Raw genomic sequence first — 51,866 nt, 5'->3', positions numbered from 1 at the left:
ATTGACTTCGCAATGTTTAATTCTTACAACTAAGTTGTAAGTTCCTTACACATCATCGATTATCAATCTTGTTCAGTTTTCAAAGATCTACCATTTATATGTCTAAATTACGACTTCTTAATTATATCAAAGTTGTGAAACAATGTCAACAACTTTTTTCAAGCAATCAAATTTATTAACGTTATCTCTTAACGACAACAATAAATATTATGCCATGCAATCGTTGTTATGTCAACAACTTTTTATATTTATTTTTTCTAGCTGTTCGTCTTTCAAACAACATTTAATATATTATCAAGTTTGTGGAACATCGTCAACCACTTTCAACAAAAAAAGCGTAAAGAATTGAAATTAATCAATTCTTTACGCTTAGTTGTAGATCTTAGTCTTGTTCTGAGTTGTCTTCTGGTCTCATTGTTGGGAATAGTAGAACATCTCTGATTGATTCAGCGTCAGTTAATAACATAACCAGACGGTCAATACCGATACCTAGTCCCCCTGTTGGTGGCATACCGTATTCTAGAGCTTCAACGTAGTCTAAGTCGACCGGTTGTGCTTCATCGTTACCGTTAGCCTTTTCAGCAGCTTGAGCTTGGAATCTTTCCTTTTGATCGATTGGATCATTTAATTCAGAGAATGCGTTAGCGTATTCCATACCTTCAACATATAGTTCAAAACGGTCAGTAAATCTTGGATCATCAGCGTTCTTCTTAGCTAATGGTGAGATTTCTACTGGATGACCGTAGATGAATGTTGGGTTCTTAATTTCTGGTTGAACCTTTTCTTCGAAGAATTCGTTGATAATGTGGCCAACAGTCCAGAAATCTTGGTATTCAATGTTGTTCTTGTCAGCAAGTTTTCTAGCTTCTTCTAGACTCATTTCTTTCCAGAAATCAATTCCAGTAAATTCTTTGATTGCGTCTACCATGTGTAAACGTTCAAATGGCTTGTTAAAGTCTACTTCTTCACCACGATAGTTAATAATACCGTTGTCAGTAACAACCTTAGCAGCTGCCTTGAAAATACCTTCAGTTTCATCCATAACATCATGGAAGTCGAAGTATGCAATGTATGATTCTAATTCAGTAAATTCTGGATTATGGTTTTGATCCATACCTTCATTTCTGAATACACGACCGATTTCGTATACACGTTCCATACCACCAACGATTAGACGTTTTAAGTGTAGTTCTAGTGCGATACGTAGGTATAAGTCGATGTCTAATGCATTGTGGTGAGTAATAAATGGACGTGCACTAGCACCACCAGCTTGGTTGTGTAGTACAGGTGTTTCTACTTCAGTACAATCCATTTCGTTGTCAAGGTAGTTTCTGATTGCAGAAATAATCTTGCTACGTTTTTGGAAACGGTCAAAACTATCACGGTTTGAAATCAAATCAAGATATCTTTGACGGTATTTTTGTTCCTTGTTTTGTAGACCATGGTACTTGTCTGGCAATGGACGCAAAGCCTTTGATAAGAAAGTTACATGAGTAGCCTTAACAGTTAATTCACCCATGTCTGTCTTAATTAGTTCACCTTCGATACCTAAATGGTCACCTAAGTCGGCACGCTTGAAGAAATGGTAGTTGTCTTCACCTACTTCATCTTTTCTTACGTATAGTTGAATTCTACCGGTACGATCTTGTAAATCACCAAAACCTACCTTACCTTTTCCACGTTTTGCAACCATACGTCCAGCGATAACAACTTTTAGATTTTCTTCCTCTAGTTCTTCTTTAGTACTATCGTTGTACTTATCGTGTAATTGTTTAGCTAAATGAGTACGTTCAAAACGGCTACCGAATGGGTCGACCCCTTCTTCTCGTAATTCATTCATCTTTTGGCGACGAACTCGCAATTGGTCATTCATTTGCTTTTCTTGTGCCACAGTAAAACCTCCATCAGAATAAATTATTTTATATTAACATAATACCATAAAATAATTTAAAAAATTACATTTCACTTAAATCCGCATTTTTTGCTGCTCTTTTATGAGTCTTTTCAAGGAAATTGTCGAAAATATCGTCCATTTCTTCTTCAGTCTCTGCATTGTTTAAAGCTACCTTAGCTCTAGCTGAGTGAGAGATACCCTTTAGGTAGTATGCAGCTTGGCCTCTAAATTCACGAGGACCAGTAAATTCACCCTTCACACCAACTAAACGGTGTAGATGTTCCTTAGCAGTTGCAATCTTTTCATCAACTGTAGGTTCTTTCAATAGTTCGCCAGTTTCTAGGTAGTGTTTGGTTTGTTGTAGCATCCATGGGTTACCTTCAGCGGCACGACCAATCATTACAGCATCTGCTCCAACTTCGTCTAACATCTTCTTAGCTTCTTGAGGAGTTCTAACATCCCCATTACCCATAAATGGAATTGTTAAAGCATCTGCAACTTGTTTTAAAACATCCCAGTCGGCGCTACCAGTGTACATTTGTTTTCTAGTTCTACCGTGCATTGCAATCGCTGAAGCACCGGCCTTTTCAGCCATTAATGCATTTTGAACTGCGTATACGTGGTCTTCATCCCATCCAGTTCTCATCTTAACAGTAACTGGTTTCTTAACAGCGTCAGTAACGTATGAAACCATTTCATATACCTTGTTAGGATCCAATAGCCATTTTGAACCGGCGTCAGTCTTAATAACCTTATTTACAGGGCAGCCCATGTTGATATCAATGATATCGGCATCAGTTTCTTGGTCGATAAACTTAGCCCCTTCAACAAGGGTTTCCTTAGTTCCACCAAAAATTTGAATACTCATTGGATGTTCCTTTGGATCGATATCCAACATACTTAGTGTCTTCTTGTTCTTGTACATTAAACCACGATCAGAAATCATTTCACAGACAACAAGTCCGGCTCCTGATTCTTTACAAATCATTCTAAAAGCAGTGTTAGTAACCCCAGCCATTGGAGCAACAACTACTTGATTGGGGATTGTAACATCTCCGATTTTCCATTCCATTTATATTCACCTCAATATTAAACACGTTTAGCATGATAAATATAATATCACACTAAAATTAAAACTGCATACTTACTATTCTTTTGAATCTGAATTATCGGACAACAATGCTCTCAAGTCGTCTTCACTGTAGTTATATTCGGTTTCACAGAAGTTACAGATAACCTTTGCTCCATGGTCTTCATCAATCATGGCTTGGATTTCCTTATCGTTTAAACCGGCAATCTTTTCACCGAACTTTTCTTTTGAACAATCACACTTAAATTCTACAGGCATGTTTTGTAGGATATCGATGTTGTCTTCACCAAAAATCAGTTTCAAGATGTCTTCTGGCTTTTGTTTTGATAGGAATAGTTCTGAAATCATTGGAATTGACTTCAAACGTTCTTCTAGTTTGCTGATTGCATCATCTGATGCGCCAGGTAGTACTTGAATTAAGTATCCACCGGCAGCACCAATGGTTCCATCTTCATTTACGTATACAGATACACCAACAGCTGATGGAATTTGTTCTGATTGAGCTAGGTAGAAAGTAAAGTCATCACCAATTTCACCTGAAACTAGTTGAACGTTACTTACGTATGGTTCATCGCCACCTAGATTTTTCATTACTTCTAGGCTACCTTGCCCAACGGCGCCACCAACATCTAGCTTGTGGTGCTTGTTTAATGGTAAATCAACGTGTGGATTGTGAATGTATCCCTTAACGTGACCATTTGCGTCGACGTCAACCAATACTGGGCCGGCAGGGCCATCACCCAATACCTTTACAGTCATTGTTTCCTTACCCTTTAATACTGATGTAGCTAATAATAAACTAGCTACCAGTGAACGACCTAATACCGCTGAAGATACAGGCCATGTTTTATGATCTTTTTGTGCTTCGTCAACTACGCCAGTAGCTTCCATTGCGTATGCTCTAAACATACCGTCTTTAGTGACACTCTTTGTTAAATAGTCTGCCATTTTTTTATTCCTCCATAATCACCTAAAAAAGCGTGAGTCAAATAAATTCAACCCACGCTCTATTAGTTAGTCTTCATCATTATCTTGATGTTGATTTTCTTTTTGTTCTAGTTGTTCTTTGCTTTCTTCAAAAGAAGCATCTTCGTTATCACTTGAAGTGTTTTCTTCTGGCATCTTACCAGTACGGTATAGACTCAAGATTTCCTTTTCGTCTAATGTTTCGTACTTAAGCAATGCGTCAGCGATTACCTTATGTTGTTCACGGTGTTGCTCAATAATATCATGAGCTTGACCATGAGCTTCATCAATTAATCTTCTTACTTCTTCATCAATAACTGAAGCAGTCTTTTCAGAATATCTTCTTGCGTATGGGTCATCGTTTGGACTTTCCAATTGAACAGTTCCTAGCTTTTCACTCATACCATATTGAGTAACCATAGCACGAGCTAAGTTAGTAGCTTGTTCGAAATCATTAGAAGCACCTGAAGACAATGAGTCGAAGATAATTTCTTCGGCAGTTCTACCACCCATTAGACCAGCAAGTTGTTCCATTGCGTTCTTCTTAGATAGCAATTGTTGATCTTCTCTTGGAAGCATAATTGCGTATCCCCCAGCACGTCCACGAGGAACGATAGTTACCTTGTGAACGACACGAGCATCGTTTAGAACTAAACCAACAATTGTGTGACCAGCTTCGTGGTTGGCAACAATGTTTTGTTCTTTTTGACTAACAACTTTATCTTTCTTAGCTGGACCAGCAATTACACGGTCTTCAGCTTCATCCAATTCTGATGGACCAATTTCTGACTTGTTTCTTCTAGCAGCTAATAAAGCAGCTTCGTTTAACAAGTTAGCTAAATCGGCACCAACAAAACCAGGAGTTTGTTTAGCAATTTCATGCAAGTCAACGTTATCAGCGATTGGCTTGTTCTTAGCATGTACCTTTAAGATTGCTTCTCTACCCTTAACGTCTGGTCTACCAACTAGTACCTTACGGTCAAAACGACCTGGACGAGTCAAGGCAGGATCCAATACGTCAGCACGGTTAGTTGCAGCAATAACGATAACACCATCATTACCTGAGAAACCATCCATTTCAACCAATAGTTGGTTCAAGGTTTGTTCTCTTTCATCATGGCCACCGCCCATGCCGTTACCACGTTTTCTACCAACAGCATCAATTTCATCAATGAAAATGATTGCTGGAGCTTCTTTTTTAGCCTGTGTGAATAAGTCACGAACACGACTAGCTCCAACCCCAACAAACATTTCAACGAAATCAGAACCTGAAATTGAGTAGAATGGAACACCAGCTTCACCTGATACGGCTTTTGCTAGTAAAGTTTTACCAGTTCCTGGAGGTCCTTCTAATAGGACACCATGAGGAATCTTAGCACCTAACTTGGTGAACTTCTTTGGATCCTTTAAGAATTCAACGATTTCAACAAGTTCTTGCTTTTCTTCTTCTTCACCAGCAACATCTGTAAAACGAACATCACTCTTGGTTGGTTTAGCCTTTGACTTGCCAACACCCATGATGCCGCCCTTGCTACCATTCTTACCACCCATTTGGTTCATCATAACGAAGAAGAAAATAATGATAATTAGCATTGGTAGTAATGAGAAGATTAGGTTTGACCAGAAGCCACCGTCTGTGTCGGCAGCCTTGGCACCCATCTTAACGTTATTCTTCTTAGCGTAGTTTGTAATTTCATTAATAGTACCGTTGTTCTTCAAAACCTTAGTCTTGAATGATGAAACCTTAGTTTCACTCTTGGTATTACTGAATAAAATGCTACCAGAATTGTTTGATTTAACGCTTTGGGCTTTTCTGTATTCACCAGAAACAGTGTAAACACCATTTTCTGGTTGAATTGAAAAGCTCTTAATTTTGTTATCTTTTAGTTCTTGAACAAACTGACTAGATTGCAATTCCTTGTTTTGAGGTTGACCGTTCTTTGATGTGACAAAGAAAGTAACTCCCAAGACAATCAAGAAGCACACTATGTAGAACAGGCTGTTCTTGAATAATCCTTTATTATTGTTATTACGCATCAATTGCCTCCTGTGTTCAATGCTTGTTTATGTATTAAAAATAACATGGTGAGACCCGCCATTTTTTCAATACATAACACGAAGCATATATTATCATTTTTCAGAAGAATTAACCATTTATTTGTCTGAATAAACCTCTGGTTTTAATACTCCAACATATGGAAGGTTACGATACTTGCCTTGGTAATCTAAACCATATCCAACAACGAATTCGTTTGGTACTTCTAAACCAACGTAATCGGCCTTGGCTTCGACTACTCTTCCTTCAGGCTTGTCCATTAAAGTACATACCTTAATTGATCTAGCACCGCGTTCAGCTAATAGGTCTTCTAAATATTTCAATGTTCTACCAGTATCGATAATATCTTCAATGAAAATAACATCCCTACCGTTAACATCCACATCAATATCTTTCATTAATTCAATGGTTCCGCTTGATGCAGTACCTCCATGGTAACTTGAAACGTCAATAAAATCGATGTCCATGTATAGGTCCATTTCTCTGACAATATCTGTCATGAAGAAAATAGCACCTTTCAATACACCAACTACCACTGGTTTTCTGTCTTTGTAATCAGTTGTAATTTGTTGACCTAATCTGCGACAAGCGTCTGTGATGTCTTCCTTACTGTATAAGGTTTTTAGAATGTCGTTGTTCATTAGTTTCTCCTTCCACATACTTTATTTAATGATTAATGTATAAACTCTAGCTTTAGAGTTATCGATAGATACAGATTCACTGTAGCCTAAAACGGCTAATAGCCTTCCCTGATCAGTCATCAAGCTCTTGGCAGATTGCCTCTTATCAACAGGTATCTTCTTGTTAATAAACAGTCGCTTAGCCGTTTGATGGCCACCATTTTTAAGCGTTATTCTATCACGATTTTGCGTCTTTTGTACAATCAATGGGAATTCTGAATCCAATAGATTAAAACGAGAAACTCGTTTCGCTTCGTCATCTGAAACATCAAAATGATCCGTAATCATCCACTGGATATCATCTTCGAAATACCATTTATTCAATGTTACCACAAAATAATCGTTTTTAAATCCAGTTATTTGGTTTTGATTGATATTTTCGAATAAAAATTTATTATATTCCTTTTTTATGCTCAAATCATTCGATAACTCAACAACACCCTGTGGCTTTTCATCATTATTAAGTAGTGAGGTCACCTGATGTACGATATCGACGTTTATACCATCAACCACATATTGATCAATTAAATAATCAATCAATCCGGCTTGAACGTAGTCAGGCAATTCCAAGAATGCACTTAACTCAAAAGTATTGGTATCAACACCAATATCTTTTGTTAACTTCTCAAAGAAGAAATCATTTTGTTTCTTCATTGAGTTCAGTTGGTGTGAAAAGTCATTCACATGTTCAATTCCACGACTGTTTTCTTCTTCAACAAACGGAATCAATCGATGCCTAATTCTGTTTCTAGTGACATCTAGTTTTTGATTAGTGTCATCTTCATACCATTTAATTGATAGGGTTTGCATGTATTGAGTTAGTTCTTTCTTGCTAAACCCTAGTAGTGGACGAATCAATCGACCATCATTAAACTTACGACTTTCCTTAATCCCGACTAGATCCTTTACAAACGCTCCACGAATTAGTCGCATTAAGACCGTCTCAGCTTGGTCATTAGCATGATGTGCTGTTAATAATATACGTGAATTATTGTCTTTGACGACCTTTGAAAAAAAGTCATACCTATATTTTCTGGCTGCCATCTCAATTCCATTACTTGGATGGAACTGTTCTTCCCAATTACCAACTTCAATTTTGATGTTGTGGCTTTGACAGAAATCTCTGATATATTGTTCTTCCTCTGCGCTCTGTGCTCGTAAATGGTGATTAACGTGAGCAACAATCAATTCAGGTCGATTCTTTTTGGGCAAGTTCATCATTAGGTTAAGTAACGCCATTGAATCAACGCCTGCAGATACTGCGATAACCACAGAATCTGACTGGTTAAACCAATCCTTACTCTCAATCAATCGATTAAATTTTTGCTGGGTAATATTTTGTTCCGGCATTAATACCGTCCCCTTTTAGTCACATTTTTGGTAAAAATAAAATGATTAAGGTAATCTACCCCAATCATTTTTTATTTGGTTAACTACGGCGACCGCCACGGCCTCCACGCTTACCTTCAGTATTTTTCTTGATTGTAGCTAGTCTGCTTTCACTTTCCTTTAGGAAACTGTCCATTAAGTCATCGAAACTAGCCTTGTTATTTTTATGGTTATCATTGTGATGACGGTTATCACCAAACTTACCATGATTTGAATGTCCATGGGCCATCTTTGGTTGTTCTCTTCTTTGTGGTTCGGCAGGCTTATCAACTGCTTTTCTGATTGATAAAGCAATCTTACCATCGTCACCAACACTTAGAACCTTAACTTTAACGTCATCGCCAACTTTTAATACATCTTTGATATCTTTGATATAGCCATCAGAAATTTCACTAATGTGAACCAATCCTGTTTTGTGTTCGCCTAGATCAACAAAAGCACCAAAATTAGTGATTCCTGATACTTTGCCGGAAACTTTTGCTCCAACTTCAATTGCCATAAAAAAATTTGTCCTCCTAATAATGATTAGTAACTTTAGTATAGCACCATTTAAATGATAATTGTATAAAAAAAATGGTATTTTTTCATACCATTTTAATTTTGAGTTACATCCTTTGAAACATCCCCTGGAAGACTGTAAACCGTCTCTCCTGGCTTGGTGTAATAGTATTTTTCACGAATTACTTTTTGGATGTAGTCCTTGTCATGTAACTGCTTAATATTTTGCTTTAGCTTTTGATTATCAATTTTACTCTTCTTAAGTTCCTTCTTGGTTTGAAATTGTTGTTCAGAAACGTTGCTAATCTTAGATTTAGTTATAAAGATTTGTGCAACCAACATTAAGATAACGACGAGGAAGAAGCTTACCAGGATAATTCCACGTTTTTTTCGACTGCGTAAAATTTCTTGATGTCGAGATTGCTTGATCTTCGTGTATTGATTATTCAATTGATGAACCTTATCAACATCCATGGTATCCCCTCCTCAATTTGCTACTTAATAGTATAGATGATTCTTAAAAAAAATAAATAGATAATTAATTTTGTAACTAAATTTTAATTATTCGGCGTTGAAATCTCTTTCGTATTGTTCATCCAAAACTGTGTACATTCTATCTGCATCAGCCTTTTTAGTGGTTTCGAACAATTGGTTAACTTGAACAGTTAATGTCTTGTTACCAAACTTAATCACTAGTTTATCGTTTGACTTAACGTCTGATGATGATTTTGCCACACGGTCATTAATGGTAATACGACCTTGATCAGCAATATCCTTTGCTACTGTTCTTCTTTTGATAATTCTTGAAATCTTTAAAAACTTGTCTAATCTCATTTCGACATCCACCTATCTATAAACTTATTTACTACTGGCACTGATTGCCATTCTTGATATGTTAATAGTTTCCACTTAATTGCTAAGACACCGAAGACGGATGCCCCGATTGGAACTAAGAAACATAGTGAGATGATGGCACTTAATCTTTGACTGTGAACCAAGTGAATTGATCCAAATAGGTTCATCAAGACCATTTCGATGACCAATATCACCAAAGCAATCAATGTTAACTTCCATAAGAAGCTCCACTTATGTTCAATTTTAACGATGTCAGTTGGTGCGAACTTAACTTCCACGATTAGCATTAATAACAAACTAATTACGGTGGAGATACTTGCACCAGCTATTCCTATATGGGCAACCATTTCTTTAGTAATCAATATCTTAGAGGCTAACCCTAATATAATCGCGATAATGGTAATTTTAAAGTGATTTGCACTCTGCAAAATACTACTATAAATCGTAATCATCGTTGTTAAAACCACACTAATCATAAAAATACTAATTGTGGTGTTTTGTTGACCACTGTTAAATAGCAAGCGGTTAATTAGTGGCATCAAGCTAATCATCCCTACTGCAACACCTACGGTCATAAACATGCTAACCCTAAGCATTTCAGATGCTAGGTTATGAAACGACTTCATTTGTTTCTTGGAATAGGCCAAACTTAATGATGGCAAGATGGCAGAAGCAAACGATGTCGCAATTACCAAACCTAATTGAACCAGTGGTTGGCCACGATCGTAAATTCCTTTGACAGCCTGTGAATCAATCAAGTTCAATCCGTTTAATAACAATCCTTTTCGGACGGTAAACGAATCGACTAATTGCATTAATACCGTTAAAGATGAAAGCATGCAGATTGTGCCACCTTCAAACAATAATCGCTTCAATAATGATTGATACGACATCACCTTTTGACTAGGTAGTCGTTTAATATCCACCGCATAATATCGAATTAGGATAGCTACAGAGAAAATTTCAGCTACCGGTGTTGCCACCATCGCATAGGTTCCAATTGTGTATGGATCCACGTGGTGTCTAACGCCAACGTATGCGGCTGCAATGATTAACCCAACTCGAATCACCTGTTCTACGACCTGCGAATAAGCGGTTGGTTTCATAATCAAGGTTGCTTGGAAGTACCCTCTTAAACAGGCCAGTATTGGCATCATTAAAAACATCCAGCTGACTGCGCGAATCAAACTATCTAATCTGATGTCACCCATTAGAGCAGCAATCGATGTTGCCTTAATCTGGAAGATGATAAATATCAAACCACCAAAGATTGAAAGCATGATAAACAGCTGTCTTAAAAGGGCTTTTTTCTGCAATGTTGTTTCCTGTTCAGCGATAACACGTGAAATAATAATTGGCATCCCACTTAAAGCTAATACCATCCCAATTCCATAGATTGGATAAACCTGTTGGAAAACGTAGAATCCAATGTTTCCCACCAAGTTTTGAAATGGTACACGATAAACGGCACTTAAAACCTTACTAATCAAAGAGGCGATTGATAAAATCATCGCACCCTTCATTATCACTGATAGTTTATTGTCATTTTTCATTTGTTAAGTTTCCTGTGTGTTCTTTATCCAATGCTTCGACAAACTTACTCAATTCACCTAACCACTTTTGTTCATCCATATTAGGTTGAATGATTAAGGTAATTTGCATCTTGCCGTTAGCAGTACCAACCATTGATCTGAATTCAGTTTGTGCAATTGCCTTTAGCACTTGCTTGCTGTCATAGAATTGAGTTCCAATCGTTGATAGAGTGACTGTGATTTGTTTTGGTGTTTGTCTAATCTTTTCAATTAACGATGAGTCGGCGTACATCTTAATGCGACTGATTGTTAAAAGGTTTTCAACCGCGGTTGGATAATCACCGAAACGGTCAATTAAATCAGACTGTAGTTCACGATATTGATCATCGTTTTGCATTTGTCTAATTCGTTTATACAATTCAATCTTTTGCTTTTCATCTTGAATATATTCGCTAGGCAAGTATGCTTCCACGTCCATTTCGACGGTTGTGTCAACTCTTTGTTCAGCACGACGACCACGTTTAGTTGCCACCGCATCCGCCAACATTTGAGTATACATATCATAACCAACAGAATCGACAAATCCAGATTGTTGCTTACCTAATAGGTTCCCGGCACCACGAAGTGATAAGTCACGCATGGCAATCTTGAAACCAGAACCTAGTTCGGTAAAGTCCCTAATGGCTTCCAAACGGTTTTCGGATACTTCGGTCAACACCTTGTTTGGTTTATACATAAAGTACGCATAAGCGACACGGTTGGAACGACCAATTCTTCCACGAATTTGGTACAACTGGGATAGTCCCATGTGATCGGCATCTTCGACAAATAACGTATTGGCGTTTGGAATGTCGACCCCGGTTTCGATGATTGTTGTGGTTACTAACACATCGTATTCACCGTTAACGAAATCATATAGGATGGTTTCCAATTGATTTTCGGTCATTTGACCGTGAATATAAGCAATTCTAGCATCCGGTACCAATGTTTGTAACTTCATGACGGTGTCTTCAATGTCTGAAACACGGTTGTGCATGAAGAAGACTTGGCCTCCCCGATGCATTTCACGGGTAATCCCCTCACGGATTGCGCCGGCATTTTCTTCCATTACGTATGTTTGAATTGGGTAACGGTTTGCTGGTGGAGTTTCGATAACTGATAGGTCACGAACTCCCATCATCGACATGTTCAAAGTTCGAGGAATTGGGGTTGCAGTTAGTGTCAAAACATCAACATTAGATTTTAGTTGCTTAATCTTTTCCTTGTGCTTAACACCAAATCGTTGTTCCTCATCGACCATCAATAATCCTAAGTCGGCGAACTTGATGTCATCAGATAGCAAACGATGGGTTCCGACAACGATATCGATTGACCCATCTAGTAAACCTTTTTTGGTCTCTTCGACCTGCTTCTTGGTTCTGAAACGAGATAGCACGGCTACTGATACTGGGAAGCCTTCAAAACGGTTCACCATTGTTTCGTAGTGTTGTTGTGCCAATACGGTAGTTGGTACCAAAAAAGCAACCTGTTTACCAGCTTCGACCGCCTTAAAGGCTGCGTGTAATGCTACTTCGGTCTTACCGTAACCAACATCCCCAACCAGCAAACGGTCCATTGGATGTGGTTGTTCCATATCCTTTTTAATTTCTTCGGAACTCTTCACCTGATCAGGGGTTGGTTGGTATGGGAATGCTCCTTCAAACTCTTCTTGGTATTCGTCATCTTCTGGGAAGGCATATCCAACCTGGTTGGAACGCTTAGCGTATAAGTCAATTAGGTCATCGGCGATATCTTCAATCTTTCCTTGGACCTTTGACTTCGTCTTTTGCCATTCACTGCCACCCAATTTGTTAACACGTGGGTGTTTGTCTTCGGATGAAACGTACTTTTGAATTAAGTTTAATTGCGTCACCGGAATGAACAACTTCGCGTTCTTTTGGTAAGCGATGGTCATGTAGTCTTGGTGCTTACCGTCGACTTCCATGGTCTTCATCCCTTCATACTTACCAATCCCGTGGTTAGCATGAACAACATAGTCGCCCGGTTTCAAATCAGCATAACTCTTGATTCGTTCCGCATTGGAGAAGGTTTGACGACGTGGTCTCTTCTTGTGAACGGTCGTAAACATTTCTGATTCGGTAATTACCGCCAATTGTTTAATTGGTAGTTCGAACCCATTCTTCAAACGTTCACTGACGACTTGGACTTGGTGTTCCAAGATGTTATCACTGGTGGTTTGAACCGATTCAATTTCAAAGTCAGCCAATGTTTGCGATACCTTTTGCATTCTGGCCTTGTCCTTCACCAAGATTACAACGGTGTCATCCTGTTTGTGCCATCTATCGATTTCAGTCTTCAATAGCGGCATTTGTCCGAAGAACTTTTGCATTGGACGCACCTTAATATCATTTAATTGGGTCAACTTAAGGTTCCCAATCCCCTTTTGGAACAATGACATTAAAATTTCGGCCTGATTAATTTTGTGGAAGTGTTCTCTAAAGTCCACGCTAAACAAATCAGTTGATGCAATTTCACCATGGTCAAACTTATCATTAGCCCACGATTGTTCTTCTTCGACTAATTGTTGACTGTTTTCTAAAATACGACTGTAGTCATCGAATAAGACGACACCATCATCGTCCAAGTAGTCAAAGATGGTCGTTTCGTTTTCATACATCGCTTTAGCATACATTATCCAATCCGGATCAATGATTCCTTCATTGGCATCATCAATCATGGTTGAAACCGCATCGCTTAAACGTTGCTTTAATTCATCGTTATCTAGTTTTGCTAAACGTTTATCACGTAGTTGCGTTAAATTAGCAACTGCTTGTTGTCTTTGTGATTCGTTTAATACCATATCAGTCGCTGGTAGTACTGAGATGGTTTCAATATTTTCCAAACTTCTTTGATTAGATACGTCAAAATATCTCAACGAATCGACATCGGTATCGAATAAATCAATTCGAACTGGATACTCTGAATTCAATGGATAAATATCGATAATTGATCCACGAAGTGAAAATTCACCTGGTGCTGCCACCATCTTTTCAGGTGTGTATCCCATTTGAAATAGTTTGTTTCTTAGTTCATCTAAATTAACTTCATCGTCGATTGAGATGGTTAATTTAGCATCAGAAAAATCGCCTGGTTCCGGCAAAATACGTTTAGTACCGGAAACAGACGTTACGATAATCTTAGGTTCATCGCTTAATAGTTTTGATAAAGCTTGCACACGAGTGGCCTTGTATTCAGGTGAACTGGTGGCAACTTCTGCGGCTAAAACTTCTTCGACTGGAAATTCTAATACATCATCTTCGGAGACAACATTTTGTAAATCTTCAACAATATCATCACATCTGGATAAAGTATCAGTCACAATCAAGAAGTTTTTCTTTGTTGATTTGAACAATGCTGCAATCATCATTGTCTTCGCAGAACCTGATAAACCAGTCACTAACTGACGATGTTTGGGTGCTAAATCATTAACAATCTCATCGTATTGTGGCAGTTGTGTGAAAAATTGACTTAATTCCAAAATAGTTATCCCCTCTAAATATTAGTTGTACTTGTTTTCTAGCTTGTTGAATTCTTCCCCATCGATAAATTCTTCTAGTGCTGAAACACTGTTGTCAATTGCTTGGTTTAATCCTGGTTTTTGGTCGTCTGTAAAGTGACCTAATACATAGTTAACGACGCTTTCTTTGGTTGGGTGGTCTGTTCCCACCTTGATACGGTTAAACTTGTCGGTGCCTAAATGGGCAATTAAACTCTTAATTCCATTATGACCACCGGCTGATCCATGGTTTCTCAATCTAATTTTTCCAATCGGTAAATCCATATCATCATATATTACTATTAAATCGCTTAAATCTAACTTAAAGAACTTCATTAAAGGTCCAACTGAACGACCTGATTCGTTCATAAATGTTAGTGGCTCGACTAACATAACCTTTTCACCATTAATGTTAGTTGATCCAATCTTTGCTTCCATCTTTTGTGTTGATAATTCAACGCCATGCTTGTCGGCAAACTCGTCTACTACCATAAAACCAGTGTTGTGTCTGGTTTCCTTATATTGTGGTCCCACGTTTCCTAATCCCACAATCATCTTCATAAAAAATCCGCTCCTTTTTTCGCTCAATTAATATGTAAATTATATCATAGTATGCAATCCAATATTTATCCCGTCGCTTATAGAAATATAGAAAACTATTCGTTTTTTTAGCGCTTTGTAATTACTAATTTCCAAATTAATGATATAATTCAGTTGTAGATTTAAATATGTTTTTGAAGGGATGATTATTGTGGCTTTAAAACATCAAAAAGTTGTTTTAGTTGGTGACGGTGCCGTTGGTTCTTCATACGCATTTGCTATGATGCAACAAGGACTAGGCGAAGAATTCGTCATCGTTGATATTATTAGAGATCGTATCGAAGGAGACGCACTTGACTTAGAAGATGCTCAAGTATTTACTGCTCCTAAGAACATTTACGCTGGTGATTACAGTGACTGTGCAGATGCTGACTTAGTTGTTATCACTGCCGGTGCACCTCAAAAACCAGGTGAAACTAGACTAGATCTAGTTGGAAAGAACCTAAAGATTCTTTCATCAATCGTTCCTGAAGTTGTTAAGTCAGGATTTAAGGGTATTTTCTTAGTTGCTGCTAACCCAGTTGACATCTTAACTTACGGTGTTCAAAAACTTTCAGGTTGGCCAAAGGAAAAGGTTGTAGGTTCAGGTACTTCATTGGATACTACTCGTTTCCAAGTTGCTGTTGCTAAGAAGTTAGGTGTTAACCCTGCTGACGTTAACGCATACATCATGGGTGAACATGGTGACTCAGAATTTGCTGCTATTGACGAAGCAACTGTTGGTTCACGTCCTCTATTAGACGTAGCTAAAGATGCTGGCGTAAGCAAAGATGACTTACTACAATTAGAAGATGAAACTAGAAACAAGGCATACACAATCATCAACAAGAAAGGTGCTACTTTCTACGGTGTTGCAACTGCCCTAATGAGAATTTCACGTGCAATCTTACGTGACGAAAACTCAGTACTACCTGTTGGTGCTCCAGTTAACGGCGAATATGGTTTAAACGATATCTACATCGGTACTCCAGCTGTTGTTAACGCATCAGGTATTAAGCAAGTTATCGAAGTTCCTCTAAGCGATGAAGAAAAAGCTAAGATGGAAGCTTCAGGTAAGACCTTAAAGGAAACTGCCGAAAAAGGTATGGAAGCTTTAAAATAATCGATTAACTTGATTAGATATTAAGTCGAGGTGCACTTTGCTCCCCGGCTTTTTATTTTGGGCAATTGTTGATTTATCGCCACAAAGTCATCAATTTATGTTAAAATTAGATTATGAGAAAAATTCTAATAATTCAAAAGGAGGTTATGTTATGCTATTGAAGTCATTGGTTAAACCTAAAGGCAGCTTAGTCACAGTTTCAGAAAACGTTTCATTAGAACAAGCTCTTGAAACCTTGGAAGAATCTGGTTACAGATGTATTCCTATCTTAGACGAAACTGGTACGATCTTTAGAGGTAACATCTACAAGATGCATATCTACCGTCACAAATCTAACGGTGGTGATATGTCACAACCTGTTACTACCCTATTAAAGAATGCCACTAAGTTCATCAATGTTAATTCAGCCTTCTTCCACATTTTCTTTTCGATTAAGGATTTACCTTATATCGCTGTATTGGATGATAATAATCGTTTCTACGGTATCTTGACCCACACTCGTTTATTGGACATGCTTTCACAATCATGGAACGTAAACGTTGGCAGCTATGTTCTAACTGTTCTAGCTCCTGGTAATCGTGGTGATCTAGAATCAATGTCTAGAATCATCACTAAATACACTGCAATTGCCAGTGTTATCAGTCTAGATGGTCAAGAAGGTGAATTGGTACATAGAGTTATGTTCACCCTTCCCGAAGAAGTAGATAAGAAATTGTTAAAACGAATCACTGCTGCATTAGAACGTAAAGGCTTTAAAATTGCAGAAATTGAAGATTTAGCGGACGAGAAATAACATTATCGAAACAAAAAAGGATGCGAATTAAATTCGCATCCTTTTTTTATGTATGTTTTACTGTACACCAATACTTAATTTCAATGACTCGTCCACTCGTTTCATAAACTTATCACTTAAGTGATCTACTCGATCATGTAATCGTTGTTTATCAATTGTTCTAATTTGTTCTAATAGGATAACTGAATCTTTTTCGATTCGGGTCTTATCAGCACTAATAGCTACGTGAGTAGGCATCTTTGGCTTTGAAATTCTAGCAGTAATTGCGGCAACAATCACGGTAGGACTGTAGTGATTCCCGATATTGTTCTGGATGATTAATACCGGTCTCATTCCACCCTGTTCGGAACCAACAACTGGTGATAGGTCAGCATAAAAAACGTCGCCACGTTTGATTTCAACGTTAGCCATTCTAACATCCCCTATCTATAATGAATTCATCTGAATTCTGAAAACGTAATGTGATGCACACTTGAGGCTTCACAAAAAGTGAATTCCTTTGAAATAGCACGATTGATATCGGTCATCTCAGTGTACCCAGCAATTAAATTCTGGACTATCAAATAATCGTTAAAACATGGATTAACCACAATCCTAGTATGTGTATCAATGGAAACATTCATTCTAGGATGTGATATTTCTGCTTTGTTACTTGATGTAGCTGTGCTTAGAAGTGAATAAACATATCGATTCTTAGATTGCATTGATTAATCCTCTTAAAACGGGTTATTCTACCACAATGCGTGGTAGTCTATCAGTGAGTAAGCAAGCCACTTCATAATGAATTGTATCACAATATGACGCAATGTCTTGTAAAGTAATCTTTTCTTTACCGTCTTGACCCACAATTGTAACTTTTGTGCCTGGCTTCACTGGTTCATCTAGTTTAATCATTAGTTGATCCATGCATACTCTACCGACGATTGGGCAGAACTTGCCATTAACTAGTAGTGAGAAACCTTGTAATGCTCGCACAATTCCATCGGCATAACCAACTGGAACTGTGGCAATCCATTCAGGTTGATTGGATGTGTATGTCGCGCCATATCCAACTGAACGACCTGCATCAATTTTCTTACAGTAGACAACTTCTGTTGTTAAACTAAGTGCTGGTTTTAATTCATATGGTAGGTCTAGTTCCCCACCAGATGGATTTAAACCATAACCAGCAACACCAAATCTGATCATGTTGCAGTTAAATTCACTATGCCACAAGCTAGTAGCTGAATTAGACACATGTACATATTTTGGTAATGTATCTATAACTGAAATTAAATCATTAAATCGTTCAACTTGCAAATTAAAATACTTTACGTTATGTGTATCAGCGGTTGAGAAGTGTGTAAAAATCCCCTCAAAGTTCAAGGTATTAGATTGATTCAAGAAATCGACCGCTTCTTTAAGTGAATTTTTGTCTTGAAAACCAATTCTACCCATTCCAGTATCCAAACCGACATGAACATTTAGCTTTGGTAGATTCTTTTGAGCTAGTTGTTCATCGGCTGCTCTCAACCAATCAATGGATGAGATGGTTGCTGAAATGTTTTTTTCTGCCATTAATGATGCATGTTTCACATCGGTAATCCCTAACACTAGGATTGGTTCGTCAAAACCAGCATCCCTTAGTTGTAATGCTTCATCTAAAATGGCCACACAAAAACCATCGGCGCCAGCCTTCTTCGCTTCGTGTGCTACTGCGACTGCCCCGTGGCCGTATCCATTGGCCTTTACGACCATGAATAAGTATTCGTTATTTTTTAAACGTTTCTTTTCGTTACTAATATTATGATATAAAGCACTCTTACTAATTAGTATTTGTGCATTTCTATGAGTTCCTACTACCATATTAATCTTTCCTCCAATTAATAATGGGCATTTCCTTTTATTGTAGTTCTTTATGTAAAAAAAAGCTATTGACAAATTTTCATATCAACAGCTTTTTTGTTATTAATCTTTGTTTTTAATTGTAAATGACTTGTTTGGGCGCTTGTGGTTTGATGAACGGTTACCCTTCTTGTGATCATCACGGTGGTTGCCTCCGCCATTACCATTGTAACGACGACGGTTTCCGCCACCATTTCTGTTACCGCCACGCTTGAAACCACCACGACGGTTACCACCGCCACGGTGATATCCACCACCATGACCGCGCTTGTTCTTGTTAGGAAGTGGCTTTTCAGCAGTGATGTGAACCTTAACTTGGTTTCTAGTCATCTTGCTTAATAGCACTGATACTAATTCCTTAGCATCGTATTTTTCTAACAATTCGTCAGAAGCTTCTGAGAATGGTTCCATCTTAGTCTTTTCGATTAATGAACCAATTTCCTTAGTAGCTACTTCTAGTTGACCCTTCAATGCTTCATCAGCTGAAGGTGGCTTAAGAGGTAACATTCTAACCTTAGTTAGCTTTTCAATGTCTCTTAAGTAACTAGTTTCGTTTGGTTCAACAAAAGTCATTGAAACACCATGACGTCCGGCACGACCGGTACGACCAATTCTGTGAACGTAACTTTCTGAATCTTGAGGGATATCGTAGTTGTATACGTGAGTAACACTTGAGATATCAATACCTCTAGCAGCAACGTCGGTTGCAACTAAAACGTCAACCTTGTCATGCTTGAAGTCCTTCATGATTTGTGAACGACGGTTTTGAGTTAAGTCACCATGAATTCCGGCAGCGCGGTATCCGCGTAGTAGAAGTCCCTTAGAAACTTCATCAACACGACGCTTAGTACGACAGAATACGATAGTTACCTTAGGTGCTTGGATATCAAAGAATCTAGTCATGATATCAAACTTTTCAAATTGTTTTACTCTGATGTAGTATTGATCAACTAAATCAGTAGTTAATTCTTTAGCCTTAATTGTAACTTGTTGAGGGTCCTTCATGAATTGAACACCAACACGTTTGATTTGTGGTGGCATAGTTGCAGAAAATAACAATGTTTGTCTTTCTTCTGGAACTTGTTTTACGATGCTTTCAATATCATCTAGGAATCCCATGTCCAACATGTCATCGGCTTCATCTAGAACCAATGTCTTAACATGGTCTAATTTTAATGTACGTCTGTTGATATGATCCAATAAACGTCCAGGAGTACCCACAACAACTTGTGGTTTACGCTTTAAGCTTTGGATTTGTCTTCTGATGTCAGAACCACCAAAAACTGATACAGCTTTAACACCCTTTTCTTTTCCAAAACGACTAATTTCGCCTTGAGTTTGAATAGCTAGTTCACGAGTTGGTGAAATAACTAATGCTTGCACGTTTGGATTGTCTAAATCAACGTGTTCAATAATAGGAAGAGCAAAAGCAGCTGTCTTACCTGTACCTGTTTGTGCCTGTCCTAAAACATCCTTACCTTGTAGGGATAAAGGAATTGTTTCTGCTTGGATTGGAGTGGCTTCCTTAAAACCCTTGTCTTCAATCGCTTTTAATAGATCTTCTGAAAGACCTAATTCTCTAAACTTCAAATATGTTTCCTCCTAAACGAAACATTCAATATAATACCGTCATTAGCTAAGGAAGAGTCCGTTCCCGTTAATGCGCTAATAACTTGATTATAAAAATTCCGTGTTCTAAAAAATGTAACTAGACTAATATAACCCTTTTGGGTCAAATTAGCAAATGAATTACCTATATTAATTTGTTAGTTTATCTAATAGTTTTTCTAAATGAATTCCGTGACTAGCTTTCAATAGTACTTGGTCACCTTCATAAATTTCAGCATTTAATTGGTCGTACAAATCATCCAATTGATCTGCCTTAAAGTAGAAAAGATTTTCTGATGAATAAACTGAGCTTAACTTGTCGTACAAGTACTTCATATCAGGACCAATTAAGTACACGCTTTGCACTTCTTTTGGATCTAATACCTCGGCTAATGATTCGTGTAGTTGAATTGATTGATCACCTAATTCCAACATGTCACCTAAAACGGCAATTTTACGGCCATCAATCTTTTCTTGAGTAAATGCATTCACTACTTCTTTAACAGCAGTAGGGTTTGAATTATAAACATCTGAAAGGATCATTTCGTGTTTACTTCCTTCAATCCATTCAGTACGGTTATTAGTCAAATTGACATTCAACAACGCCTTTTGAATGTTTTCTTCTCTGATTCTGTATAAGTCACCGATTGTGATGGCAACCAATGCGTTGTTAACATTGTATTCACCAATCATTGGAATCTTGAATTCAACATCTGAGTACTTATTAACCTTGAATGTGGTTTGTACTTCTGTTCCAGCAATGTCGTAAGCATAAAAGTCATCATCTTCAGTCAAACCAAAAGTACGTTTGAATGGTAGTGATTCACTACGACTTTCTAATAGTGGTTCGTCACCGTTATAAACGAAAATACCATCTTCCTTTAGTCCGTTGACAATTTCCATCTTGGCATCAGCAATCTTGTCACGAGTACCAAAGAATTCAATGTGGGCTTCACCAATCATTGTTATGGCTGCAACGTCTGGTTCAACTAAGTGACTCAAAAAGTCTAGTTGCCCTGGACGATCCATGCCCATTTCAACAACCAATACTTCGGTGTTTGGTTCCATATCTAAAATGGTCATTGGCACTCCAATTTCGTTGTTGAAGTTGGCATGAGTCTTAGTGACGTTGAATTGAGTGGATAATACTGAAGCCACCATGTCTTTGGTAGTAGTCTTTCCATTACTTCCAGTAATTGCGACAACCTTAGGATTAATCTTAGCCAAGTAGTATTGGCTTAATCTTTGTAGTGCTTCTAATGTATTATCTACAACGATAATTGGAAAATCTGTTGGAGCATTTTCGTGGTCTTTTTGCCAGAATGTTGCTACGGCACCATTATCAATTGCACTTTGAATGTAGTCGTGACCATCGTTTTGACTAACAAGTGGCACAAATAGTGCCCCGTCTGTTAGTTCCCTGCTATCAAAAGCAACACTAGTAATATCAATATCTTCATATTCGCTAATATCATTTTGCGCAGAAACTGCACGAGCAACTTCTGTAAGTGACATTTTCATATCTAATAAATCTCCATTTCATCAGTTCGATAAGTGTTACACATATTATAACATGAAACGACAAATTATTTTAAAACCGTTTTTGCCAATCCATTATGAGACAATCCTTTGTTTTTAATGAGGTCTTGTAAAAACTATTAACTAATTGTCAAAACACTGTTAATATGTTTAATGGATAATAATTAATGGGGACGTGACTACTTTGAAAAAAGTCTTATTTGTGTGCCATGGAAACGTTTGTCGTTCTGCAATGGCTCAGGCCATTTTTAGAAAGATTGTAAAAGAGCGTGGACTGGAAAATAAAATCGCAGTTGATTCAGCTGCAACAAGTACCGAAGAAATCGGAAATCCGCCACACCCAGAAGTTCGTAAACTGTTAGACCAAAAGCAAATTAGCTATGACGGTCAACATTCAAGACAAATCGAATCATCTGACTTCCAGAAATATGATTTAATCATTGGAATGGATTACGAAAACATGAACAACCTGATTCACTGGGCACCTAAGGATCAAGCCCACAAGATTCATCTTTGCTTAGATGTTATCGATGGACTGCAAGGTAAAGAAATCGCAGATCCTTGGTATACCGGTAATTTTGATTTAACTTTTGAGCAAATTAACGAAGCAATGCCAAAATGGATTGACTATGTGTTAAATATGTAAAAAAAAGGACATATCCGAAACGGATATGTCCTTTTTTATCTTTACTTGAAACCGTATTTCTTGTTGAAACGATCCACAGCACCATCGGCTTGAGTGAACTTTTCACGGCCAGTGTAGAATGGATGAGAATCTGAAGAAATTTCAAGACGTACTAATGGGTATTCATTACCATCATCCATAGTGATAGTTTCAGCTGAGTTCATAGTTGAACCAGCCATGAATTTAAAACCAGTACTTGTATCTTGGAATACCACTTGGCGGTATTCTGGATGAATTCCTTGTTTCATTATAAATCGCTCCTTTGCCCTGTATCATATGTTGATTCAGAGATTATCGTTTAGTCGACTTGATTATAGTAACACTAAATAGAAGTTAATTCAACACGAAAATTAACTTTCGTCGTTAACTAATTCAACGACAGCATTTAGATTAGTTAACTTATCAATGATATTGTCATATCCTCGTAAAATGTTGTCTGCGTTATCAATCACAGTGGTTCCTTGTGCCATTAAACCGGCAATCATTTCAGATGCTCCGGCACGAATTTCCCCTGCTTCAATCTTTGAACCAACAAGTGCGTCAGTATGACTTACGATGATGGTACCGTTACCTTCATCGTATCTAATCTTGGCACCCATCTTCTTTAGTTCGGAGATGTGCTTGATTCTCTTTGGATAAATAGTGTCAATGATTGTACTGTCACCAGCAGCCATTAGTAGTAGTGGCGTAATTGGTTGTTGTAAATCAGTGGCAAATCCAGGATATGGCATTGTCTTAATTTCGATGTTCTTAAGTTCTTCAGTCTTTGGAACATAGATACTATCTTCATTAATTTGTAAATCAATACCCATTTCTTGTAACTTGGCAATGAATGATTCTAAATGTTCTGGAATCACGTTTTGAATCTTCACACCGTCACCATATGCAGCAGCCATGGATAGATATGTACCTGCTTCGATACGGTCAGGGATAATTATGTGAGTATTTTTGGCACGAAGTGATTCAACACCTTCGATTCTGATCACATCTGTACCGGCTCCCCTAACCTTGGCACCCATGTTATTCAAGAATGTAACAACATCAATAATTTCTGGTTCCTTGGCAGCATTTCTGATGACAGTTGAACCCTTTGCTTTAACGGCAGCTAAAATAGCATTGATAGTGGCCCCCACTGACACAACATCTAAAAAGATTTGTGCTCCGTGTAAACCATCTTCGTCGGTTGTGATGATAATTTCATCACCATCATTTTCAACCTTTGCCCCCATTGCTTCAAAAGCCTTGATGTGTTGGTCAATTGGTCTAGGACCGATGTTATCTCCACCAGGGAAAGTAATCTTAGCACGACCAAAGCGTCCTAATAGTGCTCCCATGAAGTAGTATGATGCTCTTAAACTTTTAATTGCCTTACTTGGTAAGGCACTTTCATTTATTGTTGTTGGGTCGACGTTTAATATTCCATCGGCAAAATCTGATGAGACATTCATTGATTCCAAAATCACCATTAGATTGTGTACATCTAAGATGTTTGGCACCATGTCAAATTGCACTGGTGTGTCGGCTAGAATAGCTGCTGGAATTAATGCAACAGTGCTATTTTTAGCTCCACCAATGGTCACGTTACCAGATAAACGATGGCCGCCCTTTATTATCATTTTATTCATTGTTTAAATTCCTCACTTACAGTTTCACTATATAATAGTGAACAATAACAATATTAAATAATAAATATTAAAAATACAATAGTTTAAGCTAAAATTAAACATACATTTAATAAAAACAACAAAAAAGGCCGGAAAATTTCCTGGCCTTTTTTGTAAAACATATTATTTGTTGTTTTCTTCATGTTGTTCGTGTGCAGCTGCAACGAATGCCTTGAATAATCCTTCAGGTCTAGTTGGACGTGATAGGAATTCTGGGTGGTATTGAGCAGCAACAAAGAACTTGTTAGTAGGAATTTCAACAACTTCTACCAAGTGATCATCTGGAGAAGTACCGGCAATAACTAGACCGTGAGCTTCCATTTCTTCTCTGTATTCGTTGTTGTATTCGTAACGGTGTCTGTGACGTTCTGAAATTTCAGCCTTGTTACCGTAAGCTGCAGCAGTTACAGTACCAGGTTTTAGCTTACATGGGTAAGCACCTAAACGTTGAGTACCACCCATACCATCGATATCAGCTTGGTCAGCCATTAAGTCAATAATCTTGTGTGGAGTTTCTGGGTCAATTTCAGTAGTGTTAGCATCTTTGTAACCTAATACATCACGAGCAAATTCAATACTTGCAATTTGCATACCTAAACATACACCTAGGTAAGGAACGTCGTTTTCACGAGCGTACTTAACTGCAGTAATCATACCTTCGATACCACGGTCACCGAAACCACCAGGAACGATAATACCGTCAGCATCACCAAGTAATTCTTTAACGTTATCTTCAGTAACTAGTTCTGAATTTAACATCTTTAGGTTAATCTTTGCATCAACTGGGTAACCAGCATGACGTAATGATTCAGTAATTGAAATGTAAGCATCCTTTAGTTTTACGTATTTACCAACTAAAGTAATGTTAACAACATTCTTTAAGTTTTGTACTTTTTGTTCTAGTGCCTTCCATTCAGTCATGTCAGCCTTAGGAGCATCCATACCAAAGTGGTCAACAACTTGTTGATCCATACCTTGAGCTTCTAGCATCAATGGAACAGTGTAAAGTGTTGGAGCATCTTTTGATTCAACAACGGCTTCTGGCTTAACGTCACAGAATAAAGCAATCTTTCTCTTCATCGCATCAGTAACGTCTTGTTCAGTTCTAACAACTAATAGGTTTGGTTGAATACCTAAACCACGTAGTTCTTTAACTGAGTGTTGTGTTGGCTTAGTCTTCATTTCGCCAGCAGCACGTAAGTAAGGAATTAAAGTGGTGTGGATGTAGAATACATTTTCATCCCCTACTTCGCTCTTCATTTGACGAATAGCTTCTAGGAATGGTAGTGATTCGATATCACCAACTGTACCACCAATTTCAGTAATTACGATATCAGCGTTTGATACCTTAGCTGCACGCATGATTTTTTCTTTAATCATACCAGTGATATGAGGAATAACTTGAACAGTTGCACCTAAGTAGTCACCGCGGCGTTCTTTTCTCAATACTTCTGAATAAATTTTACCAGTAGTTACATTTGAGTATTTATTTAAGTCATTATCAATAAAACGTTCATAGTGACCTAAATCAAGGTCAGTTTCAGTACCATCATTAGTAACAAACACTTCACCGTGTTGGTATGGGCTCATAGTACCTGGGTCGACGTTAACGTATGGATCAAACTTTTGAATAGTAATGTTGATTCCACGGTTTTTTAATAAACGTCCTAGTGATGCAGAAACAATTCCTTTTCCTAGTGAAGAAACAACCCCACCAGTAACAAAAACATATTTAGTCATGTGAAAAAACTCCTCATAAAATCTATTAGGGTAAAAATTAAAAACTCCCTATTCATTGAGAATAGGGAGTCATTGATTACTATAATCGATCAATTGTCCTTACAAATTCTTTTGTAAGGAGCCCAAAAATAATATTACATTGTTCTAGGTTTATAGTCAAGAAATATAATTATTATTTCTAAGAAAAATTAATCTTTAGAATCGTCGTCGATGTCATCGTCATCATCGTGTAATTCTGACAATTCGCCTTCGATACCATCAGGGATGTTATCGTCGTCAACATCGTTCTCTTCGTCAATTTCATCTAAATCTTTGTGATACTTGTCGGTTTCGTCGACACCTTCATCGGCATCTTCAAATTCGTCGTCTTGGTCTTCTGGATCATCATCATCATAATCGATAACGTCATCATCGTCAGAAGCATCAGCTAAGAATGCGTTAACCTTACGACGCTTTTTCTTTCTAGGACGATCGATATCTTCGTCTTCAGGATGAACTGTAGCTTCATCGATTGAATCATATGGATACCAAGTTCTTAGTCCCCAAAGATTATCACCTAAAGAAATAAAACTACCATCAACGTTCATATCTGTGTAGAACTGTACCAATCGTTTACGAATTTCTTCATCAGAATCACCCAAGTATTTTTGGATTTCGTTGGCGATATCAGCAAAGGCCATTACTTCCCCACGTTCAGAAAGAATTGCGTGAGCAACTTCGACCATTGATAATTCTTTTTTGTCTTTACCTTCTAAGGCTTGTAATTTCAAATCGGTGCACGTCCTTTCAAAATACTATTAATATCATACCTTTTTAAGCAGAAAATTGCAATGTAAGATTGTATTCTCCTACAATCATTCCGCCAGAATGTAATTCATAGTCAATCCCAAGCTTACCATTCATTATATCTTCATTATAATCGTAGTTTAACTCTTTTGTTTTGACCAAAATTTTTATTGGACCATACTCAGTTTGGTAAATTGTGTCGTGATCTTTGTTTTCATCAAAAATCATTCTAGAGTGATGTCCATCATTGGTTTGGCGAGTTAATTGAACATGTTCATCGTTAATTTTCAAAGTAACATTTGCTACCGCTTGATTATCTTGATGTTCAGTAAAGCGAAGGTATAGGCCGTTATTCATTTGAACCAGGCTACCCACTTCTTCAAATATAAAGTCTTCGCGCTCTGCATCTTGGAAAATAGTTGTCTTTAAGTTCACAACAACCTTTTGAGCATTTTCATTTTTATCCATCACACTGACTCACCTTCCCTCATTTCATATATCACAAACTAATATTATATACGGACATGTCCATAAATGCATTAATTAATGGTCGGAAAATTAATTATTTCATTTAAAACTTTGTTATAATAAGCATAAATAACTTATATATAAATAGTAAGGAGGTAAGAATTTGGAATACCAAGAAAAACTACTACCTCGAGAAAAGGTTTTTCGAGATCCGGTTCTTAACTACATTTACGTACAGCACCAAGTTATCTTAGACTTGATTAATACTAAAGAATTCCAACGATTAAGACGTATCAAACAATTAGGTCCTGCTTCATACACATTCCATGGTGCAGAACATTCAAGATTTACCCATAGTTTAGGCGTGTACGAAATTACCCGCCGCATCTGTGATGGTTTCCTTAGAAACTATCCTAGTAAAACTTCTGGTGATGGCCTTTGGGACGATTCTCAAAGATTAGTTGCACTATGTGCAGCTTTGCTTCATGACATCGGACACGGTGCCTACTCACATACCTTTGAACACATCTTTGGTACCAACCACGAAGCAATCACGCAAGAAATCATCACTTCTGAAAAGACCGAGGTTAACCAGGTATTAAGCAAGATTAGTCCTAGTTTTCCAAAAGAAGTCGCTAGCGTAATCGACCACACTTATCCAAACAAACAAGTGGTCCAAATGATTTCTAGTCAATGTGACGCCGATAGAATGGATTACCTACTAAGGGATGCCTACAACACCGGTGCCAACTACGGTAACTTTGATTTAACCAGAATCTTGCGTGTGATGAGGCCTTACGAAGGTGGCATCTGTTTTGAAATTAATGGAATGCATGCCGTTGAAGACTACATCATCTCTCGTTTACAAATGTACATGCAAGTATACTTCCATCCAGTATCTCGTTCAATGGAAGTTATCCTAAGTCACCTACTTCAAAGAGCCAAGGAACTGGCCAGTCAATTGGATAAAAACGACCGTCTAACTCCACATCTATTAATGCCATTCTTTAAGAATGAATTTACTATCGATGACTATTTGAAATTAGATGATGGTGTCCTAAACACCTACTTTATTAACTGGATTGATTCAGATGACAAGATTCTATCTGATTTAGCTGATCGTTTTATTAACAGAAAGCCACTTAAATCTATAGAATACAATAATGAAACTGAATCATTGATTCCAACCATGCAAAAATGGATTCAAGAAGCTGGATTTGAAACCACTTACTACACTGCCGTTAACAACAGTTTTGATTTACCATATGATGCTTATGATCCAAACAAAAAACATCATGCTACGCAAATTGAACTTAGAAGAAACGATGGTACAATGATTGAACTATCAAAGATATCTCAACTAGTTAGCGCCGTTACTGGTAAGCACTTAGGTGATGAACGCTTCTTCTTCCCTAAGGAAATGTTATCTAAAGATAGTGACATCGATTTATTCGAACCAGTTTATCAAGAGTTTCAAAAACACATTAAAAACGATGAATTAATTAAGTAAGGAGGATTTCTCCATGAGTGAAATCAAATTAATCGCCATCGATATCGATGGTACCCTTTTAAACGAAGAAAACATTTTAGCTCAAGAAACAATCGATGCTGTTACTGAAGCCAGAAACAGCGGTGTCAAAGTTGTTCTATGTACTGGTCGTCCTTTGACTGGTGTTAAACCATACCTAAAGAAACTAAACATTTCTGGTAATGACGAATACGCCATTACTTTCAACGGTGCTCAAGTACAAGATGCAGATGCTAACATCATTGAAAAGTTTGATTTAGATTACAACGACTTCGTCGGACTAGAAAAACTAAGCCACAAGTTAAACACTAACTTCCAAATCGAAACTACCGACTATATCTACACCACTAACCGTGACCTAAGTCCATACAGTGTGGCTGAAAGTTACCTTGTGAGAATGCCAATTCGTGTTCGTGAACCACAAGAAATTACTGACGATACTGAAATCGTTAAGGCAATGCTAATCGCTGATCCAGATATCATCGATAAGGCTATTCCAAACATTCCAGAAAACTTCTTAGACCACCTAACAATGGTTAGAAGTGAACCCGTATTTCTAGAATTCGTTAACCAAAAGGCTTCAAAGGGTGCTGCTCTAAGCAAACTTGCTACTCGTTTAGGCTTCACCGCTGAAAACGTAATGGCAATCGGTGATCAAGGTAACGACATTAGCATGGTTACTTACGCCGGTACTGGTGTTGCCATGGGTAATGCTGCTGACGACTTAAAGAAAGTTGCCGACAAGGTTACTAAGACAAATAAGGAAAACGGTGTTGCATACGCCATTAGAAACTTTGCTTTAAAATAATTAATCATAAACAAAAAGAACTCACTTCAATGAAGTGAGTTCTTTTTTTATAGTGTGATAATGATTGCAAACGCAATCCAGATAATTCCAATTATCAACGTTAACTGTGCAAATGGACGTACCACGATTTTGGCATTCTTAATGCCACCAATTTTATCGGCCGGAATCTTTTCGTTTTCAAAACGTTCATCATCACCCTTACGGTGAAAAATACGCCATCCAGTGAAAAGATGTCCCTTGGATAATACTCCAATCAAGCCAATGACTGTGAATAGTAACCCTATCAAGAATAGATAGTTACTAATCGTAATAGCACTAACTTTAAACACCATTGCTATTAAAGCAACGACGATTCCAACTAACGCTATTAGCAGTCCTAATCTTTTTGGTTTATTCATTATTCTGCGTTACTTCTGAAACGGTTGCTGAATAATGGACTAACGGCACGATCTTCGTTAATACGCTTAATTGCGTCCCCAATTAATGGAGCAACTGAGATTTGTTCAATCTTATCAATTTGCTTTTCTTTTGGTAAGCGAATTGTATCAGTAACAACAAGCTTCTTGATTGGTGATTGTTGGATACGATCAATTGCAGGACCTGATAATACAGGGTGTGTACAACATGCGTATACTTCTTTAGCACCAGCATCCATCAATGCTTGAGCACCTAAAGTGATAGTACCAGCAGTATCAATCATGTCATCAACCATCAAGCATGACTTACCTTTAACATCACCAATGATGTTCATGATTTCAGCAACGTTTGCCTTAGGACGACGCTTGTCGATAATGGCAATTGGTGCCTTTAGGAATTCGGCCAATGCACGGGCACGAACTACACCACCATGGTCAGGTGAAACTACGACTGCGTTTGAGTCCCAGCCGTGGTTAATAAAGTGATCAGCTAATAATGGTGCACCCATCATGTGATCAACTGGAACATCGAAGAAACCTTGGATTTGAGCAGCATGTAGGTCCAATGCAACTACACGGTCAATTCCAGCAGTTTCTAGCATGTTAGCAACTAGCTTTGCAGTAATTGGTTCTCTAGAACGAGCCTTACGGTCTTGTCTAGCGTAACCATAATATGGGATTACCACATTAATTGTCTTAGCACTTGCACGTCTAAGAGCATCAATCATAATCATTAATTCCATTAAATTATCATTAACGGGAGCTGATGTAGATTGAATGATATAACAGTTATCCCCACGGATACTTTCTTCAATGTTAATTCTAATTTCGCCATCGCTAAATCTGTCAACGGATGTTTCACCTAAATCAACACCAACACGATCAGCAATTTTTTCTGCCAAAGGAATGTTAGAGTTTAAAGCGAAAATCTTCAATTTAGGATCAGAATATCTTTCAGCCATAAGTCCTCCACCTAACAATAAATTCTATAATTCGTAACTATATTCTTAATTCACAGTTAATTTTACACTATAATTGATAATTTTTCATTCAAAAATTATACAAATAATAAATAAAATATCATTGGATTATCTCTTAATCAGCATATGGAAGCTTTTTGAAATATCCTGGTTTGTTGGTTTGACGTTGTCTCGCAATCGCCATATCGTATTGTTTTACGTCATCAGTAATAGTTGAACCAGCAGCGATAAATGTGTGGTCATCAATGTGTAATGGCGCAATCAAGTTAGCATTGCTTCCGATAAATGAGTTATCACCCACTTCGGTGTTGTGCTTGTTCTTACCATCGTAGTTAGCAAAGATAACACCACAACCAACGTTGATGTTCTTGCCTAGATGAGCGTTACCAACGTAAGTTAAGTGACCTACCTTAGTACCTTCATCAATTTGGGCCTTTTTAACTTCGACGAAGTTTCCAAGGTGAACATTTTCACCAATCTTAGCTTCTGGACGAAGATGTGAGTATGGTCCAATGTTTGAGCCTTCCATCATTTCTGATTCTTCAAGTAATGATGAAGTTACAGTAACGTTGTCATGAATGATGCAATCTCTAATTTCTGAGTTAGCACCAATCTTACAGTCACTACCAATCTTGGTATGACCACTAATGTGAACACCAGGTTCTACGATTGTATCTTGACCAATTTCAACACCAAAGTCGATATATGTGTCATTAGGGTTTGGCATAGTAACACCGTTTGACATGTGGTATTCGTTAATGCGTTGTTGCATTACTTGGTTAGCCTTTGAAAGTGCAATACGATCGTTTACACCCATTGATTCATCAAAGTCCTTCATTTGGTAAGCACCAACGTTCTTACCTTCTTCTTTGAAGATACCAATAACGTCTGGTAGGTAGTATTCGCCTTGTGCGTTATCGTTTTTAACCTTCTTTAGAGCTTCGAATAATTCATGGTTATCGAAAACGTAAACACCAGTGTTGATTTCATCGATGTTTTGTTCGGCAACTGAGGCATCCTTTTGTTCAACAATCTTGTTAACATTACCCTTGTCATCTCTAACGATACGACCGTAACCAAATGGGTTAGGTGCTTTTGAAGTTAGTACCGTCGCAACTGCACCGCTTTCTTCGTGTTGAGTAAACAAGTGATTAAAAGTTTCAGCTGTAAATAATGGAGTGTCTCCACTAACAACCATTGTTGATCCATCAACATTTTCTAGAATGTCGGCAGTCTTTTTAACTGCGTCCCCTGTTCCTAGTTGTTTTTCTTGTAATGCATATTGGCTTCTGTCACCTAGTTGAGTTTTAACGTCTTCTGCACCAAAACCAACAACAGTAACAATGTTATCCATATGAATTTTTTCAACTTGTGTTAATACACAATCAACCATTGTACGACCACAAACTTGATGCAAAACTTTGTATAGTTTTGACTTCATTCGAGTACCTTTACCGGCAGCTAAAATAATTGTATTTCTAGTCGTCATTATTCTTCCTCCTTGGTGACGTCGCTAAAGTTATCGTAGGTAAAATTACCTAAATCAACTTTAATATCACCGTTATTAGTATCAATCTTGAATAATGAAGTGTAATCATCTTCGCTAATCTTACGTTGGCCTTCGTAATCACGTTCGGCAACGAATGCAATTCCGGCAACTTCACTATCAAATTCTTTGATTAAACTACATAGTCCATCGGCTGATCCCCCACCACGTAGGAAATCATCTACGATTAAGACGTTGGAATTAGCAGGTAAACTACGTTTTGATAGAACCATCTTTTCGATTCTCTTTTGAGAACCAGAAATATAGTTCACACTGATAGTTGAACCATCAGTAATTCTAGAATCATGTCTAGCAATCACGAATGGAACGTTTAATAAGGTTGCAACACTTTGTGCAACCGGAATACCCTTAGTGGCAACAGTTAATACAGCATCAATCTTCTTGTGACTGTACAATGTCGCAATAATTCGACCAATTTGTCTCAAAATTGATGGACGGTTAAGTAGGTCGTTCATATATACGTATCCACCAGGTAAAACTCTTGAATTGTCAGCTAATGCTGATTGAACTTCGTCAATAAATTGACTAGCTTCTTGTTTTTGAATGCCGGGCATAAACATACTTCCACCAGCGGCACCGGGAATGGTTTCTAATACACCAGTTCCTGTTTCCATAAATGTTTTTCGTAAAATGGTTAGGTCTTCACTAATAGATGACTTAGCAGAATCATAACGATTTGCAAAAAAAGTCAATGGTACTACCGTATTAGGATTCTCCATTAAGTAGCGAGTCATATCTACTAGACGCGCACTACGCTTTGCTTTCATTCTTTCACCTCATTAAGTAAAAACTACATCTAAATTTTATCATAATGTTCGGATTTAAGATACTTTTTAAACGAAATAATAAAAAAATATCCGTTTAAACTTTCACCTAAACGGATATTTTTATATAGGTCTTACAATATATACCTCAGAACAGAAACCACGAATGCTGTTAAAAATGTGCTTTGCTTGGCTTTCCGTCTTACAAATCCCGAAGACAGTCGGTCCAGTTCCGCTCATTTGGGCACTGTCAGCACCGTATTTCTCGAACTTCTCTTTAATCTTTTTAATCTCACTGTGATGCTTTGAAGACAATGGCTCCAATACATTTCCCATGTGAGAAACGATTTGATCATAGTCTTGCGTTTCAACCGCTGCTGCCAATTCGTTAACATTCACATGTTCTAATTTATCGTAATCAATCTTGTTTAAGATTTCTGGTGTTGAAACACTAACCTTTGGTTTCACAATTACGAAATACATCTTTGGCAGTTTTGGCATTAATTCAATGTTATCACCCTTACCGGTAACCATCGCAGTCTGACTGTAAACACAATAAGGAACGTCTGAATCAAGTTGCAATCCGAATGTTGCCATTTCTTGATCGGTCATATGTAGGTTCCAGAGACGATTCAGACCTCGAATAACAGCTGCAGCATCAGATGATCCTCCACCCATTCCGGCAGCAACAGGAATATTCTTTCTGATATGGATATCCACTTTTTGTTGGATTCCAAATTTCTTTTTAAGTAGAAATGCTGCTTGATATGCTAAGTTGCGATGATCTTGTGGTAAAAACACACGATTACAGTGAACGGAAATCCCGTTTCCCTTTTCGGTAACAATCTCGACGTAATCAGATAATTCAATCGAGGTCATTATCATATTCCACTCAATTTTGCCGTCTTTATGACGATACGGCGTATCCAAGCCTAGGTTAAGTTTGGCGCATGCTTTCTCTACGGTTCTCAAGTATCACACCCCCAATTTAACTAAATTATTTAATAACATTATACTAAAGTTAAAATGAAAAGTCAGTGAAACTTTCGGATTTTGTCAAAAGTGCAAAATAAAAAGAGCTAATAAATATTATTAGCTCTTAGTTTTAAGCTTCTTCACTTACTTCGTCGGCAAAATCCATTTCGATGTTCTTGGTTAGAATATCAGTGTAGCTGTAAGATACTCTCTTAAGATTTTCATCTTCCTCTAACTCAACAACAAACACTGCAGGGAATGTTTCTGCTAACATCCCATGTCGTTCTAATGTTTTGTTTCTTCCTACTTGAACAGTTACAACAACTTTTTCGCCTAGGCGAGTGTCCAAGTGGCTCTTAATGTCAGTCAAACTGGTTGGCATAATATTCACCTCTCTAGTAGGTTTATTATACCACGGAAAATATTAAAAATCAAAATTATATCACAGTGTTTTTTAATAATCAAATAATATTATACCAATTTTATAGAATGGAACTTATTTGTTAGATCGACGTATTGATCAACTGTTAGTTTTTCAGGACGAATGCTTGGTTGAATGTCGAATTCATCTAGGACGTTTTGGACCTTTTCCTTAGTTTCAGCGTCCTTACCGAATAATCCTTGTAGGTTATTCCATAAGGTCTTTCGACGGTGAGCAAAGCATCCCCTTACAAAACTAGCAAATGCCTTTTCATCAAAGACTTCGTTTTGAATGGATTCTTTTCTTTCCAAAGTCACGATTGCTGAATCGACATTTGGTGCAGGGATAAATGATTTTCTTGATACTTCAAACGCTAGTTTCACATCATTTAGGTATTGAATAATCACTGATAGTGAACCGTAATCCTTGCTACCTGGTTTGGCTTCTAGGCGTTGAGCAACTTCTTTTTGCATCATAACGGTAATGTTGTCGAATTCAGCATTTCCCTTCAATAAATCCAAAATGATTGGAGTTGTGATGTAGTAAGGTAAGTTGGCAACAACCTTAATTGGACGTTCATTGTTGAATTTTTCTTCGATAATAGCGGGTAAATTAGCTTGTAGGATGTCTTGGTTAATCACTTCGACATTATCATAAGGACTTAGTGTCTCATCCAATACAGGCAGTAAATTTTGGTCAATTTCAAACGCTAAAACACGTTTTGAACTACGCGCTAGGAATTCGGTTAACCCACCGATACCTGGTCCAATTTCGATTACATTATCAGTATCTGTTAAATGCGCAGCATCGACAATCTTAGTTAAAACGTTTAAATCAGTTAAGAAGTTTTGACCTAAACTCTTCTTAGCTGATAGATGGAAACGATTTAAGATTGCTTGTGTTCTAGCTGGGCTAGCAATTTCTGGATTATTTGGCATTGTTTACTCCTTAATATTACTTAGTGCTTCGTTAAATTGTTCTTTAGTAATTCCAAACATGGATAGTCGTTTCAATAGTTGTTTACCATTAACATATCCAATCTTTAATTCATTACATAGTTGCGTACGTCTGATTTTAGCTTCGGAATCATTAATGACCCTAGCAGCATTTAAATCAGCAACTGAAATTTCACTCTCGTGATTAGTGTCTGCAGTATAGACGTTTTTAAGCGCATCTCTAATGGTTTCGACGCTGGCGTGTTCAACACCTAGTGAACCATCACTCTTGGTTGGTACCGATTTTTTACGGTCGACAAACGCGTGTTTAGCATTTGGTACCTCTTGAGTAATAATCTTTCTGATGCGTTCACCAGAAAAATCTGGGTCAGTGAAGACAATTACTCCACGTTGCTTGTCTAGTTTCTTAATCAACGCAAGTGTCTTTTCGTCAATTGCTGATCCCCTGGTTTCGATAGTGTCACAGTCGACCGCCATTTTAATTCTTTTGGTATCGTCGCGGCCTTCTACCACGATTACTTCTTTGATTTTTTCCATTATTCATCCAATCCAAAAATTCTTAGTGCGTTTTGATAAGTTGCATCAGCAATCTTATCTGGGGTTGTATCTCTAAAGCGAGCAACAGCTTCGACGGTGTATAGAGTATATCCCGGTTCGTTTTGGTGACCACGTAATGGTTCAGGTGCTAGATAAGGTGCATCTGTTTCCACTAGCATTCTATCGATTGGTGTCTTTGAAACGGAATCATGGATTTCCTTGGTCTTTTTGAAACTGGCAACACCAGAATATGAGACGTACATCCCTAAATCCATAATCTTGTTTAACGATTCAGCGTCACCATTGAAACTATGAATGATACCATTGTTAACGCCTTTTTCTTTTAAAATGGCGTAGGTATCTTCAAAGGCATCACGGTTATGCACAGAAATAGGCATACCTAGTTCTTGGGCAATATCGATTTGACGTTTGAACACGTTGAACTGAGCTTTTTTGGGTGCGGTACTTTGATTGTAATCAAGACCGATTTCACCTAAAGCAACCACCTTGTCATCTTGTAGTTGCTTGTATAGGATGGCTTCTTCTCCGTCGTTATAGTTCAAAGCGTCTTCTGGATGGAAACCTACGATTGCGTATAGATTATCGTATTGGTGCGCTAATTCAATCGCTTCTTCGTTCATTTGACGGTTTGATCCAACAATTGCCATCTTGGTAACGCCCAGCTTTTGGGCGTGTTCAATGTATTCTGGCACCTGTCCTCTAAAAGCATCATCGTTTAAATGCGTATGTGAATCGAAAATTTGCATTATATTTGCTCCTATCGTAAAAATAGCCATCAATTCATTTTGAATTAATGGCTATTTTTTAGTTTGTTATCTCACCATTATTCCAAAGTGGCACCATTTTCAAATTGGCTACCAATTGTAACTAATTCAATGTTGCCATCGTCATGTTCAACAGATAGTAACATTCCTTGGCTCAATTGGCCACGCATCTTTCTAGGTTTCAAATTGGAAACTATGATTACTTTCTTACCGATTAGTTTTTCGAAGTCAGGATACCACTTAGCAATTCCTGAAAGAATTTGAGTAGTTTCTTCCTTACCTGCATCTAGGGTAAACTTCAATAACTTGTCTGCCCCTTCCACACGTTCAACATTCTTAACTTCGGCAACTTTTAGTTCTACTTTTTCAAAGGTATCGAACTTGATTTCTTTCTTATCAGCAGCACTTTGAACGCCTTCTCGAGCAACTTGAGCTTGTTTCTTGGCTTCTTCTTTGGCTGCACGACCTTTTTGCTTGTCTGACTTAGTCATTTGGTTCTTGATAAAGTCAACTTCTTCTTCCTTATCTAGACGTGGGAAGATTGGAGTTCCCTTAGCAACCACTTTGCCACCTGTTGGTAAGTCTTCAATTGTAATGTTAGTTAAATCAATTGATTGATTGTCTAAACCTAATTGAGTGAAGATTTCCTTTGGTGCATGGGTCATAATTGGGCTAATTAATAGACCAATCACGCGTAAGCTGGCAGCTAAATGAGCCATTACATCAGCAAGCTTTTCAGCGTCACCATCGTTTTCATTCTTAGCTAGAATCCATGGTGTAGTTTGATCAATGTACTTGTTAGTTTGAGAAACTAATTGCCAAACAGCAGCTAAAGCATCTGAGAAGCGTGATTCATCCATCTTAGTCTTGTATTCAGCAATAACATCCTTGCTTAGTGCTTCTAGTTCCTTGTCAGGCTCTAAAAAGTTTGACTTAAATTCTGGAATCACACCGTCTTCGTACTTGTTAATCATTGAAACAGTACGGTTTAACAAGTTACCTAAGTCGTTTGCTAGGTCATAGTTGATACGATCTACGAAGTCTTCTGGTGTGAACACACCATCGTTACCAAATGGAACGGCCTTTAGTAAGTAGTATCTTACAGCATCCAAACCGTATCTTTCGGCTAAGACTTCTGGGTAAATAACGTTACCCTTTGACTTAGACATCTTACCATCTTTCATGGTTAACCAACCATGACCGATAACATGTTTTGGCAATGGTAAACCTAAAGCATGTAGGATAATTGGCCAGTAGATAGTATGGAATCTAACGATTTCCTTACCAACCATGTGGACATCAGCAGGCCAGAATTTTTGGAATAGTGAGTCATCATCAGTATCGTACCCTAACGCACTAATATAGTTTGATAGCGCATCAATCCATACGTAAACTACGTGTTCAGGATTTGATTTAACAGGAATTCCCCAACTAAATGATGTTCTAGAAACAGCTAAGTCTTCTAGACCTGGTTTGATAAAGTTATTAATCATTTCGTTCATTCTTGATTCTGGTTGAATAAAATCAGGATGATCTTTGTAGTATTGTAATAACCAATCAGCGTACTTGCTCATCTTGAAGAAGTATGACTTTTCGTTCACTAGTTCAACTTCGTGTCCTGATGGAGCCTTTCCACCAATAACGTTACCGTTATCGTCTTTGTATACTTCGGCTAATTGTGATTCAGTGAAGTATTCTTCGTCTGATACTGAGTACCAACCAGAGTATTCACCTAGGTAAATGTCACCTTGGTCTAATAATTGTTGGAAAATCTTTTGAACAACTTCTCTGTGTTGAGCATCAGTAGTTCTGATGAACTTGTCGTTTGAAATGTCCAATTTCTTCCATAATTCTTTAATTTGTGCAGCCATCTTGTCCACATATGCTTGTGGAGTAGTGTTTAATGATTCTGCCTTTTCTTCGATTTTTAGTCCGTGTTCATCTGTTCCTGTTAGGAAGAACACGTCAAAGCCTTCAGCACGTTTGTAACGAGCTAACGCATCACAAGCAATAGTTGTGTATGAGTTCCCGATATGTAGACGTCCTGATGGGTAGTAGATTGGCGTTGTAACATAAAAAGTATTGTTATCAGCCATGTAAATCATCCTTTCAACCAGTAATTAATATTAACTATTAGTATATCATACTTGAATTGTCAATAATATTGCTCTTAGAACAAATCTAATTGCATCGGTGCCAAATCGTTAAATGACACGTGCAACATCTCTTTTAATTGTAGCGCGTTTGGTGCGGCATCCCTACCTGAGTTGTTGTTAAAGATCACACACACCTCATCGACTTCTTTGTTTAACTTAGTGACGATGTCGGCGAATTGCTTTAGTTCATCTTCGCTATATTTGTACAACGTTCTTTGACTACGCCAGTTCTTGTCTTGGTTAAACCATCCCTGGGCGTTTCGACCGTGCAATCTTAACATCGCCATCTTAGAAGTAGTCACCATTGGTAATAACTCAATTCCGTCGTTTAGGTTATGTGGTTCATCTGCAATCACGAAGGTCATCCCTAAACGTTTCAAATAATTCTTAATTGAATTTTGCATCGATTTTTCTGTCCATGTTGGATTTCTAAACTCGACTGAAATTGGCACCTTTCTGCCCATCAATTCACGGATGGTCATTAGATAGCGAATATTGTCGTTATTGCGTTGGAAATATGGTGGAAATTGAAATAAGACCGTCTTTAATTGACTGGTTTCCATTAAAGGTTGAAGCATTTTCACGTAATCATTAAACGCCTGTCTTCTCTGATCATCATCGGCAGCCATCTGTGAACGCATGTCATGCTTGGTCATTAATTGGTTAGCTTTTAAGATAAATTGGAATGATTCTGGCACTCGGCGCATCCATTGACGCACTGTTTTTTCCTGTGGAATGCCGTAAAACGGATTATCGACTTCCACGACTGGAAAATGGGCAGCGTACTCGTTTAACTTAACGGGACGGTCTTCACCATTAATCAATGCTGGATGTTCGCTCCAAGTTGTTACTCCTAAAGTTATCATTAAACCATCATCTTCCTTCTTATTTCAATTCACTAAAGAATTTCGTTGCATCCTCTTGAATCATTGTAAAATCGATTCCTAAGTTTAACTTTTCCTGGTTAACCGCAATTACTTTGGCACCCGGATTTCTATAATCCAATAGACCGGCAAATGGGTAGACACGCATGGAAGTCCCAACGATTACTACCAAGTCTGCCTTTTCCATTAGTTGAACACTGTTAACCACCTTTGCTTGATTAAGACCTTCATCGTATAACACGATTCCTGGACGAAGTGTTCCGCCACAATCAGCGTGCTTGTCGCTTTGCATATATTCATGCCAGTCAACTCTTTGACGGCACTTTTGGCAATATACGTCGTATAGATTGCCGTGAAATTCAATTAAATTCTTGGTGTCAGCAGCACCGTATAATCCATCAACGTTTTGAGTGATTACACTGGCTCTACCTTTCCTGGTAAGTTCAGCTTGTTTTTTGTGAATTACATTGGGTTTGGCATCTGGATAGTACATATTTTCCTTCACAAATGTGTAGAACACATCTGGTTCATTAACTAAACATGCATGACTTAAATAATATTCAGCTGGTTTTCCAGTTGTATCAGTTGCGTATAACCCATTCTTAGAACGATAGTCTGGAATGTTGGAAGCTGTCGATACCCCGGCTCCTGTCAAAAATACAATGTTTTTTGCATTATCAAATAATGATTGAATTTCCTTATCCATCAGATTGCCTCCTGCCTTATTTTCTAATGATGTATGGCATTTTTAATTCTTTAAATAATTCTTGAACAGTCATAGCGTATAACTTCTTAAAGTATTCTGGACTGTCATCCATACCAGTTGGCGCAGGAATAACGAATGAGTTTTGATCATCAGACTTGTTGAAACCAACGTATGCACGACGACCAGTTTCCTTATCATGTAATTCTGAATGGAAGATTTCAAATTGTTGTTTTACGTTTAAGTTTAGTTGTCTTTCTGAAACAACACTGGAGATAGTTGCAAATTCTGAGTTATGCAATGCAGGTAGTCCCCACTTCTTTAATTGTTCGTCAAAAGCCTTGAATAACTTAACAACATTTCTTCTGAAACCAAATGGTGAATCTGTTGGTTTTTCAGTGATAATCTTGTAGATTTCATCAGCAGCCTTTAGGGCAACTGGGTAGTCTTTTTCCAGAGTTGGACGAGCAAATGAATCGAACTTGTCACCGTAGAATACGTGAGCGTCGATTAAAGTCAATAAACGTAATTCCATTGCGTTATCTAATTCTTCTGGTTCAGGTTCAATTGTGTTTTGAATCCCCTTTAGGTACATCTTTTCGATGTCTTCGTTGATTAGGCCGTGTTTTCTTTGTTCTGAAACAACCACAAAGTGAGCAACAATATCAAATAGTTCTGTACCCATCACTTCTAGTTGTTCGTCTAATTCGTCTTGACCAGTTGATAGTGAGAAGAATACTTGTGGGAAACCACGTAGTGTCATCAACAAGTGAATTAGTTCGTGTGAAGCAGTGTAGTTAGGAGCTGACATGTCTGAGATTTGAACAAATAGGTTCTTACCATCTTGCACCACTTGTGCTTGATCATGTCTAACGTATCCAGATTGAAGTTGTCCGATAAATTGAACTTCAATTTTACCTGGGAAAAATTTGTTTACAACGTTAATTAAACTTTGTGTGTCTTGATTTAATTCGATTTCCATTAAAATTCACCTTCATTATTATTTCTAATTTGGTTTAAGATTTTTTGTGCTGACTTTAAGTCGTTTAAATGATTGGATCTCATTTCTGAAACCACTTGTTTTACTTCTTCACCCTTAGCTCCTGCACTCATCACTAATGAATTCAATTGTAGGTTCATGTGGCCCTTTTGAATTCCATCGGTAACTAAGGCCTTTAAAGCTGCTAGGTTTTGGGCTAAGCCAACTGAAGCAACCAATTGGCTTAACTCTTCCTTTGAGGTTACTTGAGATAGTTGTTGGTTGATTTTAACCTTTGGTAATACCTTCACGGCACCTCCGATAAAACCTAACGATAACGGAATGGTCATCTCACCAACTAACTTATCACCATCAATTGACCAGTTGGATAGGCCCTTGTATTGGCCATCTTTACTGGCGTATGAATGAATGCCAGCTTCGACGGCACGCCAATCGTTACCCATTGCCATTACCACAGCATCGATTCCATTCATGATGCCCTTGTTATGGGTAGCGGCACGATACGGATCAATTTGAGCGATATGTGATGCTTCAACAATTCTGTTTGCAACATCACTACCGTTGGTATCGGGATTACCCAGTTGGCTAACGGGAATTGATCCGGATACCTTCACCAGATTATCTTCACCGTAGTTAGATAGGATGCTCATCAAAACATCCCCACTGACGTGTTCTTCGATAAACTCAGAAGTAGCTTCTAGCATTGAGTTAATGATGTTTGCGCCCATGGCTTCACCTACGTTCACAAACAAATCAATTGATGCATAATCATCATCTAGTTTTCTAACGCGCACCTTCTTAGCACCGCCACCGTATTCTAGAATTGATGGATGTGATTGGTTTGCAACATCAATAATTTCTTGTTGATGAGTATTGACGATTCCAATCAATAGGTTAGTATTGTGTGTTTTAACAACAATTTGGCCCATTAGATTATGCCCCAATACTTCGGCAGTAATCCCTGTGTCCTTGGAAAATAGGCGGGCACCATTACTAGCCGCCGCAATCACGGATGGTTCTTCTGTTACCATTGGAACAATTTTTTCAGTACCATTAATCATAAAATTAACGCCCACTCCTTCTGGAATGGAGTAATCAGTTACATAGTTTTCAACTAAACTATCACTTGATTGGTGATAATCGTTAGTCATTTTATGTTTTTGATTCATGTCTAATCCAGCAAATTCACTGATTAGTTTCATTTTATCATCATAATTACAATGGTAGAAATGTTTGAAAGTTCCCATTATTAGTCCCCCCGGATGCGGTATTTATATCTGATATTTATGATAACATTATTTAAATTTCAAGCAGTTAAAAAGGTTTTTAACCCGTCTTTGGATTAAAAACCTCTTTAATAGTTTCGATAGTGCTTCTTTATATATTCAGCAATAAGTCCTTCTCTTACGCCACCTTCTGAAAACACGATTCTTCTTGAATCAATTTCATCAATGACTGTAATAAGAGGTAATAGACCACCTAGTATAATATCAGCTCGCTCGTTTTCTAATCCGTGAATTTCTTTTCGATTGTGTAAGTTCTTACGTAAAAGTAATTCATACGTTCCCATCACTTGGCGTTGATTTAGGTGATAGCCATTTAGGTTATCAGAATTCTTGAAGTGTTGATGACTACGATTAATTCTCGCTAAACTTCTAGCAGCTCCTCCCAAAACAACTAATTGATAGTGATCAGCTTTTTTTAGCCAAGGAACACGATGTATGTTTTCCTTTAAGAAACGTTGCGCATTGAATAAGTCAGCTGCGTGAACTGAGTTATTCAATTTAAAACGTTCTGAAATATTAACGGCACCAATTGGTAAACTAATTAAGTCACGACGTTTCTTACCTTGAACGCGGACCAATTCGATACTGGCACCACCAATATCCATCACCATGTAGTCGTTCATCTTAACCTTATTAACGACACCTAAATAATCGTAATAAGCTTCTTCACGACCTGATAGGACTCTAACGTCTAAGCCAACTTTCTTTCTTACCTTGCGAATAAAAGCTTTTTGGTTTTCAGCTTGTCGAACCGCAGCAGTTGCAATGGTAATCACAGTGGCATTATTCATTGAGCTATAAATTCTTTTGAAAGACTTTAAAGCATTAATTGTCCGATTAATTGCAACCGGTTGTAGAATCTTTTCTTTCCCCATCCCTTCAGATAGACGACTATCACTCTTACTACGTTTTAGTTCAACGCAATAACCGTCATTTTCAATCCGATAGATGGACATTCGAGCAGAATTCGAACCGATGTCAACAATTACTAAGTTCTCCATCCGATTCACCCTAAACTCCTAAAATAGTTTTTTATTTAAAGTAATTAATACCAATAGCATCCCTTACTTCATCTAGGGTTTGGTTGGCTACCTTATTCGCTTTATCACTACCAGCCTTTAGAATGTCATAAACAGCTTGTGGATCCTTTTCGAATTGTTCACGACGTTCTCTGATTGGTGCCAATTCAGCTTGTAATACTTCGTTTAAGTAACGTTTGATTTTCACATCACCTAGACCACCGTGTCTGTATTGTTCCTTTAATTCGGTAACCTTTTGCTTGTCGTCAGCAAAGATGTCTAGGTAAGTAAATACAGTGTTTCCTTCAACTTGACCAGGATCTTCCACGTGAATGTGGTTAGGGTCAGTGTACATTGACATTACTTTCTTTTGAATTGTATCAGCATCGTCTGCTAAGTAGATGGCATTGTTCAATGATTTACTCATCTTAGCGTTTCCATCTAAACCAGGAATTCTACCCATTCCCTTTGGTGGGAAGTAGCCTTCTGGTTCAACTAATACGTCCTTACCATAGATACCGTTAATGCTTCTAACAATTTCTCTAGTTTGTTCTAGCATTGGTTCTTGGTCTTCACCAACTGGAACAGTGTCAGCCTTAAATGCAGTAATATCTGCAGCTTGACTGACTGGGTAAATAAAGAATCCAGCAGGAACACTTTCACCAAACTTCTTTTGTTGAATTTCAGTCTTAACAGTTGGATTTCTCTTCAAACGGTTAACTGAAACTAAGTTTAAGTAGTGCATTGTTAATTCGTTTAGTGCAGGAATTTGTGATTGAACCAGGATTGTTGATTTTTCTGGGTCAATTCCGACAGCTAAGTAATCCAAAGCTACTTGTAATAGTGAGTTTCTGATTTTTTCAGGGTCACGCGCATTATCAGTTAATGCTTGCATGTCCGCAATCATGATATTGGTGTCGTATTCACCTGAGTTTTGTAGTGCAACTCTGTTCTTTAATGATCCAACGTAGTGTCCGATATGTAGTTTACCAGTTGGTCGATCACCAGTTAGAATTACTTTTTTATCTGCCATTTTGTTACTTCCTTTCTAAAAAAGCGCCCCATTGTTAAAAAAACAATAGGACGCTTGAGCGCGGTACCACCTAACTTACAAATGTATTATCATTTGCCACTCTGCGATAAGGGTGCAATCCCATAAATTCATCCATTTCGCTAGTCGTGATTATTTTCAGTAATACATAATCTCTCTGTAAATGACATCGCTACTTACTTTAATATTAACTATATTTTACTGGATTTAAATTGACATGTCAAAAAGGATATTAATTGACATGACGCCCAAATCTAATTAGAATTATTGAGCATAAATGAACGGATTTAACAATAAATCAGGAGGTAAAAATGGCTAATAACGATCTTACAAATGAACAAAATCGTGTCAATAAAGTTGTCGCCAAATTAAACAAACGAATCGACAAGACAGAAACTGAATACCAAAAAGCACACAATGAAACAAAACGTGTTCAACAAAACTACGGTAACAATACTTCTGTTAACTACGTCGAAGTCGATGATAGAATTGAAACTTCCGCTGACCTCCAACAACAAAGAGGACTAGTTAATAAGGTAGTCCAAAGCGAAGCAATTATTAAAAACCAACTTGAAACATACAAGAAATTAGCTGATTCACCATACTTTGGACGAATTGATATCAAGGATGATGGAGACGATGATACCGAAAGCTTATACATCGGCACCGCCTCATTCGTTGACGATAATGAAAACTTCCTAGTCTACGATTGGCGTGCCCCAATCTCTAGTATTTATTACAACGGAACGTTGGGAAAAGTGTCATATCAAACCCCTGCTGGTAAACAAAGCACCGACCTAGAAAAGAAGCGACAGTTTCAAATTAGTAATGGTGAAATCAACAACATGTTTGATACCAACGAAACTGTGGGTGATGAAATGCTTCAATCCGTGCTGGGACAACAACATGATGAAGTGATGCAAAACATCGTTTCAACAATTCAAAAGGAACAAAATGATATCATCAGAGATACCTACAATGACCTACTTGTCGTTCAAGGGGTCGCTGGTTCCGGTAAGACTTCTGCGATTCTACAAAGAATTGCTTTCTTGTTGTACCACAGCAGAAGCTCACTTCAGGCAGATCAAATTATTTTGTTTTCCCCTAACCGTTTGTTCTCACATTATATTTCTGATGTTTTACCTAGTTTAGGTGAACGTAATATGAGACAGGTTACTTTACAAGAGTTCATCGATCACCGTCTTGAAGGTGTGAAGGTCCAAAGTTTATTCGACCAATATGAAACCGAACAAGCATACACCGATGAAGAAAAAGCAATTCAATCATTCAAACGTAGTCATCAATACATGACATCAATTGAGAACTATATTAATACCGTTTTCAACGATGACATTGCCTTTCAAAGCATCTTAATCGATGGCAAGGTTTTCTTCGATGCCGATGTGATTAAGGACATTTACGCTTCTCAACCTAAACAAATGAAACCAGCTGACAAGTTCTTAAAGACTAAGAACCGTTTGATTGAAATCTTGAAGAAACGAATTGAAGTCGAAGTATATAAACCATGGGTTGATGATGCAATCGACCAACTTAACTCTGAACAATATCATGATTTCATGGAAGGTCACCAACTAGGTAGTTTCCAGGATGAAGATGATGAAAGATATTTCATTGCTAAACAAATTGTGACTGAACATTTCAGAAAAGTATATGATGCTTTGTATAACGGCTCATTTTTTGATCCATATCTTCAATACCAACGCTTCATGCAACAAGTGGTCCTACCAAATGATGTTAATGTTGATGCATGGAACGATGACGTCGATGGTTTTGCAGATTCAATCGAATTACATCAAGTTCGTTTGGATGATGCTGCCCCACTTCTATACATGCGTGATTTAATGATTGGTGGCGGTCAAAACCAAACCATGCAATATCTATTTGTCGACGAAATGCAGGACTACTCAATCGCCCAATTGATTTACATCAAACATTCTTTCCCTCAAACCAAGATTAACTTAATTGGTGACAGTGAACAGGCATTGTTCAAGGCGGTTGAGGCTCCTCAAGAATTACTAAATAAGTTAAACGAAGCATTTGCTACTAAGAAATCAAGATTGATTACTTTGAACCGATCATATCGTTCAACTTATCCAATCACTAACTTTGCTAAATCACTATTACCAAACGGTGATGAGATTGAAGCATTTAACCGTCCAGGTAAATCACCTGAGATTTTAATTCGTCATAACGAAAAAGAATGTATTGATGCTTTAATTGAAAGTGCCCAACAAGAATTAAAAGATGAAGGTACCGTAGCAATTGTTACCAAGAACTTAAATGAAGCAAAACAACTCCATCAACATACCTATAACCAACTTAATCCAACCCTATTAGCTGATACAGATAGATCACTTCCAAAGGGTGTGGTAATCATGCCAATCTATCTAGCTAAGGGACTAGAATTTGATTCTGTCATTGCTTGGAACGTTTCTAAAGATAATTATCCAAACGATGATTATGTTGGAACAATCTACACAATTGCCACTCGTGCAATGCACCACCTAACATTAATTAGTAATGGTACTGTTTCACCAATTATCGCAAATGCCAACTTACCAATTAATGAAGTTAAGATTGATAGAAAAATTAAATAACCAACAAAAAAAGACCAATCAATTGCGATTGGTCTTTTTTTATTATTAATTTTAAAGAACCATACCTAATCAACATTAAACATTTTTATTTTTTCTTAGGAGATCCTTCAATTTGCTTATTTTTTAGTGATCCATTTAAAAATATCATTTGGCTTTGAAGCTTGTTCGGATAATCTTAAGATTTCCTCGCTAAATGTTTGTTGTGCAAAGCGATTCTTAGAATTTTCATACTTGAAATAGTTTCTTCTTGGACAAAGAAGGAATTATCAACATCTTTAAGCTTCGGTAAAATTAAAAAAGCAGCGAAAACAATTGGTATATCAATCATTTTTGCTGCTTGAATATAGTCGTTAATTTTCAATATAATGAACTCGATATTATATATATTAACTAATGTGATATTTTCTTAAAATTAAGCCGTTTCCGGGATTTGAACCCGGGACCTCTTCCTTACCATGGAAACGCTCTACCTCCTGAGCTAAAACGGCAATATTAACAAAAAGCCTTCGATTTACATCGAAGACTTTTTTATTCGCGCGGCGACTTCCTACCCTTGCAGAGGGCGATCCCTCAACTACTATCGGCGTTTAGAAGCTTAACTTCTGTGTTCGGCATGGGAACAGGTGTATCCTTCTAGCTATCGCCACCACACTATTTATCTGAAAGAACTTCGTTCTCTCAAAACTAGATATTATTTATTTCTTCCGATTACTACCTTACTTGGTTAAGTCCTCGACCAATTAGTACTAGTCCGCTCCATACATCACTGCACTTCCACTTCTAGCCTATCTACCTAATCATCTCTTAGGGGTCTTACTTCCATAAAGGAATGGGAAATTTCATCTTGAGGTCGGTTTCACACTTAGATGCTTTCAGCGTTTATCTCATCCATACATAGCTACCCAGCGATGCCCCTGGCGGGACAACTGGTACACCAGCGGTATGTCCATCTCGGTCCTCTCGTACTAGAGACAGCTCCCCTCAAATTTCCTACGCCCGCGACGGATAGGGACCGAACTGTCTCACGACGTTCTGAACCCAGCTCGCGTACCGCTTTAATGGGCGAACAGCCCAACCCTTGGGACCAACTACAGCCCCAGGATGCGATGAGCCGACATCGAGGTGCCAAACCTCCCCGTCGATGTGAACTCTTGGGGGAGATAAGCCTGTTATCCCCAGGGTAGCTTTTATCCGTTGAGCGATGGCCCTTCCATACGGTACCACCGGATCACTAAGCCCGACTTTCGTCCCTGCTCGACCTGTCTGTCTCGCAGTCAAGCTCCCTTTTGCCTTTACACTCGAAGAATGATTTCCAACCATTCTGAGGGAACCTTTGGGCGCCTCCGTTACTGTTTAGGAGGCGACCGCCCCAGTCAAACTGCCAATCAGACACTGTCTCCCACCACGATAAGTGGTGCGGGTTAGAGTGTTAGCACAGCGAGGGTAGTATCCCAACAATGCCTCCACCGAAACTAGCGTCCCGGTTTCCACGGCTCCTACCTATCCTGTACAAGCTATGTCAACACCCAATATCAAATTACAGTAAAGCTCCATGGGGTCTTTCCGTCCTGTCGCGGGTAACCTGCTTCTTCACAGGTATCTCAATTTCACCGAGTCTCTCGTTGAGACAGTGCTCAGATCGTTACGCCTTTCGTGCGGGTCGGAACTTACCCGACAAGGAATTTCGCTACCTTAGGACCGTTATAGTTACGGCCGCCGTTTACTGGGGCTTCGTTTCTGGGCTTCGCCGAAGCTAACTCATCCACTTAACCTTCCAGCACCGGGCAGGCGTCAGCCCCTATACTTCATCTTACGATTTTGCAGAAACCTGTGTTTTTGATAAACAGTCGCCTGAGCCTTTTCACTGCGGCTGCACTTGCGTGCAGCACCCCTTCTCCCGAAGTTACGGGGTCATTTTGCCGAGTTCCTTAACGAGAGTTCACTCGCTCACCTTAGGATACTCTCCTTGACTACCTGTGTCGGTTTGCGGTACGGGTAGTTAATTACTCACTAGAAGCTTTTCTCGGTAGCGTGACATGGCCCACTTCTCTACTTTATTTCGATCCTCATCACAGCTTGTCAACACGGTAACAAGCATTTCACTCATTACCTGACTTACTGCTTGAACGCACATATCCAACAGTGCGCACAGGTTAGCCTTCTACGTCCCTCCATCGCTCAAACATAATTAACTAGTACAGGAATCTCAACCTGTTATCCATCGCCTACGCCTCTAGGCCTCGGCTTAGGTCCCGACTTACCCTGGGAGGACGAGCCTTCCCCAGGAAACCTTAGTCAATCGGTGGAATAGATTCTCACTATTCTTTCGCTACTCATACCGGCATTCTCACTTCTAAGCGCTCCAGCAGTCCTTACGGTCTACCTTCGTTGCCCTTAGAACGCTCTCCTATCACATGACTACGTCATGTCCACAATCTCGGTAATATGCTTAGCCCCGGTAAATTTTCGGCGCAGAATCACTCGACTAGTGAGCTATTACGCACTCTTTAAATGGTGGCTGCTTCTGAGCCAACATCCTAGTTGTCTATGCAACTCCACATCCTTTTCCACTCAGCATATATTTAGGGACCTTAATTGGTGGTCTGGGCTGTTCCCCTTTCGACGGTGGATCTTATCACTCATCGTCTGACTCCCGGACATATAAATCAATGGTATTCGGAGTTTATCTGAATTTAGTAACCCATGACGGGCCCCTCACCCAAACAGTGCTCTACCTCCATGATTCTAAGTCCGAGGCTAGCCCTAAAGCTATTTCGGAGAGAACCAGCTATCTCCAAGTTCGTTTGGAATTTCACCGCTACCCACATTTCATCCCAGCACTTTTCAACGTACACGGGTTCGGCCCTCCGGTGCGTTTTACCGCACTTTCAGCCTGAACATGGGTAGATCACCTGGTTTCGGGTCTATCCCAACATACTGTAACGCCCTATTCAGACTCGCTTTCGCTACGGCTCCGGACTTTTCGCCTTAACCTTGCATGTTAGCATAACTCGCCGGTTCATTCTACAAGAGGCACGCCATCACCCATTAACGGGCTCTGACTGCTTGTAGGCACATGGTTTCAGGAACTATTTCACTCCCCTTCCGGGGTGCTTTTCACCTTTCCCTCACGGTACTGGTTCACTATCGGTCACTAGGGAGTATTTAGCTTTGGGAGATGGTCCTCCCGGATTCCGACGACGTTTCACGTGTGTCGCCGTACTCAGGATCCTGAACTGAGGTTAATTGATTTCGCCTACGGGGCTATCACCCTGTATCGCTTAACTTCCCAGATAATTCGACTATCAATTAACTTGGTAACTCAAATGTTCAGTCCTACAACCCCAAAGAGCAAGCTCTTTGGTTTGAGCTGTTCCCCGTTCGCTCGCCGCTACTTAGGGAATCGAAATTTCTTTCTCTTCCTGTGGGTACTTAGATGTTTCAGTTCCCCACGTCTGCCCCCAAACTAGATATGTATTCTCTAGCTGGTGATAATCGATTAAGATTATCGAGTTTCCTCATTCGGAAATCTCCGGATCAAAGCTTACGTACAGCTCCCCGAAGCATATCGGTGTTAGTCCCGTCCTTCATCGGCTCCTAGTGCCAAGGCATCCACCATGCGCCCTTCATAACTTAACCTATTTCATCACTACGTGATGTTTGGTTAGTTGAGTATTTACGAATAAACTAATATTTTAAAACTCAAAATAACGCGGTGTTCTCGGTTGAAATTGTATTTTTATACAAATTCAATATAGAAATTAAATAATATCTAGTTTTCAAAGAACCAAGTATGACACTTACGTGTCAATGGAGAATAGCGGGATCGAACCGCTGACCTCCTGCTTGCAAAGCAGGTGCTCTCCCAGCTGAGCTAATTCCCCATAAATATAAATATGATTGTGACCCCTGTGAGGTCGATGGGCCTAGGGGGACTCGAACCTCCGACCTCACGCTTATCAGGCGTGCGCTCTAAACCAACTGAGCTATAGGCCCAAAGAAGCAAAGAATCATATGAGAGGTAAAT

At 38.3% G+C, this 51,866-nt stretch carries 44 protein-coding genes, 3 tRNA genes and 2 rRNA genes; 6 read left to right on the top strand and 43 right to left on the bottom strand.

Annotation, left to right across the window (positions count from 1 at the left end; genetic code table 11):
* Positions 1-382 precede the first annotated feature (382 nt).
* The 12 genes from lysS to pth form a co-directional block, all read right to left on the bottom strand.
* Complete coding sequence (lysS, locus tag RZ78_RS01715) at positions 383-1,891, bottom strand: lysine--tRNA ligase (RefSeq protein WP_034532490.1); 1,509 nt, start codon at positions 1,889-1,891, stop codon at positions 383-385.
* 64 nt (positions 1,892-1,955) lie between these two features.
* Positions 1,956-2,966: a tRNA dihydrouridine synthase DusB gene (gene dusB, locus RZ78_RS01710; RefSeq protein WP_054607933.1), complete on the bottom strand. Its 1,011-nt coding sequence runs from the start codon at positions 2,964-2,966 to the stop codon at positions 1,956-1,958.
* Positions 2,967-3,041: 75 nt separating this feature from the next.
* Positions 3,042-3,932 (bottom strand): Hsp33 family molecular chaperone HslO, encoded by an 891-nt coding sequence (gene hslO / locus RZ78_RS01705; protein WP_054607932.1) that lies wholly within the window; start codon positions 3,930-3,932, stop codon positions 3,042-3,044.
* 66 nt (positions 3,933-3,998) lie between these two features.
* Positions 3,999-5,987 (bottom strand): ATP-dependent zinc metalloprotease FtsH, encoded by a 1,989-nt coding sequence (ftsH, locus tag RZ78_RS01700; protein ID WP_053791518.1) that lies wholly within the window; start codon positions 5,985-5,987, stop codon positions 3,999-4,001.
* A 117-nt stretch (positions 5,988-6,104) separates the two neighbouring features.
* Positions 6,105-6,647 carry a hypoxanthine phosphoribosyltransferase gene (gene hpt / locus RZ78_RS01695; RefSeq protein WP_041152423.1) on the bottom strand — a complete coding sequence of 181 codons (543 nt, stop codon included), beginning with the start codon at positions 6,645-6,647 and terminating at the stop codon, positions 6,105-6,107.
* 21 nt (positions 6,648-6,668) lie between these two features.
* Positions 6,669-8,036 (bottom strand): tRNA lysidine(34) synthetase TilS, encoded by a 1,368-nt coding sequence (gene tilS, locus RZ78_RS01690; protein ID WP_054607931.1) that lies wholly within the window; start codon positions 8,034-8,036, stop codon positions 6,669-6,671.
* Between the two features lie 79 nt (positions 8,037-8,115).
* A complete protein-coding gene (locus RZ78_RS01685) occupies positions 8,116-8,574 on the bottom strand; it encodes a S1 domain-containing RNA-binding protein (RefSeq protein WP_041152424.1) in 459 nt (152 codons plus the stop codon).
* Positions 8,575-8,669: 95 nt separating this feature from the next.
* The gene (locus tag RZ78_RS01680) at positions 8,670-9,047 is read right to left on the bottom strand and encodes an FtsB family cell division protein (protein ID WP_054607930.1); all 378 of its coding nucleotides are present in this window, start codon (positions 9,045-9,047) and stop codon (positions 8,670-8,672) included.
* Positions 9,048-9,134: 87 nt separating this feature from the next.
* A complete protein-coding gene (locus RZ78_RS01675; RefSeq protein WP_041152425.1) occupies positions 9,135-9,407 on the bottom strand; it encodes an RNA-binding S4 domain-containing protein in 273 nt (90 codons plus the stop codon).
* Positions 9,404-10,981, bottom strand: coding sequence for a putative polysaccharide biosynthesis protein (locus tag RZ78_RS01670; protein ID WP_054607929.1), 1,578 nt, complete (start codon positions 10,979-10,981; stop codon positions 9,404-9,406). Before RZ78_RS01670 ends, RZ78_RS01675 begins: the two co-directional genes overlap by 4 nt.
* The gene (mfd, locus tag RZ78_RS01665; protein ID WP_424580124.1) at positions 10,971-14,501 is read right to left on the bottom strand and encodes a transcription-repair coupling factor; all 3,531 of its coding nucleotides are present in this window, start codon (positions 14,499-14,501) and stop codon (positions 10,971-10,973) included. The genes RZ78_RS01670 and mfd overlap by 11 nt, the downstream gene beginning before the upstream one ends.
* Before the next feature lie 18 nt (positions 14,502-14,519).
* Entirely contained in the window at positions 14,520-15,077 is a 558-nt protein-coding gene (pth, locus tag RZ78_RS01660; RefSeq protein ID WP_034532481.1) for an aminoacyl-tRNA hydrolase, read from the bottom strand.
* A 190-nt stretch (positions 15,078-15,267) separates the two neighbouring features.
* On the opposite strand from pth, the gene RZ78_RS01655 reads away from it, so the two are divergent.
* Positions 15,268-16,218, top strand: coding sequence for an L-lactate dehydrogenase (locus RZ78_RS01655; RefSeq protein ID WP_053791515.1), 951 nt, complete (start codon positions 15,268-15,270; stop codon positions 16,216-16,218).
* A gap of 151 nt (positions 16,219-16,369) precedes the next feature.
* Positions 16,370-17,011: a cyclic di-AMP binding protein CbpA gene (gene cbpA / locus RZ78_RS01650; RefSeq protein ID WP_054607928.1), complete on the top strand. Its 642-nt coding sequence runs from the start codon at positions 16,370-16,372 to the stop codon at positions 17,009-17,011.
* Positions 17,012-17,068: 57 nt separating this feature from the next.
* Here the strand turns inward: cbpA and RZ78_RS01645 are convergent, their stop codons facing one another.
* From RZ78_RS01645 to RZ78_RS01625, 4 genes are all read right to left on the bottom strand, one after another.
* Complete coding sequence (locus RZ78_RS01645) at positions 17,069-17,422, bottom strand: type II toxin-antitoxin system PemK/MazF family toxin (RefSeq protein ID WP_034532478.1); 354 nt, start codon at positions 17,420-17,422, stop codon at positions 17,069-17,071.
* Positions 17,423-17,737: 315 nt separating this feature from the next.
* Complete coding sequence (gene alr / locus RZ78_RS01635) at positions 17,738-18,856, bottom strand: alanine racemase (RefSeq protein WP_054607926.1); 1,119 nt, start codon at positions 18,854-18,856, stop codon at positions 17,738-17,740.
* Positions 18,857-18,958: 102 nt separating this feature from the next.
* Positions 18,959-20,485 (bottom strand): DEAD/DEAH box helicase, encoded by a 1,527-nt coding sequence (locus tag RZ78_RS01630; protein ID WP_034532475.1) that lies wholly within the window; start codon positions 20,483-20,485, stop codon positions 18,959-18,961.
* A gap of 168 nt (positions 20,486-20,653) precedes the next feature.
* Entirely contained in the window at positions 20,654-22,024 is a 1,371-nt protein-coding gene (locus RZ78_RS01625; RefSeq protein WP_054607925.1) for a UDP-N-acetylmuramoyl-tripeptide--D-alanyl-D-alanine ligase, read from the bottom strand.
* Positions 22,025-22,226: 202 nt separating this feature from the next.
* On the opposite strand from RZ78_RS01625, the gene RZ78_RS01620 reads away from it, so the two are divergent.
* A complete protein-coding gene (locus RZ78_RS01620) occupies positions 22,227-22,688 on the top strand; it encodes a low molecular weight protein-tyrosine-phosphatase (protein WP_054607924.1) in 462 nt (153 codons plus the stop codon).
* A gap of 41 nt (positions 22,689-22,729) precedes the next feature.
* Here RZ78_RS01620 and RZ78_RS01615 read toward each other — a convergent pair whose 3' ends face one another.
* The 5 genes from RZ78_RS01615 to RZ78_RS01595 all read right to left on the bottom strand — a co-directional run bounded on the left by RZ78_RS01615 (position 22,730) and on the right by RZ78_RS01595 (position 27,385).
* On the bottom strand, positions 22,730-22,975 hold the full coding sequence (locus RZ78_RS01615) for a type B 50S ribosomal protein L31 (protein WP_053791508.1): 246 nt from the start codon (positions 22,973-22,975) through the stop codon (positions 22,730-22,732).
* A gap of 102 nt (positions 22,976-23,077) precedes the next feature.
* On the bottom strand, positions 23,078-24,352 hold the full coding sequence (locus RZ78_RS01610; RefSeq protein ID WP_054449708.1) for a UDP-N-acetylglucosamine 1-carboxyvinyltransferase: 1,275 nt from the start codon (positions 24,350-24,352) through the stop codon (positions 23,078-23,080).
* Positions 24,353-24,514: 162 nt separating this feature from the next.
* On the bottom strand, positions 24,515-26,131 hold the full coding sequence (locus tag RZ78_RS01605) for a CTP synthase (protein ID WP_054449707.1): 1,617 nt from the start codon (positions 26,129-26,131) through the stop codon (positions 24,515-24,517).
* A 188-nt stretch (positions 26,132-26,319) separates the two neighbouring features.
* Positions 26,320-26,901 (bottom strand): DNA-directed RNA polymerase subunit delta, encoded by a 582-nt coding sequence (gene rpoE, locus RZ78_RS01600; protein WP_034532470.1) that lies wholly within the window; start codon positions 26,899-26,901, stop codon positions 26,320-26,322.
* A gap of 43 nt (positions 26,902-26,944) precedes the next feature.
* Positions 26,945-27,385 carry a DUF1934 domain-containing protein gene (locus RZ78_RS01595; protein WP_054607923.1) on the bottom strand — a complete coding sequence of 147 codons (441 nt, stop codon included), beginning with the start codon at positions 27,383-27,385 and terminating at the stop codon, positions 26,945-26,947.
* A 163-nt stretch (positions 27,386-27,548) separates the two neighbouring features.
* On the opposite strand from RZ78_RS01595, the gene RZ78_RS01590 reads away from it, so the two are divergent.
* Together RZ78_RS01590 and yidA are read left to right on the top strand one after the other, a co-directional pair.
* On the top strand, positions 27,549-28,895 hold the full coding sequence (locus RZ78_RS01590; RefSeq protein ID WP_054607922.1) for an HD domain-containing protein: 1,347 nt from the start codon (positions 27,549-27,551) through the stop codon (positions 28,893-28,895).
* 13 nt (positions 28,896-28,908) lie between these two features.
* Entirely contained in the window at positions 28,909-29,721 is an 813-nt protein-coding gene (gene yidA, locus RZ78_RS01585) for a sugar-phosphatase (RefSeq protein ID WP_054607921.1), read from the top strand.
* Positions 29,722-29,768: 47 nt separating this feature from the next.
* On the opposite strand, the gene RZ78_RS01580 is transcribed toward yidA, so the two are convergent.
* The 16 genes from RZ78_RS01580 to trpS form a co-directional block, all read right to left on the bottom strand.
* Positions 29,769-30,119 carry a DUF3899 domain-containing protein gene (locus RZ78_RS01580; protein ID WP_054607920.1) on the bottom strand — a complete coding sequence of 117 codons (351 nt, stop codon included), beginning with the start codon at positions 30,117-30,119 and terminating at the stop codon, positions 29,769-29,771.
* A complete protein-coding gene (locus tag RZ78_RS01575; protein WP_034532467.1) occupies positions 30,119-31,099 on the bottom strand; it encodes a ribose-phosphate diphosphokinase in 981 nt (326 codons plus the stop codon). Before RZ78_RS01575 ends, RZ78_RS01580 begins: the two co-directional genes overlap by 1 nt.
* A gap of 133 nt (positions 31,100-31,232) precedes the next feature.
* Positions 31,233-32,606, bottom strand: a complete 1,374-nt coding sequence (glmU, locus tag RZ78_RS01570) for a bifunctional UDP-N-acetylglucosamine diphosphorylase/glucosamine-1-phosphate N-acetyltransferase GlmU (RefSeq protein WP_054607919.1) — start codon at positions 32,604-32,606, stop codon at positions 31,233-31,235.
* Positions 32,606-33,451, bottom strand: a complete 846-nt coding sequence (purR, locus tag RZ78_RS01565; RefSeq protein ID WP_054607918.1) for a pur operon repressor — start codon at positions 33,449-33,451, stop codon at positions 32,606-32,608. Before purR ends, glmU begins: the two co-directional genes overlap by 1 nt.
* Positions 33,452-33,571: 120 nt before the next feature.
* Entirely contained in the window at positions 33,572-34,420 is an 849-nt protein-coding gene (gene ispE / locus RZ78_RS01560) for a 4-(cytidine 5'-diphospho)-2-C-methyl-D-erythritol kinase (RefSeq protein WP_054607917.1), read from the bottom strand.
* A 133-nt stretch (positions 34,421-34,553) separates the two neighbouring features.
* Positions 34,554-34,805, bottom strand: a complete 252-nt coding sequence (locus RZ78_RS01555; protein ID WP_054607916.1) for a Veg family protein — start codon at positions 34,803-34,805, stop codon at positions 34,554-34,556.
* Positions 34,806-34,894: 89 nt separating this feature from the next.
* Positions 34,895-35,782: a 16S rRNA (adenine(1518)-N(6)/adenine(1519)-N(6))-dimethyltransferase RsmA gene (rsmA, locus tag RZ78_RS01550; RefSeq protein ID WP_054607915.1), complete on the bottom strand. Its 888-nt coding sequence runs from the start codon at positions 35,780-35,782 to the stop codon at positions 34,895-34,897.
* Positions 35,783-35,785: 3 nt separating this feature from the next.
* A complete protein-coding gene (gene rnmV / locus RZ78_RS01545; protein ID WP_054604586.1) occupies positions 35,786-36,337 on the bottom strand; it encodes a ribonuclease M5 in 552 nt (183 codons plus the stop codon).
* Positions 36,337-37,104 carry a TatD family hydrolase gene (locus tag RZ78_RS01540; RefSeq protein WP_054604585.1) on the bottom strand — a complete coding sequence of 256 codons (768 nt, stop codon included), beginning with the start codon at positions 37,102-37,104 and terminating at the stop codon, positions 36,337-36,339. The genes rnmV and RZ78_RS01540 overlap by 1 nt, the downstream gene beginning before the upstream one ends.
* Before the next feature lie 77 nt (positions 37,105-37,181).
* Positions 37,182-39,218 carry a methionine--tRNA ligase gene (gene metG / locus RZ78_RS01535; RefSeq protein WP_054607914.1) on the bottom strand — a complete coding sequence of 679 codons (2,037 nt, stop codon included), beginning with the start codon at positions 39,216-39,218 and terminating at the stop codon, positions 37,182-37,184.
* A 74-nt stretch (positions 39,219-39,292) separates the two neighbouring features.
* Entirely contained in the window at positions 39,293-40,144 is an 852-nt protein-coding gene (locus tag RZ78_RS01530) for a DUF72 domain-containing protein (RefSeq protein ID WP_054607913.1), read from the bottom strand.
* Positions 40,145-40,163: 19 nt separating this feature from the next.
* Positions 40,164-40,871 (bottom strand): NAD-dependent protein deacylase, encoded by a 708-nt coding sequence (locus RZ78_RS01525; protein ID WP_054607912.1) that lies wholly within the window; start codon positions 40,869-40,871, stop codon positions 40,164-40,166.
* 13 nt (positions 40,872-40,884) lie between these two features.
* Entirely contained in the window at positions 40,885-41,847 is a 963-nt protein-coding gene (locus RZ78_RS01520; RefSeq protein ID WP_041152447.1) for a hypothetical protein, read from the bottom strand.
* Positions 41,847-43,112 carry a hydroxymethylglutaryl-CoA reductase, degradative gene (locus RZ78_RS01515; RefSeq protein ID WP_054607911.1) on the bottom strand — a complete coding sequence of 422 codons (1,266 nt, stop codon included), beginning with the start codon at positions 43,110-43,112 and terminating at the stop codon, positions 41,847-41,849. Before RZ78_RS01515 ends, RZ78_RS01520 begins: the two co-directional genes overlap by 1 nt.
* Positions 43,113-43,219: 107 nt before the next feature.
* Positions 43,220-44,152, bottom strand: coding sequence for a Ppx/GppA family phosphatase (locus RZ78_RS01510; RefSeq protein ID WP_054607910.1), 933 nt, complete (start codon positions 44,150-44,152; stop codon positions 43,220-43,222).
* A 31-nt stretch (positions 44,153-44,183) separates the two neighbouring features.
* Positions 44,184-45,203, bottom strand: coding sequence for a tryptophan--tRNA ligase (gene trpS, locus RZ78_RS01505; protein WP_054449693.1), 1,020 nt, complete (start codon positions 45,201-45,203; stop codon positions 44,184-44,186).
* Positions 45,204-45,532: 329 nt separating this feature from the next.
* Between trpS and helD the strand changes: the two genes are divergently transcribed.
* Complete coding sequence (gene helD, locus RZ78_RS01500) at positions 45,533-47,839, top strand: RNA polymerase recycling motor HelD (RefSeq protein WP_054607909.1); 2,307 nt, start codon at positions 45,533-45,535, stop codon at positions 47,837-47,839.
* 175 nt (positions 47,840-48,014) lie between these two features.
* Here the strand turns inward: helD and RZ78_RS01495 are convergent, their stop codons facing one another.
* From RZ78_RS01495 to RZ78_RS01470, 6 genes are all read right to left on the bottom strand, one after another.
* Positions 48,015-48,200, bottom strand: a complete 186-nt coding sequence (locus RZ78_RS01495) for a hypothetical protein (RefSeq protein ID WP_054607908.1) — start codon at positions 48,198-48,200, stop codon at positions 48,015-48,017.
* Between the two features lie 54 nt (positions 48,201-48,254).
* A tRNA-Thr gene (locus tag RZ78_RS01490) sits at positions 48,255-48,327 on the bottom strand.
* A 46-nt stretch (positions 48,328-48,373) separates the two neighbouring features.
* Positions 48,374-48,490: ribosomal RNA gene (gene rrf / locus RZ78_RS01485) — 5S ribosomal RNA — on the bottom strand.
* A gap of 69 nt (positions 48,491-48,559) precedes the next feature.
* Positions 48,560-51,478, bottom strand: a 23S ribosomal RNA gene (locus tag RZ78_RS01480).
* A gap of 172 nt (positions 51,479-51,650) precedes the next feature.
* Positions 51,651-51,723 (bottom strand) — tRNA-Ala (locus RZ78_RS01475).
* A 37-nt stretch (positions 51,724-51,760) separates the two neighbouring features.
* A tRNA-Ile gene (locus RZ78_RS01470) sits at positions 51,761-51,835 on the bottom strand.
* Positions 51,836-51,866 lie beyond the last annotated feature (31 nt).

The sequence above is a fragment of the Apilactobacillus kunkeei genome (genome assembly GCF_001308195.1).
GTDB classification, from domain to species: Bacteria; Bacillota; Bacilli; order Lactobacillales; family Lactobacillaceae; genus Apilactobacillus; species Apilactobacillus kunkeei_C.
This window is presented reverse-complemented; position numbering and strand designations above follow the sequence as displayed.

Bases quoted from the DNA above. Each gene is read 5' to 3' on its own strand.
- RZ78_RS01520 (WP_041152447.1), bottom strand. From the start codon at position 41,847: ATGGAAATCGAATTAAATCAAGACACACAAAGTTTAATTAACGTTGTA.
- RZ78_RS01605 (WP_054449707.1), bottom strand. From the start codon at position 26,131: ATGACTAAATATGTTTTTGTTACTGGTGGGGTTGTTTCTTCACTAGGA.
- RZ78_RS01685 (WP_041152424.1), bottom strand. From the start codon at position 8,574: ATGGCAATTGAAGTTGGAGCAAAAGTTTCCGGCAAAGTATCAGGAATC.
- glmU (WP_054607919.1), bottom strand. From the start codon at position 32,606: ATGACGACTAGAAATACAATTATTTTAGCTGCCGGTAAAGGTACTCGA.
- ftsH (WP_053791518.1), bottom strand. From the start codon at position 5,987: ATGCGTAATAACAATAATAAAGGATTATTCAAGAACAGCCTGTTCTAC.
- RZ78_RS01595 (WP_054607923.1), bottom strand. From the start codon at position 27,385: ATGGATAAAAATGAAAATGCTCAAAAGGTTGTTGTGAACTTAAAGACA.
- RZ78_RS01540 (WP_054604585.1), bottom strand. From the start codon at position 37,104: ATGCAAATTTTCGATTCACATACGCATTTAAACGATGATGCTTTTAGA.
- hslO (WP_054607932.1), bottom strand. From the start codon at position 3,932: ATGGCAGACTATTTAACAAAGAGTGTCACTAAAGACGGTATGTTTAGA.
- RZ78_RS01610 (WP_054449708.1), bottom strand. From the start codon at position 24,352: ATGAATAAAATGATAATAAAGGGCGGCCATCGTTTATCTGGTAACGTG.
- RZ78_RS01675 (WP_041152425.1), bottom strand. From the start codon at position 9,407: ATGAGATTAGACAAGTTTTTAAAGATTTCAAGAATTATCAAAAGAAGA.
- RZ78_RS01515 (WP_054607911.1), bottom strand. From the start codon at position 43,112: ATGGGAACTTTCAAACATTTCTACCATTGTAATTATGATGATAAAATG.
- RZ78_RS01680 (WP_054607930.1), bottom strand. From the start codon at position 9,047: ATGGATGTTGATAAGGTTCATCAATTGAATAATCAATACACGAAGATC.
- hpt (WP_041152423.1), bottom strand. From the start codon at position 6,647: ATGAACAACGACATTCTAAAAACCTTATACAGTAAGGAAGACATCACA.
- metG (WP_054607914.1), bottom strand. From the start codon at position 39,218: ATGGCTGATAACAATACTTTTTATGTTACAACGCCAATCTACTACCCA.
- alr (WP_054607926.1), bottom strand. From the start codon at position 18,856: ATGGTAGTAGGAACTCATAGAAATGCACAAATACTAATTAGTAAGAGT.
- RZ78_RS01555 (WP_054607916.1), bottom strand. From the start codon at position 34,805: ATGCCAACCAGTTTGACTGACATTAAGAGCCACTTGGACACTCGCCTA.
- tilS (WP_054607931.1), bottom strand. From the start codon at position 8,036: ATGCCGGAACAAAATATTACCCAGCAAAAATTTAATCGATTGATTGAG.
- rnmV (WP_054604586.1), bottom strand. From the start codon at position 36,337: ATGGAAAAAATCAAAGAAGTAATCGTGGTAGAAGGCCGCGACGATACC.
- RZ78_RS01670 (WP_054607929.1), bottom strand. From the start codon at position 10,981: ATGAAAAATGACAATAAACTATCAGTGATAATGAAGGGTGCGATGATT.
- helD (WP_054607909.1), top strand. From the start codon at position 45,533: ATGGCTAATAACGATCTTACAAATGAACAAAATCGTGTCAATAAAGTT.
- RZ78_RS01645 (WP_034532478.1), bottom strand. From the start codon at position 17,422: ATGGCTAACGTTGAAATCAAACGTGGCGACGTTTTTTATGCTGACCTA.
- RZ78_RS01530 (WP_054607913.1), bottom strand. From the start codon at position 40,144: ATGATAACTTTAGGAGTAACAACTTGGAGCGAACATCCAGCATTGATT.
- RZ78_RS01575 (WP_034532467.1), bottom strand. From the start codon at position 31,099: ATGGCTGAAAGATATTCTGATCCTAAATTGAAGATTTTCGCTTTAAAC.
- rsmA (WP_054607915.1), bottom strand. From the start codon at position 35,782: ATGCCAAATAATCCAGAAATTGCTAGCCCAGCTAGAACACAAGCAATC.
- cbpA (WP_054607928.1), top strand. From the start codon at position 16,370: ATGCTATTGAAGTCATTGGTTAAACCTAAAGGCAGCTTAGTCACAGTT.
- RZ78_RS01510 (WP_054607910.1), bottom strand. From the start codon at position 44,152: ATGGAGAACTTAGTAATTGTTGACATCGGTTCGAATTCTGCTCGAATG.
- pth (WP_034532481.1), bottom strand. From the start codon at position 15,077: ATGAAGATGATTGTGGGATTAGGAAACGTGGGACCACAATATAAGGAA.
- RZ78_RS01580 (WP_054607920.1), bottom strand. From the start codon at position 30,119: ATGAATAAACCAAAAAGATTAGGACTGCTAATAGCGTTAGTTGGAATC.
- trpS (WP_054449693.1), bottom strand. From the start codon at position 45,203: ATGGCAGATAAAAAAGTAATTCTAACTGGTGATCGACCAACTGGTAAA.
- yidA (WP_054607921.1), top strand. From the start codon at position 28,909: ATGAGTGAAATCAAATTAATCGCCATCGATATCGATGGTACCCTTTTA.
- RZ78_RS01615 (WP_053791508.1), bottom strand. From the start codon at position 22,975: ATGAAACAAGGAATTCATCCAGAATACCGCCAAGTGGTATTCCAAGAT.
- RZ78_RS01625 (WP_054607925.1), bottom strand. From the start codon at position 22,024: ATGAAAATGTCACTTACAGAAGTTGCTCGTGCAGTTTCTGCGCAAAAT.
- purR (WP_054607918.1), bottom strand. From the start codon at position 33,451: ATGAAAGCAAAGCGTAGTGCGCGTCTAGTAGATATGACTCGCTACTTA.
- dusB (WP_054607933.1), bottom strand. From the start codon at position 2,966: ATGGAATGGAAAATCGGAGATGTTACAATCCCCAATCAAGTAGTTGTT.